The sequence below is a fragment of the Actinomadura rugatobispora genome (genome assembly GCF_042656285.1).
GTDB classification, from domain to species: domain Bacteria; phylum Actinomycetota; class Actinomycetes; order Streptosporangiales; family Streptosporangiaceae; genus Spirillospora; species Spirillospora rugatobispora.
Window position 1 is genome coordinate 164,737 of the sequence record NZ_JBHSON010000004.1, and the last position, 52,308, is coordinate 217,044.

A 52,308-nucleotide genomic window follows, 5' to 3' on the forward strand; every position below is an offset into this window, starting at 1 on the left:
TCCCGGAGTCGACCATGCGGCGCTGCGACGTCCCAGGCTGCCCGGCCGAGTACGACGCCACCACCGGGCCGGAGGGGCAAACGGCCGAGCGGCATTGGCTGCACCACAAGACGTTCGACATGTGCACCGACGCCTACGAGTGCGACGACCCCGCCACCATCTGCACGCACCCCGTCACCGACGACCTCAGCGGAGCCCCCAAGGCGCTCGCCGACGCCGTGCTGCGCGTCATCCAGGACGACCTGCTGCACACCGAGGTCACCGCCACCGAGCGGGCCGACCTTGCCGAAGGACGGCTCCAGCAGGCCGAGGCCGCGATCGAGCGGGTGCGGCGCCTATGCAACCTGACCATCGCCTCCTCTTGCCGCGTCCAGGCCATCGACCAGGCCCGCGACACCCTCACCGTCCTCGACCAGCCGAAGGAGATGCCGTGAGCGGCGACCTCCGCTCCAAAGTCATGACCCCCGGCCACTGCACCTTCTGCGGCAGACCCGCCGAACGCGGCCTATCAGGCGCCTGGTGGCACACCGAACAGTCCTGCAACCCCAGCTACACCATCGTCCCCGCCGGCGCAGTCCCTGCCGGGCCCCTGGGATTCGCCGCGCAGTGGCCGCCCAGCTTCAAGCCCGGCCAGTACGAAGGCCCAGGCCCCATCGACACGACACAGCAGACCACCAGAGAGAACCGGTAATGGGCACCAACTACTACACCCGCGCCCCTGCCTGCGAAAACGCATGCGCGCACTGCTCCCGGGAGCAGTACATCCACCTCGGCAAGGTATCCGCCGGCTGGCGTTTCCTCCACCGCGCCTACCGCGACCACCAGCCCGATGGCATCGACTGGCCTGTCAACGATCGCCCCTCCTGGCTCAGGCTTGTGTCACTCGGTCCCATCGAAGACGAGTACGGCCAGGAGTTGAGCAGGGCCGAGTTCCTCGCCCGGATCGACTCCATGCAGGGCGGTATCGCTCGCGATTCGGCGCGGGCCCGCGATCTGTGTGGGCCCGGCTATGACGCCGGGCTCCGGAACGACTTCACATCCGAGGGCTACGACTTCTGCGACTCGGACTTCTCATGAGACCGCACGCGGCCACCACTGAAGGGGGCAACTGATGGAGCGACGCACTGACATCTGCCCGGGGCGAGAGAATGCCCCCTACGTCGAAGCGTGGAACGCCTATGACGTCGACCATGCGGCATGGCTGGAAGCATGCGACAAGGCCCTCCAGGAGGCTGGACTGCCGCTCGTAGTTCTCCCCGAAGGGTCGGACAAGCGTGCCGCCCTCATGGCACCTCTGAGGCTTCCTGAACCGCCCGAGGCGCCGGACCTGCCGTGCACCATCGGGAACCCCGTCTGGTGCTCACGCTGCCAGGCCAACATCCTCCGCGCCCTCCGCGGCCTCGACGACCTCGCCTCCAACCTCGAATCCTGGCAAGACGGCCACCGCGGCGCCCACTCCGGCGAACGCGTCTCCCGCCGCACCACCGGCCCCGCCTCCGCCTCACCCGTCGCCGACACCCTCGACCAGTTCTATGGCGAACTCGTCGACGTCGAAGACGAATGGCGTCAGCAGCGCGGCTACGAGCCCAGGCCCCGCCGGGCCCGCGACGGCCGCGCACGCCGGCTCACCCTCGCGTTCCTCATCAGCGAAGCCGGCGACCTGCTCGCCGACCCCGAACGCGTCACGTTCGCGCGGCGCCTCCTGCACTGGGAGCGGCTCCTGCACGGCCTGGCCCGCTCCGAGCCGGTGGTGCGCAGGCTGCCCGGCCGGTGCCCACGGTGCCGGTTCGTCAACACCCTCCAGACCAGGGAGGACGGGTACATCCGGTGCCGGAACGAGAAGTGCGGGCGGCTCCTCAGCGAGGAGGAGTACGAGGAGTTGGTGGAGTCGCCGGATGCTGGGCTGGTGGCGGAGTCTCGGGGGGAGAGGCAGGCGTCCTGACCGGACGTCAGGTGTGCAGCGTGTAGACCGCCCGGCCCCGCTCCTCACGCACCAACACACCACCCACCCGCTCCACCGTCACCCGCGCCCCCGCATGGTCCACCGGGCACACCACCGTCGGAGCGTCCAAACCCTTGGCGCGCAGCCGAGGCAGCGCATCCCGCAGCAGCTCGGCGCCGAGCCCCTCCCCGCGCCGGGAGGGGCGGATCGACACCCACACCTGCCCGCCACGCCCCTCCAACGCAGGGACGAGGTAGTGCCGCATGCACAGCCGCCCCAACATCCGCGGCGGCCCGTCCGGTGCGGTCTCGCACCACCACAGCTCCATCCCCGCTGCACCCGGACGCACGCCGGGCCGCGGGAAGCACCCCGTGCCGATGCCCTCGACGAGGCGGGCGAAGTCCCCGTTCTCCAGGTCGCGGAGCGTCAGCCCGTCGGCGTCCGGGCGGCCATCCCCGGACGCGTAATCCCGCTGCGCATCCAAGAACGCGGCGCGAAGCTCAACGCTCGGAGCGAGGAACGTACGCACGGTCATCGTCATCGTCGGCATGCCTCCACCCTGTCACCGACCGTGCACGATTCCGAGCGATGCCAGTGCTTCGTTACCTGAAAGAGGGGTCAGGAGCCGTTCGGTGATCGCGTCGGTGATGGCCAGCCCCGACTGGATCTCCACGAACCCGTACATCCCGGTGGGGTTGATCTCCAGGAAGACCCAGCCGCCCGAAGAGTCGATGAAGTCGAACGCGCCGTACTCCAGGCCGAAGTGCCGCATGAACGCGTGCACACCTGCGGCGATGTGCTCGGGGACCGGCACCGGGATGAACGCCAACTGGTCCTGGATCGGGCGCCAGTCGATTAGGTCGGCCGGGCACCCGGTGATCCGGACGGCGAACATGCGATTGCCGACCACGGTGAGCCGGACGCTGGGCCCTGCGACGACGGGCTGGAAGCACGACGCAGCCCCCAGGTGGTCGGGGAGCGCGGCCGGATCCACAGCGCCCGCGGTGACCATCGCATCCTCGTCGGCGCCCTGCGCATGCGCGGCCTTGTAGAGGACCGGACGTCCGCCCGCCCAGTCGGCTACGCCGGCGCCGCTGGTGGTGATGAGCGTGTCCGGCACTTCCAACCCGCACCCGCGGGCCGCGAGAAGCTGGCCCGGCTTGTGCCCGGCCGCCGCCGCGGCAAAAGGGTGGTTGACCCAGCGGACCGGCAGGGTGGACAGCACGCCGTGCAGGGCAAGAGCATCCTCGCGCGCCGCCCACGCACGGGCCGCAGGATCACCGATGTCGGGATGCCCGCTGGCCGCGCCGGGCCAGCGCCACAGCACGCCCGTCACCTCCTCCAGCCGGGCGGCACGGTGCTCATCCCCGACCAGGCCCCGCCACCGAGCCCCGTCCAACCGCGCGTCCATCCGGAGGCGTGCGGTGCCCGGGTCGAGGCGGACGACGGTGGCGTCGCGCTGGTGGAGGGCGTGCACGATCAGGTCGGTGGTGTGATCGTCGTGGTCGGTGAGGATGAGCACCGTGCCGCCGGACATGGGTCAGCCTCCGTCGTCGGTCTTGTTGTCGTTGGCGGTCGTGCCCCACGTCACCGTGTAGGCGCGCAGCAGCTCGGGCTGAGCGGCCAAGGGCCGGCCGCCGGCGAGGGTCTGCTGCTGGTGCGGGCAGTAGGTCAGGTCGGGCGGCGCCTGGGTGAAGGCGGGCGCGAGCCGCACCTGGTGCGACAGCCCGTAGGGCACCAGCGCCTGGGCGCTGGGCGGGGCGGTGTGGACGTCGAGCACGAGGCTCTCCTTCCGGTTCGGCGGCGCCCTGAGTGAGCGCCGTTGGCCGCCACTCAACCCCCGCACCGGGCCGAAACCGCTGATCATGTGCAGGACTCGCACCCCCATGCAGAACCTGCAAATCACGCTGTGCAACCAGCCGGTGACGCCGTACCTTGGGGTCAACCCCTTCGCGCGCCCCCGAGGGAGCCGTGATGCACCCAGACTTCTGGCGTGCCCCACCCGTCCGCGCACTCCTCGCCGCGCGCGACATCGGCGGCACCATCCGCCTCGCCCGCGAACGCCACGGCTGGAAACAAGCCGACCTCGCCCGCCGCGCCGGCTACTCGGCGTCCACCATCTCCCGGTTAGAGAACAACCTCGCCGCGGGCATCGACCTGGTGAAGATCCGCGCCGTGTGCGACGCCGTCGCAATGCCCGCGCAGATTGTCGGTGAGCTGCTCGGCCTCGACCAGCCTGGCGGGACTACGGTGGTCGGGACCGTGGCTCCCGTGGCACTGGAGGATCCGATGCGCCGCCGCACTCTCATCGCCGCCGCGGGCCTGGCCGTCCCGCTCTCCCTCGCCCCACTCGACGAGGCCCTGGCGCTGCTCCCCGATGCCGGGCCGGCCACGCTTCAGCAGGTCACGCGGCGGCTCGTCCGTGCCCGCCAGCAGTGGGACAACGGCGAGCTCATCACGCTGATCGACGAGCTGCCCGCGCTCCTCGCGTCCGCGCACCACGCCGCCGAGCTCAGCCAGGAGCCCAGCGGTTGGGCGCTGATCGCCGCCTGCTACGACCTGGCCGCCGAAGCGCTCAACAAAGTCGGCGCGGCCCCCCAATCGCGTATCACCGCCGATCGCGCGGTCCTGTACGCCGCCCGGTCCGAGGATCCGGTTGCGATGGCCTCGGCCGCGCGCACTCTCGGCATAGTGCTGCGCCACGAGGGCCGCCACGAGCTGGCCGAGCGCGTCACCCTCCAGGCCGCCGGCCGAGTCGCCGACGCCGGGCTGGGGACCGCCGCGCTGGCTGCCACCTATGCGCAGATGCTGTGCACCAGCGCCTACAACGCCGCGCTCGCCGACGATCGCGACCGCGCCCTGGACATGATCGCCGAAGCCAAGGGAGCCGCCCGGCGACTGCCCACCCGGCCAGGCCAGGCACCGGGCGCTGCGCGGTTCCGGATCGACGCCCCCCAGGTCGACCTGTACGAGGTCGGCGTGCGGTGGGCGCTCGGCGACGCAGGCCACGCCCTGGCCGCCGGCCGACACCTCCAGCCCGGCATGTTCCCGACCCCGGAGCGCCGCGCGAGGTTGCACACCGACATGGCCCGTGCCGAGTGGCAGCGTGGCCACGCCGAGCAGGCGGTGCGGCGGCTGTTGGCCGCTCACGCCCAGGCGCCGGCCGAGATGGGCGGCCGCCCGGCGATCCGCGCCATGGCTGTTGAGGTGGTGGCGCGGCATCCGAGGGTGTCGGGGGTGCGTGAGCTGGCTGCGATTGTGGGGCGGGGCCGGGCGTAGGGCAGAGCTCGACGATCAGGTTGCGCCGTCGGGCCGCTGCCTCCTGCCCGCGGCCGAGTCGATCGCGAGCTTCTGGAGGATGTCCGACACCGGTGTCCCCGTCTCCTGTGATGCGTAGTCCAGCAGCCACCGGGCGATCTGGAAACCGGCGGAGAAGGCGGCGCTCCCGTCGCCTCTCGTCGTGAGGTCTGCGAGTGCGAGTTCCGTGGCTTCGATCGCCTCGTCGCCTTCCGCGGCGGCCGTCAGCATCGCGATCATCACCTCGCGGTACTCGCCCGGTGTCCTCAACCTAGGCATCGGACTGCTCTTGGAGGTCCGTGCGCGCCCCCTGCCCCGGGCGCTCGTGGTTGAGGATCGTGGCTGGCTTCCAGACGGGGGAGCGGCCGAACAGTTTGTCCTCCTTGGGGAGCTCGCCGCGGGTGCGGTAGCGGCGGGCTGAGGCGTATTTGATGCCGTAGTGGTCGGCGACGTCCTGGAGGGTCCAGTAGTCGGCTTCGGGGTCGGGCTTGCTCACGGCGGCGCGTCCCTTCGTCTACGTGATGGTGACGAAGTCTAGTGGGGTCGGGTGGCACGCTCCCGACGCTACGTCGTCCCCCTGATGTTGACAAGGTTGCTCGATACTCAGTAACCTTGTCTACATCAGGACGACGAAGACAGGAGCGAGGGACATGGCCAAGGCGATCACCCCCAAGACCGCCACCTGCAAGCGCTGCAAGGCCACCCTCCGCTCCGCCACCTCCATCGCCCGCGGCATGGGCGCCCACTGCGCCCGCATGGCCCGCAAAGAAGCCGCCCTCAACGCCGCCGGCTACAAGCCCACCGCCATCGCCAAGGCCCGCGAGCTCATCGCCGACGGCGGCATCGTCCCCATCCGCGGCCGCCGCGTCTTCCGCGCCGTCTCCACCGACGGCCAGAACACCTACCTCACCGCCCCGCAGGGGTGCACGTGCAAGGCGGGTCTCAAGGGCCGCCACCTTTGCTTTCACCGCGCGGCCGCCACCCTCCTCGCCGCCTAACCCAACCGACAAGGAGATCCACATGACCACCATCACGATGAACCCCGAGGACTGGACCCACCCCGCCCTCACCGAACTCCCCTGGGAGCACACCGAAGCCGACACGATCGGCGTCCACGGCATCGGCGTCCAGGAGATGGGCCGCCGCGTGGACTACGGCCCCGTGCACCACCGCGTCGACTGCTACTGCGGATGGACCTCCGGCGACTGCGCCACCGACCGGGCCGCGTTCGACGCGCTCGTCGACCACGCCCTCCAGGCACGCAAGGAGCCGGAGGCGGAGACCTTCGAGTGCGATGGGTGCCGCGTTCGCCCCGACGGGATCAGCGAGGACGGGACGACGTGCCTGTGCGCGTTCGGCGAGCCGGTCGGCGGCTGCCGGTGCCAGGCGAGCCAGGCGGAGTGGTTCGGCCCCTCCTACATCCGCGCGGAGATCGCCGCCGAGGAGCTCTGACGCCCCGCCTCGGGCCCGTCCGTCACGCGCGAACGGGCCCGGGACAGGACGCCAGACCCGAGGAAGGACAACCGGATGACCGACGACACCACCCGCATCTACGGCACCCCCATCGACACCCACACCCGCGCCGAAGCCATCGCCGCCGGCGACCTCATCCAGGCACCCGACGCCCTCACCCACGACGCCAAGTTCCGCGCCCCCGTCACCCTCACCCGCGCCGCGTGGGCCGACTGCGTCGCCTGGACCGACGACGACCACGCCCGCACCGGCGCCATCCAGGACGAAGACGGCCGCCTGTGGGACGTGCTCTGGATGGCCGCCCGCGCCGTTCGCGGCCTGAGCAGCGACGCCGCCACCGCCTGCTTCAAGGTGTACCGGGTCGCCCGGGACGCCCGCCCCGGCCCCGACGGCGACATCGAGCCGACGCCGGTCTACCTGATCGCCACCCTCCTGCCCGACGGCATCACGATCAGCCTCCCCGGCGAGGACTGACGCCCGCCCCATCCCCAGCAGCGAGAGGACCAGCCAGATGAAGAGCAACGACTGCCCCGAGTGCGGCGTCCCCATGACCGGCGGCACCTGCCGCGAGGGGTGCTGACCATGGCCGAAAACGACAACCCCTTCCAGTCCATGACCCCGGAGCAGCTGGAGCACTGGTTCCGGGAGGTCCTTCCGATCCTGGCCCGCATGCAGGAGCAGTCCGCGGCACGGGCCAGGAAGCACGCGTTGGAGTTGATCCGCCGCCCCGTGCGGCTGCGCAACGAGGCCAGCGAGGACTGACATCCCGCCCGGGGCTCGTCCGGCCCGCCACGTACGAGCCCGGGGCAGGACGCCAAGCGTCCCGCCGCCCCCGCACCACCAACCGACAAGGAGACCCATGACCACCACCACCCACACCCCCGCCTGCCACTGCCCGCCCGGCGCGACCGAGACCCTCGACAACGTCATCCTCACCAGGCACACCAGCCTCTGCCCCCGCCTCGCCGACGGGCCCCGCCTCTACGTCTGGCAGGGCCTCGCCGCCCCCGAGCTCCTGGAGACCGGCAACCTGCACGACTTCGCGGAGGCGTGGGCGATCCACGTGGAGGGGCGCATTCCCCCGGGGGAGACGATCAAGCCGATCGAGATCCGCACCTGGGGCAAGGCATACCAGGCGCGGATCGTCGAGCAGGGGATCGACGACGAGGAGGCGTTCGGCAAGTACCTGGTGACGGTCGACGAGGAGTCCGTCGTCGTGCACGTCTACCTGGCTGAGCGGCGCTGATCTCGTGTGGGCGCTCCGCTGCCCCGTGGCGGAGCGCCCACCCCGGCGTGAGACGTGAGACGGAAAGCTACTCTTGTCTCATGAACGCCGGGGGCATGAACCAAGACGTCCTCCTCACCGTCAGCGAGCTCGCCACCTTCTTCGACGGCGCCGTCTCCTACCGCGCCATCGACCAGTGGATACGCCGCGGCAAACTCACCCCCGCCGACCACACCGACAACGGCCGGCCCCTAATCCGCCTGGGCGACGCACAGCAAGTTGAAGCCGAGACGCACGGTGCGAAGCGGGGTCGGCCTCGCAAGACGCGCCCGCCCCGCTTGTACGCTGACCAGTATTTGTGACATCCTGCGATCAATGTGGTGACGCATCGCCACGAACAGGCCCGCTTGAGCATCAGCTCGCGGGCCTTTCGCGTACCCGGGGGAGGTGGCCGGTGACCACCCTCGATTTCGTACAGCAGGGCGTCCTTCAAGCCATGCTCCGCCACTACGCCACCGGTACCACCCGCCGCTGGCAAACCCCCGGGGAACTCGCCCAGACCCTCGACCCCCGCACCGTCCAAACCCCCGCCCTCGACCTCATCGACGACGAGCTCGTCCGCCTCCACGGCACCCCCGACGGCCGGCTCCTCATCTCCATGAGTCCTCAGGAAGGGAAGAGCCAGCGGACCTCTCGAAGGTTCCCGACCTGGGTCCTCGCGCAGAATCCCGACACCCGCATCGCCATCTGCTCCTACGAGCACGGTGTCGCCCGCCGCTGGGGCCGCGTCATCCGCGACGACATCAACGCCCACGGCCCCACCCTCGGCCTCCGCGTCCGCGACGACCTGTCCGCCCAGCACGAATGGCAACTCGCCGGCCACGAGGGCGGCGTCTACTCCGTCGGCATCGGCGGTGGCCTCACCGGCCGCCCAGTCGACCTCCTCGTCGTCGATGACCCGATCAAGGACCGCGAGCAGGCCGACTCCCCGACCTACCGGGAGCGCGTCTGGGACTGGTGGCTGGAGGTCGGCTCCACCCGCCTCGCCCCCGGAGCCCCCGTCGTCGTCATCGCCACCCGCTGGCACGAAGAAGACCTCATCGGCAAACTCCTCGCCGCCGAGGACGGGCACCTGTGGCGCGTGGTGAACATCCCCGCCCAAGCCGACCACCGGCCTGAGCAGGGCGAGACCGACCCGCTCGGCCGCGAGCCGGGCGAGTTCATGCTGTCGGCGCGGGGCCGTACCGCCGCGCAGTGGGAGGCGATCAAGACCCGGTCGGGGTCTCGCACCTGGAACGCGCTCTACCAGGGGCGGCCGGCCCCCGCCGAGGGCGGCATCTTCCATCGGGACTGGTGGCGCTGGTACGACACCCCCCGCTGGATCGAGCAGGCGGACGGCACCCGCTGGGCGCCCGGCGCGGACGAAGTCGTCCAGTCCTGGGACATGGCCTTCAAGGACACCAGCAGCTCCGACTACGTGGTCGGGCAGGTATGGGGGCGCTGGGGCCTGGAGGTGTACCTCCTCGACCAGATCTGCGAACGGCTCAGCTTTGTGGAGACGCTCAAGGCAGTGCGGACCCTGTCGGCGCGCTGGCCGCAGGCGACCGCGAAGTACGTCGAGGACAAGGCCAACGGCACCGCCGTCATCAACGCGCTAAGCCGCACCGTGCACGGCCTCATCCCCGTCGAGCCCGACGGGTCCAAAGAAGCCCGAGCCTCCGCGGTGTCCCCATTCGTCGAGGCCGCCGCCGTCCACCTACCCGCCCCCGAGTTCGCGCCCTGGGTCGGCGGCTACATCGACGAGCACGCCAGCTTCCCCAACGGCGCCCACGATGACCAGGTGGACGCCACGTCGCAGGCGCTGAACCGGCTGCTGCTCAACCCGATCCTCACCGGCGGCATCGTCGTGCAGGACGAGGACCTCGACGCCAGCCTCGAACACTTCAGCATCTCGCCCTACTGAGGAACGGAGGCCCGGATCGTGCGCGTGATGGATCGCCTCCAGGAGACCTGGTACCGGGCCACCGGCCGCGCCGACCTCGCCGAGGCGCTGTCCGCCGAGCGGCGCACCGTCGACTTCTTGCAGGAGTCGATCAGCGACCTCGAAGCCCGCATGTACGAGCCTGGTTGGCAGGAGCTCACCGCCTCCGCCGCCCAGGAGTTCAGCAGGGAAGGGCTCCGGCAGATCACGGCGGTATGCCGCGTCATGGCGATCAAGTCCCCGCTCATCAAGCGCGGACTGTCGCTGCGGCAGGCGTATGTGTGGGGCAAGGGCGTGGAGATCACCGCCCGCGACCCCAAGGTCAACCAGGTGGTGCAGGAGTTCCTCGACGACGAGGGCAACCAGCGGGCGTTCTTCGGCGCTACCGCCCGCCAGCAGAACGAACTGTCGCTGGGCACCGACGGCAACCTGTTCGTCGCGCTGTTCACCAACCCGACCACCGGCCGCGTGCAGATCCGCAAGGTTCCGTGGGACGAGATCACCGACGTGATCGCCAACCCCGAGGACAAGTCGGACCCCTGGTTCTACCGGCACCAGACCTGGATTGAGGAGCAGGCGCCCGGCGGCGGCATCATTCAGCGGCCACGCGTCGTGTACTTCCCCGCCCTCGGCTACCGGCCCACCACGCGGCCCCGGAACGTCCGCGACCGTCACACCGGTGCGCCTGTCGAGGTGCGCTGGGACGCGCCGATGGTGCACATCAAGGTCAACGCCCTGGACGGCTGGGCCTTCGGGGTCGGCGACGCGTACGCGGCCGTGGACTGGGCCCACGCGTACAAAGATTTTTTGACGGACTGGGCTCGGCTCATCAAGGCCCTGTCGCGGTACGCCTGGAAGCTCACCAGCAAGGGCTCCAAGCAGGCACAGGCCCGGACCAGGCTCGCCGAGGCGGCGTCCCGGTCCGCGTCAGGGGAGAGCAACTACGCCGGCGCGACCGCGGTCCTGCCGCCGGACATGATGCTCGAAGCGCTCCCCAAAACCGGCGCCACGATCGACTCCGAGTCGGGCCGGCCGCTGGCCGCGATGGCGGCGACCGCAATGGACGTCCCGGTGACGATGCTCCTCGGCGACCCGGGCGTGACGGGCGCGAGGGCGACGGCGGAGACGCTGGATACGCCGACGGAGATGATGGCGGAGAACCGCCGGGCGGTGTGGAAGGAGGCCAAGACCGCGATCCTGCGGCACGTCATCGCCTCCTCCGTGCGGGCTCCGCAGGGTGCGCTGCGCGGCACGATCACGCAGACGGGGGCGCGTGAGCAGCTCAAGCTGCGGGGCAGGGCCGAGGCCACCGTTGACATCGTGTGGCCGGATGTCCACGAGATCGATCCGCTGCAGCTCATCGAGGCGATCTTCAAGGCGGACCAGACCACCTACCTGCCGCCCCTCGTGGTGGCCCGCCTCCTGCTGCAGGCCCTTGGGGTGCAGGACGTGGACGAGATCCTCAAGGATTTGACGGGGCCGGACGGGGCGTTTGTGCCGCCGGGTGTGACGGCGGGGCAGGTGGCCGTGGACCGGTTCCGGCGGGGTGAGGATCCGGCGCCGGTGACCGGCGGCGACGAGCAATCGCCGGACGACGACCAGAACGCTGGCGACGCCCGAGGATCCTGATGGCGTTCACCTCGAAGACCCTCGGCCTCGCCCGCGCCGCCATCACCGCCGCAGGCCGCGCCGTAGACGCTGTCATCCGCACCCTCACCGCCGCCTGGGTCCGAGCCTGGGACGCCCTCACAGCCCCCTTCACCACCGCCCTGGACGCCCTCCTCGCAGGACGCGAGGACTGGCCGGGCCGCCGCACCATCGAGACCGACCCCGCCCTCCAGCAAGCCCTAGGCGACGCTGCCGCAGCCCTGGACACCCTCGCCGAACTCACCGCCACCGAGGCCACCCGCGCCGCCAGCGCAGCCACCGAGAGGGCCGCCGCCGACCAGGCGGCCATCATCGACTCGCAGCTCCCGCCCGGCCGCGCCACCATGACCCCGCGGCCGGGCGGGTTCCACCAGCGGGCCATCGACGCCATCAACACCCGCGCCCAGCAGCGCATCATCTCGCTCACCCGGCCGCTCTCTCGGGACGCGGACGCGGCGATGCGGCGGGAACTGGTGCGGGGCGTGCAGGTCGGGCGGAACCCTCGCGACTCGGCCCGGCGGATGGTGAAGCAGGTGGAGGGTGCCTTCAATGGTGGTCTGACCAGGGCCAGCACGATTGCGAGGACCGAGACGATCAGCGCCTACCGGGAAGCAGCAGCAGCCATTCAAGACGCCAGCCGCGATGTTCTCGCAGGCTGGACCTGGCTGGCAGAACTCTCGGACCGCACGTGCATCGCCTGCTGGAGTCGCCACGGAACCGACCACCCGCTCACAGAGCCCGGTCCCCAAGGCCACGTTAACTGCCGATGCAGCCGCGCCCCCCGAGCGATGTCATGGCGCGATCTCGGGATTGACCTCGACGAACCGGAAGACGACATCCCGAACGCGGAGGCCGCTTTCTGGGCGCTGCCCCGTGCAACGCAGCTTCGGATCATGGGGGCGGCGCGACTCGAACTGTTCGACCGTGGCGCGGTCGCGTGGGAGGACTTCGCGCAGCTCAGGGACAACCCGGGATGGCGTCCGAGCTGGAACGTAACTCCCATAAAAGACCTGGTCAGCCGCTAAAATAGGAGGACCCCGGCGGGTGTTGGTAGCACCCCCGGGGCGTGGCCGATCCCGCTGGAGGGGACCGACGTGACCGAGCGTACATGTTCCATTGATGGCTGCGACAAGCCCCATGCCGGACGGGGCTGGTGCACGCAGCACTACGGCAAGTGGCGCAAGACGGGTGATCCGAACTACACCGCACCCAGTCTTGACGAACGCTTCCACGCCAAGATCAACCAAGATGGGCCAATCCCAGCGCTTGACCCCACCCTGGGCCCTTGCTGGGTATGGAAAGCCTTCATAGACAGAGACGGCTACGGCAAGTTCTGGGACGGCAGCCGGGTCACCTACGCGCATCGCGTGTCATACCGCATGGCGGTCGGGTCGATACCGGATGGCTTCGAGGTGGACCACCTCTGCCGCAATCGCGCCTGCGTCAATCCGGCTCACCTGGAGGCAGTTACTCCGCGAGTGAACAACCTGCGGAGCGACTCCATCGCCAGCCAGAACGCCAGGAAGCAGCAGTGCTCGTTGGGGCACCCATTCGATGCCGACAACACCTACCAGCGTCCCGATGGCCTTGGCCGCGACTGCCGCAAGTGCCGAGCGCTGGCAGATCGCCGTCGTCACCGGAAGAAGATCTGACAGTTCAACTGGCGTGAAGGGCCGTCCTGGTGTGCGGCCCTTTTGCATGCCCTGATCTCCCGGCCTGACCTGTCCCGTTGGGGAACGGGTGGCAGGCCAGGCCGGGCACCCGTTCCCCAGCACGAGAGGCCATGCCCGCATGCGCGAGGCACACCAATGCGACTGGTTCACCATCGGCTACGGCGGGCGGCGCGGCCCCAGGTGCAGCCGGTGGGCGGACGCGGAATTCGCGCGCATGTGGGTATGTGCGCAGCACCTCAAGGCCATAGCTGATGCCGTTCGAAGCGCAAGCAGCGGCGGTCGTGGAGATGTCCCCGCGATCCGGGCGGCGGCCAGGGCCGGACTCAGAGAGTTCCAAGAGCACGAGCGCAGCCGTGCGGAACAGGAGCGCCAAGAACGCCGATGGGATCCGGACGGCCCATCGGTCGTCTACTACCTCCGCCGAGGCGACGGCCTTATCAAGATCGGATTTAGCGCTCGTCTCCATGAACGCAAGCTCACCCTCCAGCGCGAACACGGCCCGCTGGAATTGCTGGCTACGCACTGGGGAGATCGGCGTACCGAGAGCGAGATACATGACCGCTTCCGTGAGGTCCGCGCCACTGGGGAGTGGTTCCGCCCCTCGCCTGAACTCCTCCGCTGGATCTCCCGCGTGAACCGCAACCAGCAGCGCAACGCTGCCTGACCACCGGCCCGCCCGGGATGGAGGACGCACACCATGCCCACCCTCGACGAGGCCAAGTACCCCAACAGCCGGGGCTCCGGCAGCACGGTGAAGGAGACCCTCGCCGAGTCCATCCCGCTCGTCGAGGCCACCCGCGGGCAGCAGCGGACCGGCGAACGGATGCGGATCAAGCTGATCTCCCCCGGATGGGGCAGCAGCGGGCACTACAACGAAGCCGTCCTCCGCAAGGCCGCCGACGATCAGATCTGGCCGTCGGGCACCCACATGTACCTCGACCACCCCACCGCCAGCGAAGGCGTCGAACGCCCCGAACGTTCCGTCCGTGACCTCGCCGCTGTGCTCACCACCCCCGCCACCTACGAACATGGGGCCCTGCACGCGGAGGCCCGCGTGTTCGGCCCCTACCAGCAGCTCCTCACCGACATGGCCGAGCACATCGGCGTGTCCATCCGCGCGGCCGGGATCGCCGAGCACGGCGAGGCCGAGGGACGCGAGGGCATCATCATCACCGAGCTCACCGAGGGCATCTCGGTCGACTTCGTGACCCGAGCAGGGCGGGGCGGCCAGATCGTCGAGGTCCTCGAAGCCGCACGCCACGAGATGGCGCTGTCCGAAGACGCTCCCGCCATCCGCGACGAGCGCATCACCCTGCCCCCCGACTTCAAGGCACTCGAATGGGCCCGATCCCAGGTCGACGTGCCCTACCAGCCGGGCACCCCCACGTCCGCCCCTGTGGCGGAGACCATCACGCCGGCGCCGCCGGCACTGCCCAACACGAATGGAGCTCCAATGGGAGACCCCACGGGCACGTCGCCGAGCGGCGGCGCCCCGACCGACGTGAGCGAGGCCGCGACCCTGCGGACCGAACTCGCCGAGACCAAGCAGCGCCTGGCCGAGGCCGAGCTGGAGATCGCCAAGCTCGGCGACCAGTCCCGCGAGCTGGAGGAGGCCAAGCGCGACCTCGCCGAGAGCAAGCGGGAGAACCTCCGTCTCCGCGCCAACGACGCCGCTCGCGACAAGGCGATCGAGAGCCTCAAGGAGTCCACGCTCCCCAAGGTCGCCCACGCCAAGGTCATCGCCTCCGTCACCGGCCCCAACGTCCCCCTCAACGAGGACGGCGCCCTCGACGAGGCCGCGCTGGTGAAGAACATCAAGGCCGCGATCCAGGAGCAGCGCGACTACCTGACCGCGTTCGCCGAGGAGTCCGGCATGGGCCAGGTCCGCGGCCTCGGTGGCTCGGCCGAGCCCCAAGTCGACACCGAGAAGGAGCTCGGCGAGGTCTTCGCCTCCCTGGGCATGACCGAGTCGGCCGCTAGCGCGGCCGCGAAGGGACGCTGACATGGCGACCAACCGCGTGTACGAGCACGGCACCCAGTTCGAGGCCAACGTCTCCGGCGTCACCGGCACCGGCGACGGCGGCCTCGTCATGTCCGGCGACCCCGTCGTCATCGGCCAGCTCCCCGGCGTCGCCCTCACCACCGAGGACGCCGACGACGGCATGGCCACCATCCAGACCGACGGCGTGTTCGACCTGCCCGTCAAGGGTGAGACCACCACCAACGCGGCCATCGCCGTCGGCGCGATCGTCTACTACGACGCCGCCGCCACCCCCCACAAGCTGAACGCCGACTCCACCAACGGCGTCCGCTTCGGCTACGCGCTGGAGGCCGTCTCCTCGGGGGCGACGACCACCATCCGCGTGAAGATCGGCTACTGAGGCCAGGAAGGAACCAGCAATGTCGAACCTCGACGTCCTGGCCGACGAGGGCACCCGCCCCGCCGCGAAGGCCACCCCGTCCTGGCTGCGCGAAGGTGCCGGCCACGCTATCCGCAAGCTCTCCGAACGGCAGCAGGTCAACCCGAACTACCAGCGGGACCTGGTCGAGGCGGGGCGCCTGTACGAGCGCGCCGTCCACGGCAACCGCCGCGCGATGCTCGACTTCGAGGAGGCCATGACCACCTCGGACTTCAGCATCCTGTTCGCCGACATCCTCGACCGGCAGGTGCTGGGCTCCTACCAGGACTGGCCGTCGGAGTGGGCCCGGTACACCCGCCGCGGCACGGTCAGGGACTTCCGCACGGTGAAGCGCTACACCCTCGACGGCGGCGCCGCCGTGCTGGGCGAGGTCCCCGAGCGCGGCGAGTACCCCGAGGCCGACGTCGTGCCCGGCGAGTACGAGTACCGGGTCTCCAAGCGCGGCCGGCGTCTCGACCACACCTTCGAGATGCGGGTCAACGACGACCTCGACATGTTCCGCGAACTGCCCATCACCCTGGGCCGCGCCTCCAGGATGACGGAGGACAAGTTCGTCACCGAACTGTTCGCCCAGTCCACCGGCCCGAACTCCACGTTCTTCTCCGTCGGCCACGGCAACATCGTCACCGGCAACCCCGTCCTGTCGGTCGACGGACTGCAGGACGGCATGACCCAGATGGGGCAGCAGCGCGACCGCGACGGCAACCCGATCTTCATCCAGTCGGTGAACCTGGTCGTGCCGCCGGCGCTGGAGGTCGTGGCGAACAACATCATCAATGCCACGGAGGTGCTCGCCGCGTCCGGCGGCGGCGACGGCACCGGCAACAACCAGCTCCGTACCGCCAACTGGCTGCGGAACAAGGTGAGCGTTGTGGTGAACCCGTGGCTGCCGATCGTCGACACCACCTCCGGCAACACCGCCTGGTACCTGATCGCCAACACCATGGCCGGGCGTCCGGCGATGGAGATCGGTTTCCTGCGCGGCTACGAGCAGCCGCAGGTGTTCGTCAAGGCCCCCGACTCGCTGCGGGTCGGCGGCGGGTCCGTGCCGGTGGAGGACGGCGACTTCGAGACCGACGCGATCCGGCACAAGGTGCGGCACATCCTGGGCGGCACGCTCATGGACTACCGCATGGCCGCGGCCTCGAACGGCTCTGGCTCCTGACCATGACCGACAGGCAGCTCCGCACGCCGAGAACACCGACGGACTCCTACCTGGCGGCGATCCTCGACACCCTCGGCGAGATCCGTGACCGTCTCCCCGCACTGGCTCCGGCCGAGCGGCCGGACGGGTCGGTGGAGCTGCGTGAGCCTGCCGCCTCCGCCCCCGCAGGCGGCGGGGAGGCGCCGCCCCCAGAGCCCTCCGGGGGCGGCGAAGGGCCGGGCGCCACTGCGGCGCGGCGCCCGGCCCGCACCTCCCCGGCCAAGACAGGGGCCCAGACCACCCGCAAGCGAGCCCCGAAAAAGGAGGCCACCTGATGGCCAGCACCGCGAAGGGCCAGCCGAACGGGCTGGCCACCCTCGACTCCAGCGGCCACGTGCCCGCCGCCCAGCTCGGCGACGTCGGCGGCTTCACCCAGGGCGCGGCCGTCGCCGACGTCGCCACGGCCAACGCGGACGCGACCTACGGACAGCCCGAGGCCGACCTGATCAACGAGCTGAAGACCAAGCTCAACGCGCTCCTGGACAGCCTCCGGGACGCCGGGCTCATCGACACCTGACCACGCGAGAGGAGGCGCAATGCCCATCGACTACACCACCGACGCGGGTCGTGTGCGCCTCCTGATCGCCGACACCAACGAACCCGATCTGCTGCTCACCGACGAGCAGATCGCCGCGTTCCTGAGCATGGCCCGCGGCGCCGGCACCCCCCGCATCAAGCGCGCCGCCGCGAGCGCGCTGGAGGCCATCGCCGCGTCCGAGGCTCTGGTGGGCAAGGTCATCCGCACCCAGGACCTGTCCACCGACGCTGCCAAGCTCGCGGCCGAGCTGCGCGCCCAAGCTGCGGCACTGCGCGGCCAGGCTGACGACGACGAGGAGAACGACCCCGACGGCGGCGGGATCTTCGACATCGTCGACATGGTCCCGCCGTTCCAGCGCCGCTGGACAGCCGAGGGCGCCGAGGCGGTGGACTGGTAATGCCCTTCCCCGGCACGCACGTCATCCCTCCGGACTGGTCCAGCCATCACCGGCCGACGGCCACCAGCGCGATGACCGCAACCTGCGTCATCGCCCGCGCCACCGGTCAGGGCATCACCGGGCCGACCGGCATCTGGGACCCCAGCGAGGCCACCACCATCTACACGGGGCCGTGCAGGGTCGTGCCCCGCGCGACCGACGAGGGCCGCCACCGCACCAGCGGAGAACGGCAGGTCACGCCGCGCCGCTACGAGGTCACCATCACCTACGACGCCGCCACGATCCGCCTCGGCGACCAGGTCCGCATCACCGCCGCCCAGGACGCGGGGCTCGTGGGGCTCACGACGCGGGTGATCGACGTGTCCTACTCGTCCGAGCAGTGGCAGCGCGTGCTGTTCACCCAGGAGTTGCAGGAGGACACCACGTGAGGATCACGATGGATGTCCGGGAGGTACGGCGCCTTGCAGACGACCTCGGCGACGCGGGGCCCCGCGTGGAGGAGAAGGTCAAGGACATCACCGAGAGGATCGGCCACGACGTCGTCCGCTCCGGACAGGTCGGGGCGCCGGTCGACACCGGCCACCTGCGCGCCACCATCGGCGTCGACATCGACCCTGATCGGCTCGGGTTCGAGGCTGGCCCCACGGCCTCGTACGGAGGGCACGTCGAGTTCGGGACCCTGCCGCATGAGATCCGCCGCCGCCCGGGCGGCCCGAGACTCCACTGGGTCGCCAACGGCACCCACCACTTCCGCGAGCGAGTCTGGCACCCGGGCACCGCGCCACAGCCCTACATGATCCCGGCGTTCGAACGGCACGTACCGCAGGCCGTGACCGCGATGGCGCGGGCCGCCGGGGACATCCTGTGATTCCGGTCGCTCCGGCTCGGCCCCACACCGACGCCGTGGTCGCCGCCCTCCAGGTCGCGGACGTCGCGGTCGGCCGCGGCGAGAAGCCACCCGGCGCGGGCTATCAGGGCCAGGACCAGAACTCCCAGCACATCCCCTACGCCGTCCTGTTCCCCACCCCCGGCACGCCCGACGGGAACGTGGCGGAGCCGTATGAGTACCTCGACTACACGGTGCAGGCCACCTGCGTGGGCGCCACCCAGGAAGGCGCCGAGGCGCTCGCCGACATGGTGAAGGTCGCCCTCGTGGGTCAGCGGCTCGCTATCGCGGGCAGGTCGTCCTACCGCGGCGAGCTCCTGGTGGACCGGCCCGCGACCCGCGACGACACCGTCGTGCCCCCCGAGCACTACGCCGTGCTGCAGATCCGCTGGCGCACCCAATCCACCTGACCCCGTCTCACGCGAGCCCGCCCACCCGCGGGCTCTCAGCCATGCCCACACATCGGAGGAGAGTCCGTTGGCCCAGCTCAACGTCCAGGCCGTGACCCGCGCGGGCACCGGCCTCAACCCCACCTACGTCACCGCCAGCGGCGGCGGCGACACCGTCCGCACCGGACCCCGCACGTTCCTGCACGTCAAGAACGGCCATTCGTCGCCGCAGACCGTCACGATCGTCACCCCTGGCACCTACAACGGCCTCGCCGTCGACGACCTGGAGATCGCAGTCCCCAACGCCGGCGAACGGATGATCGGGCCGATCGACGACACCTTCCGCGCCTCCACGGGCCTGGCGTCCATCACCTACTCCGGCACGACGTCGCTGACCATCGCCGCGATCCGGATCTGAAGAAGGAGCCCCGCCATGGCCGTCGGCTTCGTCCGCTGCCGCCGCAAGGACGACCACTCGGTCGTCACCGACATCGCCGAGACCGCCCTGCCGCACTGGCCCGACTGGGAGCCCATCCCCGCCAAGGAGCCCGCTCTCCCCGCCGAGCCGGCGTCCACCTCGGCGGAGACCCCGGCCGACCAGGGGTCCCCGAGCAGCACCACGACCGAGTCCGCCCGCAAGAGCCGCAGCCGTGCGGCCGACCCCAAGGAGTAGTGATCCCGCATGGCTGGAGCCGACCTGCTCGGTGACGGCAACGTCGCCGTGATCTTCGCGCTGTCCGTCGCGTCCATCTCCGCGCCCACCGCCTCCGAATGCAACGGCGGCACCGCCCTCCAGGAGTTCATCACCAAGGAAGGGCTGCAGATCGAGGCCGAGCAGGAGGCCGTGGACAACACCGCCCTCGCGAGCCGCAGCGAGACCGAGGACGCGGGCACCACCAAGTACCAGATCGAGCTGACCGTGAAGCGCAAGGAGGTCCCGGCCGAGGACGTCGGCTACAACACCCTCGTCGCCGGCCAGCTCGGCTACCTGATCGTCCGACGGGACAAGGCGCACGAGACCACGTTTGCCGCCGACGACCGCGTCGAGGTGTACCCGGTCCGGTGCGGTACGCAGCGGGACCAGCCGCCGGAGCTGAACACGCCGCAGACGTTCATGATCAAGCTGTTCAACCACACGGCGCCCGACACTCGCGCCGTCGTCGCGGCCTGAGCCGGGGAGCGGGGGCAACGCACCATGGCCACTTTCGAGGACATCCTCAAGAGCGCCAAGCTGCCGGAGGGCAGCGTGCCGCTCTGCCTGCGCGGCGACCTGCAGCGTCGCCACGAGGACCTGGAACGCGAACTCCAGGACGCGCAGGAGGCGGACAGGCAGGGCTCGTCGCTGGCGGACGGCGGGAAGGCCCGCAAGGTCGCCGAGGAGATTCAGCAGATCGAACGGGAGATGAGGGAGCACACGCACCCGTTCGCGTTCCGCGCTCTCCCGAGCCGGGAGTACCGGGACCTGGTCGCCGAGCATCCGCCGCGCAAGGACGACCAGATGGACGCCTTGTACGGGGTGAACATGCACACGTTCCCGCACACGCTGATCTCCAAGTGCTGCATCGACCCGCCGATGACGGTCGAGCAGGTCGCGGACCTGTGTGACGTCCTCACCGATGGGCAGCAGATGGACCTGTTCCTGTGCCCTGCGCAGCTCAATCGGGAACGGGTCGACATCCCAAAATCCGCCGCGGCCTCCGCGGTTCTGGCGAGTACCGCGCCGAAGTCGAAGCGGCCCGCGCCTGGGGTATCAGCAGGCGGCGGCTCCTCGGCTGGGAGCCTCGCCGGGTAACGACCTACACCTACGGAGAGGACGGGCGGCTGCTCCGCTCGGAGACCATCACCGAGCCGGAATGGGACGTGGAGTCCCGAGCCGAGGCCATCGCCCTCCTCGACGTCGAGGCCGACACCTGCACCGGCTGTGGGCAGCCTCTCTCCGAGACGACCCACCCGGACGCGTTCGGTGGCTACAAGACCGAGCCCCCCGTCCGGTGTAACGGCTGTGACGCCCTGAGGCTCGGCCAGAAGGACTATGCGGAGGTTCCGCACTTCCACACGCTGAGGTGGCGCGTCCACCGCACCTGGTGAAGGGGGTGACCCGCGCCCATGGCAGACCGCACCGTCTCCGTCCGGCTCCGCGCGGACGTCACCGCCTTCATCGCCGCGATGCGCGCCGCCGAACGCGCCGTCAACCGGTTCGGCGACGAGGCAGAACGCAACGCCAACCGGGCCCGCGTCTCCTTCGAGCAGCAGCGCGGCGGCGCCGACCGGCTGGAGCGCGAGCTGCGCCGCCTGATGGAGACGCAGCGGCAGCAGTCCGAGGAGTCACGGCAACAGTCCGAGGAGACCCGCCGCAACTCCGACGAGACCCGCCGCAGCACCGAGGAGAACGATCGCAACACCCAGTCGCAGAACCGGAACCGCCGCTCCACCGAGCAGGCCACCCGCGGCCTGACCGCACAGCGGGGCACCCTGGTCTCCCTCATCACCCTCGCAGGATCTGCTGGTGCGGCAGCGGTGTCCGCCGCGGTCGCGTTCGGTGCATTCGCCACGGTCGCCGCGCCCGCGGTCTACCGGGTGGTGTCCGCGCAAGAGGACCTGGCCGAGAACTGGTCGAAGCTGTCGGCCGAGGAGCGGGTGTCGGCGATCCAGGTCCGCGCCCTCACACAGGAGTACAGAGCCCTCGCCAAGAGCTATGAGCCGCAGGCGCTCGGAGCGTTCAACTCCATGATCTCCACGGCGCGGGGGCTGCTGCCGCAGATCGCGACCCTGGTCGGTGGTACATCCGGCTCCATCCAGACCTTCATCAACAGGATCAACGAGTTCGTCAGCGACCGGGTCGGCGGGGAGTTCCTCGCCTGGGCTGGGCGGGAGGCGCCTCGGGCGCTGGACGTCCTGGGCGGAACGCTCGTCACCGCCGGGGACACCGCCCTGGACCTGCTGCAGGACATCGAGCCGCTCGGCATCGGGCTGCTGCAGCTCACCCACGGCACCCTGTCGGCGATCAACGCGGTCGCCAACCTCAACCCGATGCTGGCGCAGTTCGCCGTGTCTGCACTGCTCCTGCGGGCGCCGCTGCTTGGGGTGGCGAACATGGTGGGCGGCACCCGGGACCGGATGCGCGCATTCTCAGCCGCGAACGCCGGCGCATCCCGCTCCGCCAAGATCCTGCACGGCGTCATGGCAGCGGGCCCGGCGCTGTACGTCGCCGCCGGCGCCGCGCTGGTGCTGTTCGCGATCCACGTGGCGAACGCCAAGACCGAGACCGACAAACTGATCGAAGGTCTCAAGATCCAGCACCGGGCGACCGGCAACAACTTGCAGGGCTACCAGTCGCTGCGCAACGAACTCCAGACCCGGTACGTCAACGCGGTCCGCGCCGCGGACGAGGCACAGCGCAAGTCGGTCAAGACCGCGCAGTCCTCCAAAGAGGGCACCGACGGGGCGCGGCAGTCCGCGGAGCGGATGCGCGATGCCCAGAAGCGGCTGAAGGAAGAGATCGAGGCGACCGACGCCAAGATCCAGACGATCAACCGGGCCGCGAACATCCTCGGCATCCGGTACGGCGTGACCGCCGACCAGGCCCGCCGCATGGCCGACGCCGCGGGCGTGGACCTGTCGACGGCGCTGGACGGCACCGGGAAGATCACCAACCAGGCCGCGGCGAAACTCGACCGGTACCGGGCCGCGGTCGAGCTGGCGAACCAGCCGATGAAGCAGATGGCGTTCGCCCTCCAGGACGCCGGCAACAAGGCACTCACCCTCACCGACCGGCTCAAGGCGCTGCAGGCCGCGTTCGAGGCCCAGTTCACCCCGAGCATCGCTGCCTACCAGGCCACCACCCAGCTCAAGGAGGGCTTCCGGACGCTGGCCGAGCAGATGTCCAAGGCCAAGGGCAGCATGGACGGGTCCTCGGCCGCCAGCTTGCAGTTGCGGAACGCCTTCGCTCAGCAGCTCACCACCCTGCAGCAGCTCCACACCTCGACATTCCAGCTCACGGGCGACACCAACCGGGCCAATGCCGCCGTCAACCAGTACCTGCCAGTTCTCTACGCGCTGGCAGGCGGCAACCGTGAAGCCCGCGCGCAGGTCGACGCCCTCGCCCGGGTGACCGGGTTCAACATCAACCAGACCAACATCTCCAAGCAGGCGTTCATCACGCAGGCCAGCGCGATGCTCGGCAGCAAGGCGTCGGCTGAGGCGCTGTGGCGGGCCTACGTCAGGCTTACCGGGGCCACCACTTCGGGGACGACCGCGGTCACGGGCTACATCGACCGGGTCCGCGCCGCCGCCAACGAGGAGCGGACCAAGGCGGCCCGTACGCATGGTGCTGCGACGGCACAAGGCGTGTTCAACACCAAGATCCGGGATGCGTTGCCGGTGCTGTACGCGCTGGCGGGCAACAACCGGGCGGCGCGGGCGCAGGTGGATGCGCTGGCTCGCAGCACGGGCCATGCGGCCGGGGTGACCAACACCAGCCGGGAGGCGTTCCTGCGGGCGGCGGCGGCGATGAAGATCGGCCGCGACCGCGCTGAGGCGTTGTGGCGCGAACTGAACAAGATCAAGAACCGGGATGCGCACGTCAGCGTCACCGCTCAGGGGTCCTGGCACGCCAAGCAGCAGCAACAGTGGGCGGGCCGCTACCACGGCGGCCCCATCTACGCCTCCGTCCCCGGCGCGACCCGGGCCCGTGACTCCGTCCCGGCGATGCTGCGCGTCGATGAGCACGTATGGACGCCGGAGGAAGTGGACGCCGTCGGCGGTCACGCCGCGATGTACCGGCTCCGCGCCATGGCCCGTGCAGGCCAGCTCCAGGGCTACGCCCGCGGCGGCAAGGTGTCGCTCTCCAATGACCGCCGGTCCACGCCCCGTGTGGTCGGAGACGTGGTCGAGCCGATCAACGTCGGCGTCGCCGGGATGATCGCCTCCATTGCCAAGGTGTTCGCCGCCGCCTACAAGAAGATGATGTCCGGCGGCGGCGTGGTTGCCGCGGCCCGCTCTCAGATCGGCGTGCCCTACTCCTGGGGTGGTGGCGGACCGGGTGGCCCGAGCCGCGGCATCGGCCGCGGCGCCGGGACCGTGGGCTTCGATTGCTCGGGCTTGACCGAGTACGCCTGGTGGCGCGGGCGGCGCGTGTCGATCGGCGGGGTGACCTACAGCCAGTACCCCAACTCCACGCCAACCGGGCGCCGGCCCGGTGCGCTCGGGTTTCCGCACATGAACCACGTCGTCCTCGCCTCCGACAAACCGGGCTACATCATCGAGGCCCCGTACACCGGTGCCCGCGTCCGTGAGGTCCGCTCCTCCCGCGGCTACGAGTGGCGTTGGCCGAAGGGTGCTGGCAAGGCCAAGGGCGGCCCGGTCACCGAGCACGAACGCAGGCTTGGCCGCCGGTTCGTTGACTCCTCCGGCGGGCCGTTCATCGTCGAGGCCAAGACCCTGGAGATCGCCGGGGACCCCGGCGGCATGGGCATCGCGGGCTATGGGGCCGGCGGCTGGGTGTCCGGCCGGCCCGGACATGACCGGACCCTGGTCCGGGCGACGGCGGGCGAGTACGTCATCAACCGGCGTCGCGCTGCCGAGCATCCTGGCCTGGTCGAGGCCGTCAACGCCGGGCGGGTTGGGGAGGCGATGGTGAGGCCCACCATCCGCGCGTCTGCCGCGGTTGCCGGCGGCGGCGCTGGCGCTGGTGGAGGCCGTGGGGCCGGCAACTTGACGGTGGTGCTCCAGATGGAGAACCACGGCGTGATCGGGTCGCGCATCGAGGCGGAGAACTGGCTGGCCAAGGGCTTGGAAAGCCTGCGCCGCCAAGGGCGCCTGCCGGTGCAGCCCTCCGGTCGAGGCTGAAAGGGATACCCATGGGATTGAGCCCCGCAGGCAAGAACGTGATGCTGGACGCCTGGGGCGCCGTCGCCGTCTGGCTCAGCCTCCACGACGGCGACCCAGGGACTACAGGAGCCAACGAGCTGGCGGGCGGATCCCCGGCCTACGCCCGGCAGCTGGGCGCATGGGACCCCGCCACGGGCGGCGTGATCACCCTCGCCGGTTCAGAGACGTTCGACGTCCCTGCGAGCTCGGACGTTACCCACTTCGGGGCGTGGTCGGTGGTCAGCGGCGGCACCTTCTACGGTGGCGGGGTGGTCTCGTTGCCCGAGTCGTTCAACGGCCAGGGCATATACATCCTGGACGACACCACGAGCTTCACTCAGACCTGACATGGCCCTCCCGCTCGTAGCCACCGCCGAACAGGGAGTTCTGGGCGCCACGGTCGGCACCGGCGAGTCCGGGTCCGGCGACCCCTGGGACGCGGTCGTCGGCACGCCGACGATCACCTACCAGTCCGAGCACGCCCGCGGCCGGATGGCCTACCAGGTCGTCGCCGGGGCGGCCGCGCAGCAACTGGTGTGGACGTCAGCCAGCGTCGGATCGGTCGCTCAAATCTACGGCCGGTTCTACCTGTGGTCCCATGCGCACCCCAGCACGCCCACGGGGGTCTTCCGGTTCGTGGCGTCCGGGTCGCAGACGGCGAGGCTGCGGTACGGCAACGACGGCACGCTCGTCCTGGCTGACGCAGGCAACGCCACCGAGATCACCACGGCCGCGATCTCCACCGGCAAGTTGATCCGCGTCGGGTTCCGTGTCCAGTTCGTCGCGACGAACGCAACCCTCGTGATCAACGTCTACGACAATCCGGCATCCCTCACGCCGTCCGACACCGCGTCGATCTCGACGGCCGCCGGTGTCGGCACGGCCTGCGACCGTGTCGAGATCGGCTCCTTCAACTCGGCTACCTGGACCGGATGCCTCTCTGACATCGCCCTGTCGGCCACCGGCGAGCCCGGCCCGATCGTGTCCACCCCACCCGTCCCGGCGCTGCGCCGCCAGACCAGAGCCCTACTCGTGAGGTGATGATGGGACGCCGCTACACCGCCCCGATCAACGTCGGCGCGCACACCACGCAGCTCGACTACTTCGAGCTCCTCGCCGGAACGGGCAAGCCCGTCAAACTGCTGTGCTTCGAGCTGGGCCAGACCACCGAGCTGGGCGACGCGCAGGAAGAGATGATCCCGCTCGTCCTCAAGCGCATCACCGGCTCCCCGACCTCTGGTTCGGGCGGGGCCACGCCGACGCTTCAGCCCGTGCTAGCCAGCGGCGCGGCATCCGGTGCGACCCTGGAGACCGGCAACACCACCAAGCTCACCGGCGGCACGACGGCAGAGCTGGCACGGTTCGTATGGAACGTGCGCGCCGGCCTGCTCTACCAGCCGCCCCCGGAGGAACAGATCGTCGCCGACGCCGGAACCCGGCTCGTCCTCGAAGAGGTCGGCACACCCGCCGACTCCATCACAGGACCGATCGGCCGGATCGTCGTCGAAGAGATCGTCTGACCAGTGCGCGGCGTCTGGCGGCGGCCCTCCCGCGTCTACTACGGACGCCGCCGCCCCCTCCCACCATCGGAGGGCGGCCCGCCGCATGGCGCTGGCACCATCACCGCCACCGGCGTCCTCACCGGCCACGGCACCAAGCACGCCACCGGCGGCGGCACCATCACCGCCACAGGCGCCCTCCAGGGGGCCGGAACCAAGCACGCCACCGGGGCCGGCTCAATCACCGCGACCGCGACCCTGACCGGCTCAGGCTCCGGCTACGTCCCCGGTGAGGCCCATTTCCGCTTCGCCATCGACTGGGACGGCGACGGCGACTTCACCGGACCGGGCGAAGACGTCACCGACCAGGTCCTGGCCAAGAGCGGATTCTCCACCGAGTTCGGCCGCGACCAGGCACGGGCCCTCTCACCACCAGCGTCCGGCCGCGCCACCTTCACCCTCAACAACATCTCCCGCAACTACAGCCCCGACAACCCCGCCTCCCCCCTCGCCGACGACCTCCTGCCCGCCCGCGAAGTCCTATCGACCGTTGAACTCGACGGCGTTACCCGCGCGCTGTTCCGCGGCCACCTCGATGACTTCGAAGTGAAGGTCGAGAAGAACGTCCGCGAGGTCGACTGCGTCGCCTTCGACCCCCTCGCCAAGCTCAAGGACAACAAGGTCTCAACGCAGCTGTATGCGGGCATCCGCACCGGCGAAGCAATCAACGTCATCCTCGATGCCGCCGACTGGCCCGCCGACCTCCGCGACCTGGACGTCGGCGCAACCGTCATCCGCTGGTGGTGGGAAGAGGGCACTGATGCCTGGGATGCGATCCTCAAACTGGTCAACAGCGAAGGACCGGCGGCGATCGTCCACGCCGACGAAGACGGCCGCATCGTCTTCCGGGACCGCCACCACCGGATCCTCGACGCCGGCTCCACCACATCGCAGGCGACCCTCACCGACGGCGCCAACGGCTACGAGCCGGCGTTCTCCGGCATCACCTACAACCACGGGCTGAAAGACATCGTCAACCATGTCGCGATCTCCGTCGACGAGCGCGACCCCTCACCAGAGCCCGAAACGGTCTGGGAGTCCGCCGACCTCCGCAACATCGGCGCAGGCGAGACGCTACAACTGACCGTCCAGACCAACGAACCGGTCATCGACGCGAACGTCACCTTCGACATCGTCACGGCCGGCACGGCGACCTCCACACTGCTACAGACCAGCGGCCAGGCCCTCACCCTGCAGATCACGGCGCCGGGCAGCGCCATCGCCATTGCCAACATCGTGGTCACTGCCCAGCCGGTCGCGGTCCGCCGCACCGTTCAGGTCCAGCAGGAGGACACCGCCTCCCGCGACAAGTACGGACAGAGGTCGCTGCCCTACGAGGCGCCCTGGGCAGGTGTGACCGACGCCGAGGCGATAGCCCAGATCATCGTCGGCGCCCGCTCCGAGCGACTGCCAACCGTGGAGATCCTTTTCTCCGACAGCAGCAACCCTTTGCGGATGGCGCAGCAGTTCGGCCGGGACCTGTCCGACCGGGTCCATCTCACCGAGGCCGAGACCGGGCTTGACACCGACTTCTTCATCGAAAAGATCGCGCACCGGGTGTCCGGCGGCGGCTTCGTGGCGACAACGTTCGGCTGCGAGAAGGCCGCCGTGCAGCCCACCGGAGTGTTCACCTTCAACGACTCGGCGAGGGGCTTCAACGACGGCGTATTCGGCTCTCCGGGGCTCGACGACCCGTCCAACACATTCGTCTTCGACCAGGCCGGGCGGGGCTTCAACGACGGCCTCTTCGCCACCTAGGAGGGCCCTGTTGATCGCACGCGCCTACGTCAACCACGGCCGATGGGTGGCCGGATGCCCACGCGAGTTCTGCACGAACGCCCTGGAGCTGCAGCCGCGGCAGGCACGGTTCTCGTGCACGACCGTCCCGGACGGGTGTGGCCTTGATGCGCCGATCGAGTGGCCGCCCGACGCCGACGACATCTGGGCGGCGTTGATGCGGCGGCCGGTGCCCGCGACGCGGAACTGGTTCCCGACTGGACACGAGCTCGCGGTCCGGGCCGGGTGCCCGCACGGGCAGACGGCTGCGGACCTGCTGGCCGAGGGAGAGATGTACGGCGTGAGGGGGGTGCGCTGATGGCGTGGACGGCGCCGATGACGGCCGTGGCGAACACCGCGTTCACCGCGGCCCAGTTCAACCAGCACGTCCGCGACAATCTGCTGGAAACCGCCGTGGCGAAGGCGACCGCGGCGGGGCAGATCTTCGTGTCGACGGGTGCGAACGCGTTGGCCGCGCGGACGGTCGGGTCGCACTCGGTGAACGTTGCTCAGTCCACCACCTCGTCGTCGTACACCGACCTGTCGACGGTGGGGCCGCAGGTCACCGTGACCACGGGCACGCGGGCGATCGTGTTCTTCGAGGCCCAGATCCAGAACTCCCTGGCCAACGCGGCGACCCGGTGTGCGGTGGAGGTGTCGGGTGCCTCGTCGATCGCGGCGTCGGACTCCGAGGACCTGTATATGGACGGGTTGCCCGCATCGCAGCAGTTCCGGTCGGCGGCGTTCACGACGTTTACCACGCTCACGCCGGGGTCGAACACCTTCACCGTCAAATACAAAATCAACTCCGGTACGGGGACATTCACCGACCGGCAGATGCTCGTCATCCCGCTCTGACCACGACGCCTCCCCAGCCGACACCATCTTCCGTGAGGAGTGCCTCATGCCCCTGCCCTTCCAGCCGATCCGCATCCGCTACGGCTACAAGACCGGCGACTCGATCCATCCCATCCCCTCCCACGACCCCGCCATCGGCGGCAACCCGCTGCTGGTCCACTTCTCCGAGGACCTGGAGGACCCCAAGTCCCACCACTCCGACGCCGGCGGCGTGTCCATCGTGTGGGGCCCGAACATCGGCTCCTCCGGGGCGCTGGTGGACGGCACGGTCAGCCTGTGGATCCGGGACCTGTGGGCGCCGGCGCCCGACGAGCGGACCGAGTTCCAGATCCGGCTGCTGAAGTACAAGACCGCCGACTACTCCCTGGTCAACATGACCGCGCAGATGTTCTCCCAGGAGTACTACGCCCCGCTGCACCACGACGACCTCGTTTGGGACAGCAGCGGGAACGTCATCCCGGACGCGCCCGGGCACCGGTCCTGCAACGCGCACGTTACCTTCCACTGGACGGCCGAGGAGGTCAAGGCCGACGAGTGCCTGCGGGTCGCGATCGCCCAGTACCACGGCCAGCGCCCCGACGGCAGCATCCTCGTCCCCGGCTACGACCTGCCCTATCCGGGGCACGTGTGGCGGGCGCAGGGCCGCCTGAAGGTCTGGCCTCGGTGACCGTCCCTTACGAGGCGCCCGACACCCGCTTCGGCCTGTCTCTGGAGACGGCCCTCGACGGTATCGGCGACCGCGTCGGCCTGCACGAGGCCACGTACGGGGCGCCTTTCGATGCCTTCGTGGGCAAGACCGACGATGACAGGCTTGCCGCGGCGTTCAGCTACGCCAGGGCGCAGACGCGGCCGCCGGCCATCGTGCTCGGCAACCGTGAGTACAGCCTTTCCAAGGGGCCGTACCCGTACTTCCCAGGGCTGCGCCTCGTGGGGTCGCTGGGGAGCGGGGAGCGCGAGTTCGCCATGACGGGTCCGCACAGCGTGGTCCGGGTGGGCGGGTCGGCGCTGTTCGCTGTGCCCGCTGGCGAGGTGCGAAACATCTGGATCTCCGGCATCCAGTTCCGCGCTGCCTCGGCGTCCACGCACTTCCAGGTGCCGGTGACCGACCTGGCGAACGGGCCCCGCGTCCAGGACGCCACGTTCATCGACCTGGCCTGGGTCGGGTTCGCCACCGTCATGCACGCCCGCCACCTGCGGTGCCGCATCGACCGGACGTACTGCAACGAGGGCACGGACACGCAGTTCCGCCTGGCCGGGTCGGACAACTACTACTGGCTGACCGGCGGATACCTGTCCTCGACGAAGCTCGCCGCGGACCGGTTCTACCTGCACTTCCCCCACATGAGCAGGACGGACGTGGGCCCGCTGTACATCACGCCTGAGAAGGCCACAGGGATCAGGATCGACGGCGGGTACGGCGGGCTCACGTTCACCGGCACCAAACTCGACTCCACCGGCCGGGACGCCACGAGGGCGTGCCAGGGTGCTGCGGTCCTCATCACCGGGGGCAGAGGCATCACGTTCGACAAGGCGTGGTTCTTCGGCAACGCCGTCAACCCGGCCGCCACGGGCCGCACGCCGGCCGACCGCGGGCAGGTGTTCATCCGCGGGGCCGCGGCCGACGTCACCTTCATGACGCCCCAGTTCAGCGGGTTCGACGCGCAGGCCGGGCACACCCCCTCGACGACGCCCGCGATCTACGCCACCAGCACCGCCCGCGGCGTGCGGGTGGTCGCGCCGATGGCCCCCAACGGCGGGACCAAGCTCATCCAGCAGCAGACCGCCGGGACCGTCTCGACCTTCGCGGCCGACGGTTGGTCGCTGAGCGTTGCCTGACCTGCAATAACGAGAGGATGTGATCGGGTGTGGCGTGGCCCGGCGTGGGTGACGGTCCTGCGAGACGTGTTGCTGCTGGTGCTGCCCAGCGGCGCGTTCATTTTGGAGGCACTGAAGGACAAGCCTTCGGTCGAGCTCCTGATCCTGTACGTGGCGCTGGTGGCGTTTCCGGGTCTGGCTGGGGCTCTGACCCTGGCGAGGCACGGGCCTGGCGGTATCGAGCCGCCGTCGTCGCCGCCTCCTTCTCTGCCGCCCTCCTCGCAGCCGCCTTCATCGTCTACCACTGCGCGCTGACATGAGGGGCGTCGTGACGCCCACGGGCGCGCTGCGGGCCCGGTGGTCGGTGCTGATGGTGCTGGTGACGGCGGTGCTGATCACGCTCGCGAACGTGGCGTTCACGAGCTACGTGCAGCGACAGGGCGATCAGCGGCAGGCCGAGCAGCAGCAGCGGGAGAAGCGGGCGCAGGAGGCGTCGCAGCGGCAGACCCTCGCGGTGGTGTGCGCGTGGCTGGAACTGCGGATCAACCCGGAGCCGCCGCCGACAACCGCGCGGGGCCGGGAGCAACTGGCCGCCGACCAGAGGCTGTATCAGCAGTTCGGCTGCAAGGAGACGAAGAGATGAGCGAAGAAGAGATGAGCGAGGCCGAGCTGGTGGAGCGGGACGTCGACGAGGACCCGGCGGCGCACAACGCCACCGAGGACGACGAGGAGGCCGTGCTGCGCGGCCTGTACGGCGAGCGCATCCGGGGCCTCTACCTCGGAGAGGGGGCCTGATGGGTACGGCGGCCGAGATGCTCAGGCAGGCCCGCGCGAGCATCGGCATCGCGAGGCGCCCGAACGTCATCACCCGCGAGTACGCCAACCGTCACGGCTCGGAGTTCCTGACCGCGGCCTGGTGCGACATGGCGGTGACCTACTGGGCGCGGCACTCGGGGAACACGGCCGCGGTGCTGCCGGGCGGCGACCGCGCGTACACGGTGTGGCACGCCCAGGACTTCCAGAAGGCGGGCCGCTGGTACAAGGGCACCGCCGCGAACGTGGACGCGGCCAAGCCGGGCGACATCGTGTTCTTCGACTGGGGCGGCGCCGACTCGGTCGGCGCGATCGACCACGTGGGCGTCATCGAGAAGGCGCTCGGCGGCGGCCGGGTCCAGACCATCGAGGGGAACACGGGCGACCAGTGCCTGCGGCGCGTGCGGTCGTACACGGTCATCGCCGGGTACGGCCGCCCGAAGTACGACGCCCCGAAGCCGAACTACTGGGACGTGCAGTCCACGGTCGCCGGTCGCCGCGTCCGGGTGCCGTGGGCGACCCCGTTTCTGAAGCGGGGCATGGAGGGCGCGAGGGTCCGCTGGCTGCAGGACGCCCTGAAGGGCCTGGGCTACTCCATCCCCACGGCGGGTGACGACTTCGGCCCGATCACCGACGCGGCTCTGCGCGACTTCCAGTCCAAGCACCGCGACGAGCGCGGGCAGAAGCTGGAGCAGGACGGCATCTACGGCCACCACTCAGCCAGGGCGCTGTTCATCGCGCACGGTGGCAACGCCGAGGACGCCGTCTGACCGAGCCCCGTTCGGAACCTTAAGAGAAGGCGTGAATTCTTCACACGCATTCTTTAGGTTCGCCCTCACCTGCACAAACATGCCGCCGGTATATCAGCCGGTATGAAATCGGGCCGGAAACCGGTCCTGTGACCCAAGGAGGTCGCAATGCCCAAGTTCCTCGGCCGCGACCCGGCCATCTGGCTGGGCCTCGTCGCCATCGCCGTCCAGTTCCTCGTCGCCTGGGGCGTCGACCTGAACGAGGAGCACCAGGCGCTCATCAACGCCGCTGCCACCGCCGCCATGGGCCTGCTCGTCGCCCTGTCGGTGGCTCGCGACCAGATCGTCGCCGCGGCCGCCGGGCTCCTGACCGCCGTGCTCCAGCTCGGCGTGAGCTTCGGGTGGGACCTGTCGCAGGAACGGATCGCGACGGCGGGTGCTCTGCTGACCGCGCTGCTGGCCGCGTGGCTGCGGACGCAGGTGACGGCCCCGGTGGCGCCGGACGGGAGCAGGGTGCGGAAGGTGACGCCGGTGGGGCCGCCTGGGACGTGACGACTGGTCCGGGTGTGGGCGCCCGTCCTCTGCTTCGGCGGAGGGCGGGCGCTCTTGCACGTCCGGGCGTCTTGCATTCGTGCTTATTTCATAAGCATCTCGGGTGGGATGCTTGTTCTAGAAGCAGGTCAGGTGCCGTCGCTTACGATTGACGTAGGCCAACTGCGCTGGCCGGTTCCCCGCTGATCACGGGGGCGAGGCGACACCAGCCGTTTCCGCGGCCACGTTGCCAGCGCACGGGCGTAGCTCAAGGGGTACAGAGCGGTCGGGGACTATCCGGCATGGACTCCGGTTCGACTCCGGACGCCGAACGGCCCGTCCCTTCGGGGGCGGGCCGTTTCGTCTTGCCCTGACCAGCAGGTATGGCGCAGGCTGGGCGGATGTGGTCCCCCACCTGCCCGTACGGCCACCCGCTCACCCCGGGCGACGTGCTCGTCGGCTGGTCGCCGTGCACCTGCCCGCCAGCATGGGCCGCACACAAAGGCCACAGATCCCTGCAGTGCTGGACCTGCCACGCGTACGGCATCACCAGCGTGCGGTACGAGCCGCCCCACATCGGCGGCGGCCACCCCAACCGGCGCAACACACCCGCACACTAGCTACCGCCCAGGCGCCCAGTTCTTCTGACACCACCAACGCAACTCCCGCTCCACTCGATCACCCGTCTCGTTCTCCCCAGTGAAGTTCTTCGCCAGGTCATACATGCCAACCACCTCCGTCTGCTTCGCCGACGTCACCGCCCTGAACTCCATCAGCCCGGCCTCCAACTCCGCCCCACTCCCACCCTCCGCGCGCTTGCGCACCGCCTGGTCGAGCTGCTCACACGCCAACCGTGCATGCGAGTCGAGCTGAACCGTCGGCGACGGGGTCGGAGTAGGGGACGGCGTCACCCCTCCAGCGCTGTCCGTACCTCCGCTGCAGCCGGCCAGCGGCGCGAGGGCGAGAAGGGCGGCGGCGACGGCGAGACGCATCAGGGGGCTCCCGGGTGAGCGGACGGCTGGTGTCCTGTGGGACGCGCGCCGGCCCGCGGGGGTTACCGGCTGGCCCGCCCCGGCCACGGCTGGTCGCGCGCCCCGGCCCGTGGTTCCCAGCCAAACGCGAGGGGCCGGGGCGCTGACCTGACCACCCCTAACAGACGGGTGTGGTTCCTTCGAGGCTAGGCAACTCGTATGCCTACGTCTACCTACGACTGCATACGTAGATCAACAACGTTGATCGTTTAGGTACCTCTACGTTGTCCCGCGTGACCGTGGATCATGACGCCGACGTGCCCGTCTACCAGCAGATAGCGCACATCATCAAAGCGCGCATAGATGCCGGGCAGATCGCCCCCAGACGGCGCATCCCGTCCGAGTCGACCATGGTCCAGGAGTTCGGCGTCGCCCGCGTCACAGCCCGACGAGCCGTCGCCTACATGCGCCAGCAGGGGTGGGTCTACACCGTGCCGCAACGAGGGACGTTCGTCTCGGAGCCGGAAGACGAGGAGCCCGCCGGCTCCTGACAAGCTTGCTGGTCACGTCTAGCATCCCGGCATGGATGCCCAGGAGTCCGCAATCCTCACCCTCGGCCTCTACTACTCCCTGCACGGCTACGTCCGCGGCCCGATCCCCGAGCGGCTGCGCGCGGAGGGCTGGCGGTATCACAAGGGCTGGGAGGTGCGGATCTTCGTGCCGCCCGGCGAGCTGGAGTTCCTGCGGCAGGTGATTGCGCGGGCGGGGTTCACGGTGGCGCGGCCGTTCGAGAAACGAGGGCGGGTGGTGCAGCCGGTGTATGGGCGTGAGGCGGTGACGGCGATTGTGCGCTCGGCTGGCGGGGAGGCGCCGCCGTCCGGGTTGCGGTGAGCATGGGACCGCCCGCCTGCTCGTGTTGAGCGGGCGGGCGGCTTCCTCTTTTCGGAGCGGGATTGAGGGGTCTCAGGGGCGCCATTCCTCCTGGTAGTCGGGATGGTCGGAGTACGGCAGCGCAAGTAGACGGAGGGTCTGCACCGGCCAGAACTCATCGTCCCCACCGCCGTAGTAGCCGGTGTGCTGCTCGATAAGCCGCCGCTTAGCTTCGACGTCGGCCGCCACGCGCCGAGGATCATGCCGGGCGATGTGGGCGGCGATCGATTCTGGCGCGTCCCAGAGCAGGTAGTGGCCGCGGCCGACGACCCGGGAGGGCGGGAAGGCGACCCTGGAGGGCGAGACGGCGTCGTCGTTGTGCTCGACCTGCCACGACTCTTTGGGATCGATGCGGTTGTTCCATGCGTCCTCGTCGAGTCGGGCCTTGAGGAACTCCACCAGGGTCATCGCGTCAGTCTCCTTCACAGTCCGATGTCTGCGGTCGCGTTGTCTTCCCATTGGTCCACGCTCCGGATGTACTCCAGCAGCGCCGCCGAGTTCCGAGCCCACCCACCCTGGTCGGCGATCTTCTCGATCGGCTTCCCCGCCCGCCGCGCCGACGTCGCCAGACCGGCCCGCAGACTGTGCCCCGTGATGTCCTCGAAGCTGGCCCTCTCCGCGCACACGGTGACCCGCTCACCGACAGCTCGTGGCGACATCGCCCCGCCCAGATGATTCCACCGGTCGACGCACCGCAGCGCCGGATCTGCCGGCTCCGATTCCGCGGCTTCCCGCCAGGCCAGCCATGCCCGCACGGGATCGGTCAGGGTATTGCGCCCCCGCGCAACCCCCACTGACCTGCCACCTTTCTTCCCGAACCGCGTCGTCACCCGTAGGCCGTTCTGCTCCAAGGTGATGTCGGCGACCAGCAGCCCGGCGAGCTCGGAACGCCTCGCTGCGATGCTGAACCCAACGACCAGCAGCGCCCGATCGCGCAAGCCGCCCAGGTCGTCGGGGCACGCGGCCGACATTTCCCGGAGTTGGGGAATCGTCACCGCGGGGGCCTGCCCGCGGCCGCGGCGGAATTCGCCGGCCTCGGCCGCCTGGCGGGCTTCGTGGCGGAGGATCTCGCGGGCCTTGCGGGTGACGTCGCGGTCGACGGGCACGCCTCGGTCGCGGAGGCCAGTGGCGATGCCGCCGAGGGTGGTGTCGATGGTGGCGGGGGAGTCGCCGGCGAGCCAGCGCCAGCGGACGAACCCGGCGAGCATTCCGCGGGACACCGTGTCCGGCGGCAGGGAGACGATGTCACAGAACTCGTCCCACCGTCGCCAGGCGCGTTCGTAGGCCCGGACCGTGTTCGGTGGGCGGAGCGTCTGGGCGTAGTGGTCGGCTCCGGCGTCGAGGAGGGCGAGACGCTCCGTCTCGGCGAGCGTGAGACCCGAGTCCGAATGCTCCTCTAGAGCCGGATTCTGCTGACCGTTGATAAGGGAACTTATCAACGGTGAGACGCCAGTCTCAGGCGCGGAGACGGGGACGCCCCCCGAATCCGATTCGGAGGGCGCCCGCGTCGACAGGTGATCACTCACGACAGGACCCGATCCCGCTTGGCATCCCACGCTGTGCAATGCGACACCACATCACCCACCCGATCCCCAGTAAGCAGTCGGACGGTGATCTGCCATGGCGGCCAGAACGACCGCTCCGTCTGGATGTCGAGGACCTCGTACTCATTGCCGCTGACGTGGCTGTAGTACCGGCCACTCACCCGCCGGGGACCGATCTCGTCGGCGAAGGGTCCAAACGGGTGGGGCAGGGCGCGGCACCGCTCGGCGTGCGCCTGGCTCCACTGCCGCGCAGCCCGCAGCGCCGCCGCCAATCGCTCCTCGGAGCTTGCGTAGGCGGACAGGCCGTCCGAGCTCAGCGTGCTCTCCCGGCATCCCCAGCACGTGGACTGCAGGGTCGTGTCGCGGTCGGTCTTCTCATAGGCGCCGGTGTCGACGGTGGCGCCGCCGACGGTCAGGTACCGGGCGATGACGCCCTCCGGCCACGCCTCCACCGCGGGCCGCGCTGCTGTCGTACTCATGCTCTGCTCCCTTCCTCACTGACCGCCTACGAGGCGGCCTCCAGAACCCTCGACGGCAGCGACACCAACGCAGCCCGCGCCGCCACCACACCCGCCTCCGTCAACCGCAGATACCGTCGCGGCGGACGCGCCTCCCCACCCCGCTCACCTGCCGACTCCACCCGACCCGACACCCACCCCGCCCGCTCCAGACGGGCGAGCATCGGATACACCGTCCCCTGCGGCAAACGAGTCGCCGCCACCAGCTCGCGGCCGTACCACTCCCGGTCCTCACCATCGAACGCCGACAGCAGCAGCCGCGTCTGCAGCGTCATCCGGACAGTCATGAGCGGCCTCCCAGCCAGACCACGACGAGCACGGCCACTCCCGTGCCGACCGACGCCGGGATGTGGTGGGTGCCGACGTACATGAGCAGCCCGGTTGCCGCGGCGACGAGGACGGTGATGCCTGCGCCGGCGCTCACCGCCCACCGCCGGCGGGACGGGGGAGTATCTGGGGGGTCATGGCCGCTCCTCGTTTGGGCGGGCGCACGCGTGCGCGTACGCGCGTACGGCTGCGCGTGGAATTGCGCGCAAGCGCGTTAACGATCTTGATTGGGGGATCCCACGCGGGGGCAGGAAGTTCGTCACGCCGGTTCGTCACGGTCGTCACAGAGCCTTCGTCACGGCTCGTCACGGCCTTCGTCACAGGCCCGTGACAAAGCCCTGACCTGGGAAACCCTCCCCCCAGCCCCCCGCCCGTGACGAACCACTTCGTCACAGCCCCGGCGATCATGCCGGGACCGGTGCGTCGTCGAGAGCGCCCACGTTCACGATCTTGAAGGTGGTGCCCCGGCCAGAGCCCTCCTTCTCCAGCACCCCATCCCGGTGGAGCCGGTCCAGCACGTTGTTGATCCACGTCCGCGACTCGTTACCGGTCCGCTCCCGAATGGCCTGCAACTCGGAGTCGGTCGCCTTGAACGTCACCCGGTCGGTCGCGTGCCGGTGCCGAACCCAGTCGGTAACCAACCGCCGAGCCGCCTCCGGCGACATCCGCCCGCCCACCAACGGCTCGGTCTCCAACTGGTTCTCCTCCGGCGAAGGAGCGATGACCGGGTCGCTCGGGCCGGCGGTGATGGTCGGGTCCGGGTCCTCAGTGCGGACGTACTCGGAGACCGGGTCGCCCTCCTCGCGCAGCTCGTCGATGACGTCGCGCGCATCGTCGACGGACATCAGAACCTTCCGGGCGCCGTCGCCGCCGACGGGGCCGACGATCTTCGCCCGCTCCAGCGCCTCCATCACCCGCAGACACACCTCGTGCCCGATCCTCAGCTTGCGCTGCAGCATCTGCGTGGACGCGTGCTGGGTCACGGTGACGATTTCGGCGGCTTGGGCCAGGAGCTCGGCGAACGCCTCATCGACCTCGGTCTCATCGTCGTCGCGGTCGTCGGCCTGGTCGCCGTCGCTGGGGCGCGGCGCGGCACCAGGCGATGCCGGCGGCGGGAGTTGCGGGACCTTCACAGCCGCGCCTTCGGGGAGACGGGCCAACCGGGCGGTGAACTCGTCCATGTCCTTGCTCGCTGCGGGCCACTGCTCGGCGTACGCCCGCATATTCGTCGCCGCTTCCTTCGCAGTCGAACCCCACGCGAACGTACGGCCCGGCATCGCGAAGTGCTGGTCGTCCACGCCATCGGCGTCTAGGTACGCCTTGCCCTGGTGCTCCTTGCGACCCGCGCCCCACATCTCGGGGCTGACCTCGGCGCGCTGCTGCCGCTCTGACAGGCCGTACTCGGCATCAGAGGAGGCGTTGAGGCCGAAGCACATGAACGCCATCTGCGAGCGGATGATGGTCGGCATCTCGCCGTGCGTGCTGCGTTGCAACGACATGATGACCCGGCCGCCTGCGGACCTGATCTCCTTGGTGATCTGCTCGATCAGCTCCTGGTCCTTGTTCCCGAGCTCATCGAAGATCTTCGCGATCTCCTCGAACAGCACCAGCCAGTACAGCAGGCCACAGCCGGGCTCCCAGTCGTTGTAGTCGTGGTCACCCAGCCATTTCGTCCGCTTGGGGATCTCCTCGTGCAGGTCCCGAATGAACTTCGAGATACCGGCCTTGCCGGTCTGCAGACGATGCAGGCCCGGCTCAAGGGGGCCGAGTGTCTGGGTGGCCTTCGACAGGTCGACGGCGAAGATCGCCACGTCGCGCCTGCTCATGGCCTCGGCGAGAGTGTTCCAGCCGCCGCCCATGCTCTTGCCACTGCCGCTGGCGCCCATGATCTGCAGGTTGTTACCGGGGACCCGCATCTCCATCGGGTCGGAGTCCTGAAAGATCCCCACCCGCAGAGGATCGGCGATGCTACCGCCTGGTCGTGACGGTCCCGGCCAAGGGATCGGCGAGTCCATGACCAGCGGATTTGTCACCGTGATGTTGGCCTTGGACGCATCGGTCTTGTCCCTGGTGATGACGACGCTGCCGGGCGGGAACTGCATGCCCGACTCGATGTACTCGGTCTTCTTCTGCACATCCTCGACGGTCTTCTCCCCGGCCGGGAGAGCCATCTGCCCCTTGACCTTGTGCTCGCTGACCTCGGTCGTCTTCACCTTCGCACCCGACAGCCCGAACGACGCCTTTGCCCTGTCGAACATCGACCCGAGCGCGTCGATGTTGCCGTCCTCGGCCGGGCTCTGACGGATCACCGCGCGGATGTTCCACGCGATCGCGAGGGCGCCGCCACCGAAGAACGCCATGCCGCCGGTCACCGGATGCGTGACGCCCACGATGTTCGCGGTTACGAACCACATGCCGGCGCCCCCGGTGGTGAGGGTGGAATGCCAACGGCCCAGCATGCTGCGATGGTGCGAGACCGCCCAGGTCAGGGCAGTGAGCAGCATCGTCAACGCGGTACCGGCCATCGTTGTCCACGTCACCGCCGGCGCCTCACCCCACACCTGATGTGAGACCTCCCCCACCACGTACAGCAGCACCAGCACGATCCACGGCGGCACCAGCACGCCAACCTTGGACACCGCGGACACCACGATCCGCTCCAGGCCCTCCTGCTGGGCCACCTCCAACTGCTGCTTACGCGCCATCACAGATCGACCCCCCCGTGCCACCGCCGGTTCTTGCTGCCCCCGGTGGAGCGGGGCTCCAGGAACTCCCGGCGGTACTGCTGGTTGAACCTCACGACCTCCGCGCTGACACCGAGCGCGAGCTTCTCGGCCTTGCGGAGCTTGCGCGCCACCCTGCGGGCGCGAAGCCGCACGTCAACGCCGAACAGGCCCGGATGCCCGTCCAACTTCCGCATCGCTCTGGCCGCGGCTTCGGCGCCGTTCACCAGCTCCTGCGCCATGTCGTGCGCGAACCGCTGGTTGGCGCGGGCGTAGTCGGCGACGTTCTGCCCGACCCTGCCGCGGAACGCGATCTCGCCGATCTCGTTCATCCGCTGCTCACCAGTCCCCATGCCTCTGCCTCACTCGTTCAGGAAGTTCTTCTCGTAGGCGCGCACGAACTTGGCGCCCTGCTTGCCCATGCCGTCGGCGGCCTCCGAGGCGCGCTTGAGCCGCTTGGCGACCCGGTGCGCCTTCACCCGCACGTCCAGGCCGAGCAGCCACCACTGGCCGTGCAGGCTCGCCATCGCGGCCTCGGCGTCCCCGGCGGCGAGCTCGAACTCGAACGCCCACCGCTGGCCCAGCGACTCCAGTTCCTCGCCGTAGCGGGCGAACGCCTCGCCGAGCGAACCGCGGAACTCGATCTCCGACAGTTCGGTGATGTTGCGGCGGGCCATCTCAGCGGGCCTCCTCGTCGGTGCGGATGGTGATGGCACCGAGGTAGCCGGCGCGGTACTCGGCGGCGAGCACCTGGCCTAGGCGGCGGACCCGGGGCGACAGGGGGCCGATCCCGAGGACTGCGGTGGCGAGGTGGTCGGCTGCGGTGGCGAGGCAGCCGAGGACCGCGGCGGCGCCTCGTACGGTGGCGCGGACCTTGTGCCAGCGCGCTCGGACCGCGCTGTAGCGGCGAGGACTGGAGTCGAAGCGCATCAGGACTCACCGGCCCGCGTTGCCAGCGCCCTGCCGTTGGTCAGCGGGCCGGTCAGACCCCACTCGGGACCCGACTCCCCGCCCAGGTCCCAGCCCTCCGCGGCCGACGCCTCAACGGCGGGGGTGGGCACCTGATCGGAGTCCTGGGTTCGGACCTGGAGGTCCGGCCCCTCGGAATGCGAGGTCCGGATCACCTTCCCGATCGCATTGGCGCGGGCCTTGGCGATCCTGAGTCGCTCCGCCAAGTCCTCGTTCCGCATATGCGTCCCCACCTGCTCGAAGTGGTGCCGCGCCAGCCCGATCGCCTGCGCGAAAACCTCCGCCGGAACCCCGTCGGGACGCAGCGAGTCCTGGAGGTCCCAGATGAGGTCCCACCGGTTCGGCTCGGGCGCCGCAGAGTCCTCGGCCGGGACCTCCCCGGACCCCGCCCCCTCGACGGGGTCCGGGGAGGGCGTGGCGGTCAGTTCGGCGAGGGCCTCGCGGACCCACGCTCTGACCGCGTCCTGTGTGTCGAGTCCCAGCAGGACTGAGGAGGGGATCTGTCCGGTCGCGAGCTGGTGCCGCAGCGTGAGAGGGACCTTGCGGCGGGCGGTGATCCAGTACTGCTTGCCGTAGTGCGCCGTGAGGACGGTCCTGGCGTGCAGGATCGCGGACTCGCGGGTCAGCGCCTCGCTGTAGGAGGTGATCTCCCACAGCACCATGCGGCGCCACAGGCGGGCCGTGCGGATCGGGGACAGAGCCCACCGGGACAGGCGGATCTTGCCCATGCGGGTCGAATCGTCGTCCCGCAGGTGCCGGGCCGCCTCGAAGATGATGACCGCGACCAGGATGACAATGGCGTGCAGGGCCCGGTCGGTGCGGTCGCCGTCGGTGACGGCGTAGTTGGCCAGCACGGTCCCGGCGGTGAGCACCCACGCCGAGGTGCGCAGGAATGCCGATGGCCGCAGCCAGTCCAACAGCAGCAGCGCGAAGATGCCCAGGTCCAGGCCGAGAGGGAGGGCGGGGCCCCAGATCCAGCCGTGTTCGCGGGCGTAGCGGGCGAGGTTGGCGAAGCTCGTGGCGGTGCCGCTGGCGAAGACGGCGACGCCGGCGGCGAGGGCGGTGGTGTAGCCGACGTGCCGGCCGGTGACGCGGCGCTTGGTGGGTTCGGTCATTTGCGCATGTCCTTGAGGATCTCGGCGGCCCGGCCGGTCTCGGCCTTGTTGCCGTCCTGGTCGATGGGGCCGTCGTATCCGGCGTCGCGCAGGGCCCGGAACTTGCGGGCCGCCTCGGTGTCCTGGCCGGGCAGTTTCGCCATCGGGGTGATTCCTTCGGTCCGAGGGGCGGCGGGGTTAGAGCGGCAGGTCGGCGACGAGCTGCTGGAGGTCGGCGCGCGTGCGGGAGACCATCAGCCGCTGCTGCCGGTCCTCCAGATCCGCAGGCGTGAGGTGCTCGGAGGCGTAGTAGTACGCGAGGGCGTCGGCGATCGCGTCGCGCTGGGGGCGGCCGATCCGCTCGTCGTCGGCGCCCTGGAGAGCCGTGTAGACGGCCTGGATCGCGGGGTCCCGGCGGGGCTTGGCGAGTGCGCGCTCCATGTGGCGGCGGTGCCAGCCGCGCAGGCCCAGCCATCCGGCGACCGCCCAGCCGCCGATGGGGATCAGCAGCGGCATGGTGGCCTCGGTGGCGAGCAGCACGCCGAGGGTGCCGCCAAGGGCGACCATGCCTCCGATGAGGACCACGCCGAAGACGTGGGGGTTGCGGATCCAGAACGGGTAGGGCGGTTCTTCTGTGACTGTCGGGTAATCGCTACGGTTCGTCATGCGTCGGAAGCTCCGTTTCCGATGAAGTCCCCTGGTCGGCGTTGCAGTCGCACGACCAGGGGGCGTCCTACATTCGGGGCCGCGGCCCCAGGCCACGGGGTTCCGCCCTCCGGCCCTGCCGGACGGGCGCCCGGGGACGCGGCGGTCTCACTCTTCTTCCTGGCCGAACAGCAGCCGGGCCGCCCCCGCGACACCGCCGACCACTTCGTCGAAGACCACGGGCTTTCTTTCGTCCTCGCCCAGGTCGGTTCGGACGCAGTGCCAGCAGTCGTCAGGCAGGAGGCTCAGGATCGCCACGCGCTCGCCCGTGTCGGCGTCCTTGGCGTTGTAGAAGCCTGGCAGCGTTTCGGGGTACGGCTCGAAGAACTCCAGCGTCCGGTCCCAGATCTTGGCGCTGATGGTTCCGCTCATGGCCTGCCTGCCCGCAGCTCGTCGTCGGCGCCCCAGCCGGGCGGGGCAATGGACAGCAGCCGGTGGAGCGCCCGGTCCCGCAGGGCCTCGTCGTTGGAGGTCAAGGCCTGGACCGCCAGGGCCCAGTCGGTGCGCTCGATGGTGGTGTACTCGCCGCGGCCTGGGTCTGATCCCGTGCTGCTGCTCATCGTCGTCTTCCTGGTCAGCGGGGGTTTGGTGGGTGCGTGACCGGAACGGGACGACTTTCCCAGCGTCCCGGCCACGCACCCGCGGGAAGGGCGGACACGGTTGGTGTGGGGCCGCGCCCGCCGAAGGCTTCCGGGTGTCTTCCGTGGGGCCGCCGCGTGCCTGCTTCCCCAAGCCAGATGGCACGCGGCGGCTCCGCGGAAGACACCCACACGGGGCTACAGCCCGGCCGGGCGGTCGACCTTGCGGCCGGCCTCCAGGTGCATCTCCTGCCGCAGCCGCTCCACCAGCGCCGTCGGGCTGTCGGCGTACAGGGTCCGCGACAGGCCGTCCTCCAGCTCCTCCTGCGTGATGGTGCGGTCGCGCGTGGCGTAGAGGACGCCGGTGTCGGAGCACCAGACGCCCCACCCGCCGGTGAGTTCGCGGATCACGCCCTTGAGGAGGTAGGCGAGTCGCTGAGCGCGGTCGTCGGCGTTGGAGATGTCCATCGGCATCGCTGCGGTCTCTGGGGCTGTTGCCTCGGGAACGGTCATGGAGGGATCACTCCTAGTCGCCACACCCGGACAGGGTGCGGCTAGAAGTTCGAGGTCTAGGTACCTCCACAGCATGCACTAGCCCATGCGAAAATACCATAGGCGAATTCGCATAGTCGGATTGGTGGTCCCATGTCCGTATCCACGGGAGGCACAAGTGATGCCGCTACGATCACCCCACCAGCCGCAACGCACGAGGACGCCATGACCGAGCCCAGGCGCAGCCCCACCCTCCGCCGCCGACGCCTGTCAGCGGAACTGACCGCCCTCCGCGAGGGCCGCAGCCTCACCGCCGTCCAGGTCGACAAGCACCTCGGCTGGACACCAGGCAAGCTCGCCCGCATGGAACGCGGCGTCTGGCAACGCCCCAACCCACGCGACATCACCGACCTGCTCGACCTCTACGAAGTCACCGACGAACGCCGCCGCGACTACCTGCTCACCCTCGCCCGGCAAGGACGCGAACGCGGCTGGTGGCACCCCTACCGCGAAATGCTCAGCGAGTCCTACACCACCTACATCGGACTCGAAGCCGAAGCCGCCACCATCCTCAACTTCGAAGCCCTCATGGTCCCCGGCCTCATGCAAACCGAGGACTACGCCCGCACCGTCGTCCTCAACGGGCCACTCGAAGTCACCCAAGAGCAGGTCGACAGCCGCATCGCCGTCCGCAAGGAACGCCAGGAACTCCTCACCCGCGCCCACGACCCGCTCCGCCTGTGGGCCATCCTCGACGAAGCCGTACTACGCAGGCAGGTCGGCGGCCCCGACGTGATGCGCGCCCAACTCCAGCACCTCCTCGACCTGGCCGAGCTCGCCAAGGTCACCGTCCAGGTAGTGCCGTTCACCCGCGGCGCGCACGCCGGATTCGGCGGCCCGTTCGTCATCGTTGAATTCCCCGAACCGCTCGACCCCGATGCCGTCTACTCCGAGAACAACGCGGGCGAGCTGCTCTTGGAGGATCCTGAGGACGTCGCCCGGTTCAAACTCGCCTTCCAACGGCTCGGAGCAGCAGCCCTGAGCCCCGGCGATAGCCTGGCGATGATTGCCGCCATCAAGGCGGAGACCTGACCTGTCCACCCACTACACGAAAGCCAGTACCTATGCCGCACACCCAGCCATCCCAGCCTGCCTGGCGAACCAGCTCCCACTCCGGGCAGTCCGGGCAGTGCGTCGAGGTCGCCGACCTCGGCCAGCGCGTCGGCGTCCGCGACTCCAAGAACCCGGCCGCCGGCGTCCTCGCCGTGAGCCGTGAAGGGTTCGCCGCCCTCGCCGACCGCATCCGCGCCGGCGACCTGTAACACCCAGCCAAGACAGAGCCCCCGGGGATGATGCCAGTTCCCCGGGGGCTCCGCTGTACCTAGTACCTAGCCGCCGCCCACCATACCGACGAGCACCCGCTCACCAAAGACCCTCCTGCTCCCCAACCGGCGCCACATACCCCACCAGCGGAGCACACCGCACCACACACGCAGACACCTCCAAGCCCGTTGAACCAGACCGGCCGACGACCACGTGCTCGGGCACCGAAGCGCGGTCCACGCTGACGAAGGACACGTAGCAGACCACGCAAGCACGGCCGAGGGACTGGGGACCGTTGAGGTCGGGGAACACGTGGCCATCGGCGAGATCAACCGCGGACGGGGAGCGGTTGCTGGGGAGCATCGGGAGCGCCTCCTTGAAGATCAGAGGCGGGCCCAAAAGTCCGCTGACACCTCAGCTACGGATTGTGTAGCTCATGGGTGGTACGGAAATCCTGCGGTCCAGGTCAAACAGATGACAGCCCATGGGTAACAGGAGGAAGATTAAAAGTCCGGAGCTCTGCCAATTGAGCTAGCGACCCTGGGGCTTGCTGATCTTGTGGTGGTCTCTCCCGTCTGGGGTGGGACGGTCGGGTGGCTCCGGACCGTCCGGGTCGGGATCGAGTCTAGAGGGAGGTTGCGGCTCCCTGCATCTCAGTAGTTCCGGTCAGGAGCCGAAACGGAGGGTCAGGCGTTCGATGTCCGGGCCCGCGACCTCGGACGGGGGCTGGCGGCCGATCTGGACGCGGTAGGCGGGGCGGGACGGGACGGCCGCCGCGGGGACCAGGAAGGTGCAGTGGGCCGCGGTCTGGCTGGACGCGTCGCGGGTGGGCTTCTCCGGCATTCCGCTGCCCAGCTTTCCGGCCGCCAGCGTCCTGCCGTCCGGGTCCCTGATCACGATGGGGGCGCCCTCGACGATGTCGGCGAAGCGTCCCCCGCCGGTGCAGGTGCCCGGGTCCCAGCTGAATCCCTTGGTGTCGGTGATCGTCACCTTGCCGGAGAGGCTGCGGGGCGGGGGTTCGGGGGAGGAGCGGAGGCCCGCGTACACCAGCGCGGCCACCAGGGCGAGGGCGATCGCGGTCGTGCCGATGGCGATTCGGCGGTGCAAAGGGCCCCCCTTGGTGGACGAACCGCATCATGCCACGGAGATGCGGACGGGGAGGTGTTTGAGGCCGTTCTGGAAGTTCGAGGTCAGGCGGGTCGGAGGTCCTGTTCTTTCGATGTGGAGTGGGAGCAGTTCGCGGAAGACCGCGCGCATCTGGACGCGGGCCAGGTGGGCGCCGAGGCAGAAGTGGGGGCCGAAACCGAAGCTGACGTGGTCGTTGGGCGTGCGGGCGATGTCGAAGGTGTCGGGGGCGGGGAATACGGTTTCGTCGCGGTTGGCGGAGGCGTGGTATACGACGACCTTGTCGCCTGCCCTGATGTCCTGTCCGGCGAGATTCAGGTCCTGGGTGGCGGTGCGGCGGAAGTCCATGACCGGGGGCCAGTAGCGGAGCATCTCCTCTATGGCCGAGGGGAGGAGTTCCGGGTTTTCGCGGAGGCGGGAGAACTGGTCGGGGTGGTCCAGGAGGGTGAGGAGGCCGCCCGGGATTCCGTTGCGGAGGGTCTCGTTTCCCGCGACGGCGAAAAGGAAGAACATGTTCTCGAATTCGGCGTCGGTCAGGCCGCCTGAGAGCATGCGCGACATCACGTCGTCGCCCGGTTTCTGGCGTTTGGCGTCGGCCAGGGCGTGGGCGTAGGCGAACATGTCGCGGAGGGCGGCGGGTGAGCGGGGGTTCACCGGGCCTCGCAGGGTGGGGGTCTGCTTCACGGCGGCGCGGCCCATGGGGCTGAGGGATTCGGCGGCGGCCGTGGAGAGGCCCGCGTACTCGTCGTCCTGGTAGCCGATGACGCGCGATGCCCAGTCGTAGAGCAGGCGGCGGTCCTGCGAGGGGACGCCCATGATGTGCGCCAGCGTCCAGACGGGCAGGTCGGCGACCACGTCGACGAAGTCGAGCTCGCCGCGGGCGGAGCCGATCAGTGCGCGGGCGCGGTCCTCGATCGTGGACTCCAGCGCCCGCACGGCCCGGGGCGTGAACGCGGCGGCGACGATGCGGCGCAGCCGGGAATGGCCGGGCGGGTCCTGGTTGAGCATCATCGACCGGACGAACTCCAGGTCCGCGGGCGTGTCGGGGTCGCGGAGCTGGGTGGCGCCGAGGTGGGAGGAGAACAGTTCCGGGGTGCGGAGGACGTGCTTGACGTCGGCGTGCCGGAAAACCGCCCAGTAGCCGGGGCCGGGCGGCCAGGGGCCCACGGCGGGCTCGGGGATCCGGCAGACCGGGGACTCCGCGCGGAGGCGCCGGAACGTTCCGTACGGGACGCCCGTTGCGTAGGTGGCGGGCAGATAGATCTCCTCACGCATGGCTCCAGCGTGCATCATGGCGAGGTGACGGTGAAGGCCGAGGACGGCGACAGGATTCTCCGGGACAACTTCGCACCGTGGGTGCTCGACCTGGGCCTGCGGGTCGAGGAGGTCGGTGATCGGCGGGCGGTGCTGCGGCTGCCGTGGTCGGACCGGCTGGCCCGGGAGGGCGGCGGGATGTCGGGGCAGGCGCTGATGGCGGCGGCCGACACGGCGACGGTGATCGCGGTGTCGGGGGCCCGGGACGGGTTCGTGCCGATGACGACCGTGCAGCAGAGCACCACGTTCCAGCGGCCCGTCGTGGGCAGGGACGTGCTGGTGGCGGTGCGGATCACCAAGCTGGGCCGGACGCTGGCCTTCGCCGACGTCACGATGACGGCGGAGGGCGAGGACGAGCCCGCCGCGCACGCCACCACCGTGTACGCGATCATGGGTTGATCTGGAGGAGATGTCGTTGACTCGTACCGAGTCGGTCGCTGTGGCGGACGGCGAGTTCGCTCTGCACGTCTGGACTCCGGAGGGAGGGGCCGGCGGGCCGGGGATCCTGCTCGTCCAGGAGGTCTACGGCATCGGCGCCTATATGAAGGCGGTCGCGGAAGACCTGGCCGCGCTGGGGTACGTGGTGGCCGCGCCCGACCTGTTCTGGCGGCTCCAGCCGGGATGGGCCGCCGCGCACGATGACGAGGGCCTGCAGAAGTCCATCGAGTTGTCTTCGGGGTTCGACCCTGTGAAGGGGCTCGAAGACCTGGAGGCGTCGCTGGCGCGTCTGCGGAAGCTTCCTGAGATGACGGGTCCGGTCGGGCTCCTGGGCTTCTGCTTCGGGGGCACGTTCGCCTACCTGCTCGGCGCGCGCGCTGACGATGTCTCGGCGGTGGTGTCGTTCTACGGGTCGGGCGTTCCCGACCAGTTGGAGTTGCTCGACAGCATCCAGTGCCCGTTGCAGTTCCACTTCGGTGGCTCCGACCCCTACATCCCTCGCGAGAAGGTCGCGGCCGTGGAAAAGGCCGTCGCAGGGCGCGCGAACGTGGACATGCACGTCGAGGAAGACGCGGGCCACGCGTTCCACAACCGCAAGGCCCCGATGTTCTACAACCCTGAGCCGGCCGCGCGCGCTTGGCGCCGTACCGAGGAGTTCCTGGCCCGCCACCTCCCTACCCGGTAGCGGCCCAGGCGGGGAGGGGTTCGCACGTGGCCAGCCAGGCCGCGGGCAGCCCTTGGACGCCCACGCGTGCGGCGACGATTCCACCGACGATCGCGCACGTGGTGTCGACGTCCCCGCCCGCGGCGGAGGTCGTCCAGAAGGCGCCCTCGTAGTCGTCCAGATGCAGGGACGCGGCCCACAGGGTGTACGGCACCGTGTCGTGGGCCGCGACCTGCCGGCCGTTGCCCAGCACGGACGCGGCCGTGCCCGGGTCGCGGATGGTCAGCAGGCGTCTGGCCTCGGTGATGCCTTGGCGCACGCGGGTTTCGGGGACGTGGTCCAGCACTCCGTCCAGGAACACGCCGGGTGCGAGGCGTCCAGGGGTGGAGGCCGCGATCGCCGCGGCCGCTGCGATGGCGACGGTGCCCGCGACGGCTTCGGGGTGCGGGTGCGTGACGGTGGCGGACAGTTCCGCCTGGCGGGCCGCCTCCGCCGGGTCTTCGGCGTACCAGGCCCCGAGCGGGGCGACGCGCATCGCGGCGCCGTTCCCCCAGGAGCCCTGCCCGTCGAACGGCTCGCGTGACAGCTCGCGCCAGTCGCCGCCTTCCCGCACGAGGCGCAACAACCGGTTCGTGGACGGCCCGTAGCCCCGGTCGAAGTCGTGGTGGCGCGCGAAGCTCGCCGCCAGGGCGTCCTGGTCGACGCGCCCGTGCCGCTCCAGGACGTGCACCACGGAGCAGGCCATCTCGGTGTCGTCGGTCCACTGCCAGGGCGACCCGTCGGGCGGTGTGCGTGATTCGAAGGCGGCACGGTGGGCGGGGACGAAGAACTGCGAGCCGAGGGCGTCCCCCAGCGCCAGCCCCAGCAGCGAGGCGCGGGCGCGCTCGCGTGGATCGGAGAGCGGCATCGTGGCCATTGTGCAGGATCAGCGGGCCGCGGCGGGCTCCAGGTCGTCGCGCAGCCGCGACAGCTCCTTGCGGGACGACACGCCGAGCTTCGGATACGCCTTGTAGAGGTGGTACTCGACGGTCCGGGGGCTGAGGAACAGCTGGGCGGCGATCTCGCGGCTGCTGACGCCGTCCGCGGCCAGCCGGACGACCTGGAGCTCCTGCGGGGTGAGCCGGTCGAGCGGGTCGGGGGCGGCGTCCCGCCGGGGCCCGCCGGCCGCGGCGCCGCTCTCGCCGGTCGCGCGGAGCTCGGCGCGGGCGCGCTCGGCCCACGGCGCGGCCCGCAGCCGCTCGAAGGTCTCCAGGGCGGAGCGCAGCGGGACGCGGGCGTCCGAGCGGCGGCGCGCCCGGCGCAGCCACTCGCCGTACAGCAGCTCGGTGCGGGCCTTCTCGAACGGCCGCCCGCCACGCCCGGCGGGACCGGCCTCGCGGGCGGCCCGTTCGTGCAGCTCCAGGGCACGCTCGTACAGGCCCAGGGCCCGCTCGTACGGTTCGCGCTCGGTGTCGCTCAGCAGCGCCTCGCAGCGCAGCGCGACGGCCCCCGCCCAGCTCTGCCGGCCCGCGTCGGCCCAGGCGCGGAGGCGGTCGTGGGCGGAGCGGGCGCGGTCGGGAAGGGCCGCGCGGACGGCCGCCTCCACCTGGTCGGCGGCCGAGATCATGATGTCGGCGGTGGGACGGTGCGGGTCGAGCCCGATCCGCTCCAGCCGCCGCAGCGCGTCGTCGTACCGGCCCAGGCCCAGGTCGAGCAGGCCGAACGCGCCGGTGAGGGCGTCGTCGGGGCCGGGCGCGGCGGCGGCGAGCTCCTCCAGCCGGCCCTGGTCGCCCTCGATCGCGGCGATCCTGGCCAGGACGAGGCCGAGCCGTCCGGCGCGCCGCTGGAAGCCGGTGTCGCGGGCGAGGGCGATCGCCTCGGCCGCGGTCGCCTCCGCGTCCTGGTGCCGTCCGGTGGCGAGCTGCGCCTGGGCCAGACCCTCCAGGACGCCCGGCAGCGCGCCGGCCATGCCGTGCCGACGGCAGTGGGCGGCCTCGGCGGAGGCCAGTTCCAGGGCGGCGTCGTCGTCCCCGACGATCAGGGCGGCGAGCGTGACCTGGACGGCGCGGACCCGGTCGTCCACGGAGGCGCGGACGGCGGCCGGGGACGCGTTCGCGCCGGCGCGGGCCGCGGCGACGGCCTCGGCTAGCAGCGGCAGCCCTTCGGCGTAGTCGCCGCTGATGAGCCGCGCCATCCCCTGGACGGCCCTGTCGGTGGACGGGAGCAGCTTGGCGGCCTGGCAGAGCACGGACGTCTCCCCGCCCATCCAGGCGTAGGCGGCCGCGGTGCGCAGGACCGCGGTACGGTCCTCGGCCGCGCCGTCCGAGGCCGCGCCGCCGTCCGAGGCCGCCGTGCCCCCCGTGCCGGCGGGGCCGGGCGTCCAGGCGCGGGCGGCGTGGTCGGCCAGCATCCTCGCCGCGGCGCGCGGGTCGCCGCGCTCGAACTCGACCGCCGCGCGGACCTGGACCAGCCGGGCGTGCTCGGCGGGGTCGTCGGTGAGGCGTTCGGCCATGTGGACGAGTTCCTCGGTGTCCTCGACCGCCCCGGCCTGCAGGGTCGCGCCGGCCGCCGCGCCCAGCCGGCGGGCCCGCTCGCGCGGATCGGGGGTGAGGTCGGCGGCCTGCCGGTAGAGCCGGGCGGCGGTGCCGAAGCCCGTGCGGTCGCGGGCCCGTTCGGCCGCGCGCTCCAGCCCGGCCGCGACGTCCTCGTCGGGCCGCGTCGCGGCGGCCGCCCGGTGCCGCGCGCCGCACTCGGGCTCCCGCGAGGACTCGGCGAGCGCGCGGTGCGCCTGCAGCCGCCGGGTCAGCGGCGCGCCCTGGTACACCGCGGCCCTGATCAGCGGGTGCCGGAACACGATGGAGCGGCCCCGCACCTCCACCAGCCGGGCCCGTTCCGCCTCGTCCAGGTCGGCGAGGCTCACCCCGAGCCGTTCCGCGGCGCCGAGCGTGCTGGTCAGGTCGCCGCGCCCCTCGGCGGCCACCAGCAGCAGCATCCACTGCGCGGCCTCGGGCAGCCGGGCGATCTGGTCGCGGAACCCGGCGGTCACCCGGTCGGCCAGCGGCAGCGGCGTGGTCTCGTTCGACCGCCGCCCACGCGCCGCGCCGAACTCGATGAGCGCGAGCGGGTTTCCGGCCGACTCGCGGACGATCCGGTCGCGGAGGGCGGGCGGGACGTCGCCGTGCTGGGCCAGGACCCGTTCGGAGTCGGCGGGGCCGAGCCGTTCCAGGGGCATCTCTTCCAGGCCGCGGGCCTCGAAGCCTTCGTCACGGGCGGCGAACAGCATCACCACGCCCTCGGCCGCCAGCCGCCTGGCCGCGAACAGCAGCGCCTCGGACGAGGCGGTGTCGAGCCACTGCGCGTCGTCGATGAGGCAGAGCACCTGCCCTCCCTCGGCGAGGTCGGCCAGAAGGGTGAGGACGGCCAGCCCGACGGTGAAGCGGTCCTGCCCGCGCGTGCCTCCCCCGTTCTCACGTGCCCCGTTCTCGGTTTCTGTGGGCGTGGTGAGGCCGAGGGCGCCGCGCAGGGCGGTGCGCTGGGGCTCGGGGAGGGAGTCCAGGCGGTCCCGTACGGGCC

At 70.3% G+C, this 52,308-nt stretch carries 75 protein-coding genes (2 of these 75 cut by a window edge); 50 read left to right on the forward strand and 25 right to left on the reverse strand.

The window, feature by feature from the left end; all coding sequences use genetic code 11:
- The 3 genes from ACFPZN_RS04155 to ACFPZN_RS04165 form a co-directional block, all read left to right on the forward strand.
- Positions 1-434: the 3' portion of a hypothetical protein gene (locus ACFPZN_RS04155; protein WP_378280280.1), read on the forward strand. The gene continues 10 nt to the left of window position 1, outside the view; 434 of the gene's 444 nt are visible here — the last part of the coding sequence; its start codon lies off the left edge, out of view; it ends in the stop codon at positions 432-434.
- A gap of 256 nt (positions 435-690) precedes the next feature.
- The gene (locus ACFPZN_RS04160) at positions 691-1,077 is read left to right on the forward strand and encodes a hypothetical protein (protein WP_378280282.1); all 387 of its coding nucleotides are present in this window, start codon (positions 691-693) and stop codon (positions 1,075-1,077) included.
- A gap of 34 nt (positions 1,078-1,111) precedes the next feature.
- Entirely contained in the window at positions 1,112-1,942 is an 831-nt protein-coding gene (locus ACFPZN_RS04165; RefSeq protein WP_378280284.1) for a hypothetical protein, read from the forward strand.
- Between the two features lie 7 nt (positions 1,943-1,949).
- Here the strand turns inward: ACFPZN_RS04165 and ACFPZN_RS04170 are convergent, their stop codons facing one another.
- From ACFPZN_RS04170 to ACFPZN_RS04180, 3 genes are read right to left on the reverse strand one after another with little or no spacing between them, the layout of a single operon-like run.
- Positions 1,950-2,492 carry a GNAT family N-acetyltransferase gene (locus tag ACFPZN_RS04170; RefSeq protein ID WP_378280286.1) on the reverse strand — a complete coding sequence of 181 codons (543 nt, stop codon included), beginning with the start codon at positions 2,490-2,492 and terminating at the stop codon, positions 1,950-1,952.
- A 12-nt stretch (positions 2,493-2,504) separates the two neighbouring features.
- Positions 2,505-3,479 carry an MvdC/MvdD family ATP grasp protein gene (locus tag ACFPZN_RS04175; protein ID WP_378280288.1) on the reverse strand — a complete coding sequence of 325 codons (975 nt, stop codon included), beginning with the start codon at positions 3,477-3,479 and terminating at the stop codon, positions 2,505-2,507.
- A gap of 3 nt (positions 3,480-3,482) precedes the next feature.
- Positions 3,483-3,722 carry a hypothetical protein gene (locus tag ACFPZN_RS04180; protein ID WP_378280290.1) on the reverse strand — a complete coding sequence of 80 codons (240 nt, stop codon included), beginning with the start codon at positions 3,720-3,722 and terminating at the stop codon, positions 3,483-3,485.
- A gap of 194 nt (positions 3,723-3,916) precedes the next feature.
- On the opposite strand from ACFPZN_RS04180, the gene ACFPZN_RS04185 reads away from it, so the two are divergent.
- On the forward strand, positions 3,917-5,221 hold the full coding sequence (locus ACFPZN_RS04185; RefSeq protein WP_378280292.1) for a helix-turn-helix domain-containing protein: 1,305 nt from the start codon (positions 3,917-3,919) through the stop codon (positions 5,219-5,221).
- Between the two features lie 15 nt (positions 5,222-5,236).
- On the opposite strand, the gene ACFPZN_RS04190 is transcribed toward ACFPZN_RS04185, so the two are convergent.
- Together ACFPZN_RS04190 and ACFPZN_RS04195 are read right to left on the reverse strand one after the other, a co-directional pair.
- Positions 5,237-5,479 (reverse strand): hypothetical protein, encoded by a 243-nt coding sequence (locus ACFPZN_RS04190; protein WP_378280294.1) that lies wholly within the window; start codon positions 5,477-5,479, stop codon positions 5,237-5,239.
- Positions 5,480-5,510: 31 nt separating this feature from the next.
- Positions 5,511-5,735 carry a helix-turn-helix transcriptional regulator gene (locus ACFPZN_RS04195; protein WP_378280295.1) on the reverse strand — a complete coding sequence of 75 codons (225 nt, stop codon included), beginning with the start codon at positions 5,733-5,735 and terminating at the stop codon, positions 5,511-5,513.
- A 154-nt stretch (positions 5,736-5,889) separates the two neighbouring features.
- On the opposite strand from ACFPZN_RS04195, the gene ACFPZN_RS04200 reads away from it, so the two are divergent.
- The 40 genes from ACFPZN_RS04200 (at position 5,890) to ACFPZN_RS04395 (ending at position 33,661) form a co-directional block, all read left to right on the forward strand.
- Positions 5,890-6,237 (forward strand): hypothetical protein, encoded by a 348-nt coding sequence (locus ACFPZN_RS04200; RefSeq protein ID WP_378280297.1) that lies wholly within the window; start codon positions 5,890-5,892, stop codon positions 6,235-6,237.
- 22 nt (positions 6,238-6,259) lie between these two features.
- Positions 6,260-6,691 carry a hypothetical protein gene (locus ACFPZN_RS04205; protein ID WP_378280299.1) on the forward strand — a complete coding sequence of 144 codons (432 nt, stop codon included), beginning with the start codon at positions 6,260-6,262 and terminating at the stop codon, positions 6,689-6,691.
- 75 nt (positions 6,692-6,766) lie between these two features.
- Entirely contained in the window at positions 6,767-7,186 is a 420-nt protein-coding gene (locus ACFPZN_RS04210) for a DUF6573 family protein (protein ID WP_378280301.1), read from the forward strand.
- 108 nt (positions 7,187-7,294) lie between these two features.
- Positions 7,295-7,474, forward strand: coding sequence for a hypothetical protein (locus ACFPZN_RS04215; protein ID WP_378280303.1), 180 nt, complete (start codon positions 7,295-7,297; stop codon positions 7,472-7,474).
- 97 nt (positions 7,475-7,571) lie between these two features.
- Complete coding sequence (locus tag ACFPZN_RS04220) at positions 7,572-7,958, forward strand: hypothetical protein (protein WP_378280305.1); 387 nt, start codon at positions 7,572-7,574, stop codon at positions 7,956-7,958.
- A gap of 80 nt (positions 7,959-8,038) precedes the next feature.
- Positions 8,039-8,299: a hypothetical protein gene (locus ACFPZN_RS04225; protein WP_378280307.1), complete on the forward strand. Its 261-nt coding sequence runs from the start codon at positions 8,039-8,041 to the stop codon at positions 8,297-8,299.
- A gap of 92 nt (positions 8,300-8,391) precedes the next feature.
- The gene (gene terL, locus ACFPZN_RS04230) at positions 8,392-9,900 is read left to right on the forward strand and encodes a phage terminase large subunit (protein ID WP_378280309.1); all 1,509 of its coding nucleotides are present in this window, start codon (positions 8,392-8,394) and stop codon (positions 9,898-9,900) included.
- 27 nt (positions 9,901-9,927) lie between these two features.
- Positions 9,928-11,547 carry a hypothetical protein gene (locus tag ACFPZN_RS04235; protein WP_378280311.1) on the forward strand — a complete coding sequence of 540 codons (1,620 nt, stop codon included), beginning with the start codon at positions 9,928-9,930 and terminating at the stop codon, positions 11,545-11,547.
- On the forward strand, positions 11,547-12,590 hold the full coding sequence (locus tag ACFPZN_RS04240) for a phage minor head protein (RefSeq protein ID WP_378280312.1): 1,044 nt from the start codon (positions 11,547-11,549) through the stop codon (positions 12,588-12,590). Before ACFPZN_RS04235 ends, ACFPZN_RS04240 begins: the two co-directional genes overlap by 1 nt.
- 69 nt (positions 12,591-12,659) lie before the next feature.
- On the forward strand, positions 12,660-13,217 hold the full coding sequence (locus ACFPZN_RS04245; RefSeq protein ID WP_378280314.1) for an HNH endonuclease signature motif containing protein: 558 nt from the start codon (positions 12,660-12,662) through the stop codon (positions 13,215-13,217).
- Between the two features lie 139 nt (positions 13,218-13,356).
- Entirely contained in the window at positions 13,357-13,902 is a 546-nt protein-coding gene (locus tag ACFPZN_RS04250) for a GIY-YIG nuclease family protein (RefSeq protein WP_378280315.1), read from the forward strand.
- A 33-nt stretch (positions 13,903-13,935) separates the two neighbouring features.
- Positions 13,936-15,240: a hypothetical protein gene (locus ACFPZN_RS04255; protein WP_378280317.1), complete on the forward strand. Its 1,305-nt coding sequence runs from the start codon at positions 13,936-13,938 to the stop codon at positions 15,238-15,240.
- A gap of 1 nt (position 15,241) precedes the next feature.
- Positions 15,242-15,619 carry a capsid cement protein gene (locus ACFPZN_RS04260; protein ID WP_378280318.1) on the forward strand — a complete coding sequence of 126 codons (378 nt, stop codon included), beginning with the start codon at positions 15,242-15,244 and terminating at the stop codon, positions 15,617-15,619.
- A 19-nt stretch (positions 15,620-15,638) separates the two neighbouring features.
- Entirely contained in the window at positions 15,639-16,823 is a 1,185-nt protein-coding gene (locus ACFPZN_RS04265) for a phage major capsid protein (protein ID WP_378280320.1), read from the forward strand.
- 2 nt (positions 16,824-16,825) lie between these two features.
- Positions 16,826-17,137, forward strand: a complete 312-nt coding sequence (locus ACFPZN_RS04270; protein ID WP_378280322.1) for a hypothetical protein — start codon at positions 16,826-16,828, stop codon at positions 17,135-17,137.
- Positions 17,137-17,379, forward strand: coding sequence for a hypothetical protein (locus ACFPZN_RS04275; protein ID WP_378280323.1), 243 nt, complete (start codon positions 17,137-17,139; stop codon positions 17,377-17,379). The genes ACFPZN_RS04270 and ACFPZN_RS04275 overlap by 1 nt, the downstream gene beginning before the upstream one ends.
- A 19-nt stretch (positions 17,380-17,398) precedes the next feature.
- Positions 17,399-17,797, forward strand: coding sequence for a hypothetical protein (locus tag ACFPZN_RS04280; RefSeq protein WP_378280324.1), 399 nt, complete (start codon positions 17,399-17,401; stop codon positions 17,795-17,797).
- Positions 17,797-18,225: a DUF6093 family protein gene (locus ACFPZN_RS04285; protein WP_378280326.1), complete on the forward strand. Its 429-nt coding sequence runs from the start codon at positions 17,797-17,799 to the stop codon at positions 18,223-18,225. The genes ACFPZN_RS04280 and ACFPZN_RS04285 overlap by 1 nt, the downstream gene beginning before the upstream one ends.
- Positions 18,222-18,665 (forward strand): HK97 gp10 family phage protein, encoded by a 444-nt coding sequence (locus ACFPZN_RS04290; protein WP_378280328.1) that lies wholly within the window; start codon positions 18,222-18,224, stop codon positions 18,663-18,665. Before ACFPZN_RS04285 ends, ACFPZN_RS04290 begins: the two co-directional genes overlap by 4 nt.
- On the forward strand, positions 18,662-19,093 hold the full coding sequence (locus ACFPZN_RS04295; RefSeq protein WP_378280330.1) for a hypothetical protein: 432 nt from the start codon (positions 18,662-18,664) through the stop codon (positions 19,091-19,093). The genes ACFPZN_RS04290 and ACFPZN_RS04295 overlap by 4 nt, the downstream gene beginning before the upstream one ends.
- A 67-nt stretch (positions 19,094-19,160) precedes the next feature.
- Positions 19,161-19,490, forward strand: coding sequence for a hypothetical protein (locus ACFPZN_RS04300; RefSeq protein WP_378280332.1), 330 nt, complete (start codon positions 19,161-19,163; stop codon positions 19,488-19,490).
- Positions 19,491-19,505: 15 nt separating this feature from the next.
- Entirely contained in the window at positions 19,506-19,745 is a 240-nt protein-coding gene (locus tag ACFPZN_RS04305) for a hypothetical protein (protein ID WP_378280334.1), read from the forward strand.
- A 9-nt stretch (positions 19,746-19,754) separates the two neighbouring features.
- The gene (locus ACFPZN_RS04310) at positions 19,755-20,243 is read left to right on the forward strand and encodes a phage tail tube protein (RefSeq protein ID WP_378280336.1); all 489 of its coding nucleotides are present in this window, start codon (positions 19,755-19,757) and stop codon (positions 20,241-20,243) included.
- A 24-nt stretch (positions 20,244-20,267) separates the two neighbouring features.
- A complete protein-coding gene (locus ACFPZN_RS04315) occupies positions 20,268-20,864 on the forward strand; it encodes a hypothetical protein (protein WP_378280338.1) in 597 nt (198 codons plus the stop codon).
- Between the two features lie 68 nt (positions 20,865-20,932).
- Positions 20,933-21,160, forward strand: a complete 228-nt coding sequence (locus ACFPZN_RS04320) for a hypothetical protein (RefSeq protein ID WP_378280340.1) — start codon at positions 20,933-20,935, stop codon at positions 21,158-21,160.
- A gap of 18 nt (positions 21,161-21,178) precedes the next feature.
- Positions 21,179-24,919 carry a hypothetical protein gene (locus ACFPZN_RS04325; protein ID WP_378280341.1) on the forward strand — a complete coding sequence of 1,247 codons (3,741 nt, stop codon included), beginning with the start codon at positions 21,179-21,181 and terminating at the stop codon, positions 24,917-24,919.
- An 11-nt stretch (positions 24,920-24,930) separates the two neighbouring features.
- Positions 24,931-25,287, forward strand: coding sequence for a phage tail fiber protein (locus ACFPZN_RS04330; protein ID WP_378280343.1), 357 nt, complete (start codon positions 24,931-24,933; stop codon positions 25,285-25,287).
- Between the two features lies 1 nt (position 25,288).
- Positions 25,289-25,981, forward strand: coding sequence for a hypothetical protein (locus ACFPZN_RS04335; protein ID WP_378280345.1), 693 nt, complete (start codon positions 25,289-25,291; stop codon positions 25,979-25,981).
- Positions 25,978-26,460, forward strand: a complete 483-nt coding sequence (locus tag ACFPZN_RS04340) for a hypothetical protein (RefSeq protein ID WP_378280347.1) — start codon at positions 25,978-25,980, stop codon at positions 26,458-26,460. Before ACFPZN_RS04335 ends, ACFPZN_RS04340 begins: the two co-directional genes overlap by 4 nt.
- Before the next feature lie 3 nt (positions 26,461-26,463).
- A complete protein-coding gene (locus ACFPZN_RS04345; protein WP_378280349.1) occupies positions 26,464-28,257 on the forward strand; it encodes a hypothetical protein in 1,794 nt (597 codons plus the stop codon).
- 10 nt (positions 28,258-28,267) lie between these two features.
- The gene (locus ACFPZN_RS04350; protein WP_378280351.1) at positions 28,268-28,594 is read left to right on the forward strand and encodes a hypothetical protein; all 327 of its coding nucleotides are present in this window, start codon (positions 28,268-28,270) and stop codon (positions 28,592-28,594) included.
- A complete protein-coding gene (locus ACFPZN_RS04355) occupies positions 28,594-29,133 on the forward strand; it encodes a hypothetical protein (RefSeq protein WP_378280353.1) in 540 nt (179 codons plus the stop codon). Before ACFPZN_RS04350 ends, ACFPZN_RS04355 begins: the two co-directional genes overlap by 1 nt.
- Positions 29,134-29,179: 46 nt before the next feature.
- The gene (locus ACFPZN_RS04360) at positions 29,180-29,800 is read left to right on the forward strand and encodes a hypothetical protein (RefSeq protein ID WP_378280355.1); all 621 of its coding nucleotides are present in this window, start codon (positions 29,180-29,182) and stop codon (positions 29,798-29,800) included.
- On the forward strand, positions 29,797-30,969 hold the full coding sequence (locus tag ACFPZN_RS04365; protein WP_378280357.1) for a hypothetical protein: 1,173 nt from the start codon (positions 29,797-29,799) through the stop codon (positions 30,967-30,969). Before ACFPZN_RS04360 ends, ACFPZN_RS04365 begins: the two co-directional genes overlap by 4 nt.
- Positions 30,970-31,035: 66 nt before the next feature.
- Positions 31,036-31,263: a hypothetical protein gene (locus ACFPZN_RS04370; protein ID WP_378280359.1), complete on the forward strand. Its 228-nt coding sequence runs from the start codon at positions 31,036-31,038 to the stop codon at positions 31,261-31,263.
- 13 nt (positions 31,264-31,276) lie between these two features.
- Positions 31,277-31,591 (forward strand): hypothetical protein, encoded by a 315-nt coding sequence (locus ACFPZN_RS04375; RefSeq protein WP_378280361.1) that lies wholly within the window; start codon positions 31,277-31,279, stop codon positions 31,589-31,591.
- Positions 31,588-31,743, forward strand: coding sequence for a hypothetical protein (locus ACFPZN_RS04380; RefSeq protein WP_378280363.1), 156 nt, complete (start codon positions 31,588-31,590; stop codon positions 31,741-31,743). Before ACFPZN_RS04375 ends, ACFPZN_RS04380 begins: the two co-directional genes overlap by 4 nt.
- Positions 31,743-32,531, forward strand: coding sequence for a CHAP domain-containing protein (locus ACFPZN_RS04385; RefSeq protein ID WP_378280365.1), 789 nt, complete (start codon positions 31,743-31,745; stop codon positions 32,529-32,531). The genes ACFPZN_RS04380 and ACFPZN_RS04385 overlap by 1 nt, the downstream gene beginning before the upstream one ends.
- A gap of 147 nt (positions 32,532-32,678) precedes the next feature.
- Complete coding sequence (locus ACFPZN_RS04390) at positions 32,679-33,062, forward strand: hypothetical protein (protein ID WP_378280367.1); 384 nt, start codon at positions 32,679-32,681, stop codon at positions 33,060-33,062.
- Between the two features lie 380 nt (positions 33,063-33,442).
- A complete protein-coding gene (locus ACFPZN_RS04395; protein WP_378280368.1) occupies positions 33,443-33,661 on the forward strand; it encodes a hypothetical protein in 219 nt (72 codons plus the stop codon).
- Here ACFPZN_RS04395 and ACFPZN_RS04400 read toward each other — a convergent pair whose 3' ends face one another.
- Positions 33,662-34,033: a hypothetical protein gene (locus ACFPZN_RS04400; protein WP_378280369.1), complete on the reverse strand. Its 372-nt coding sequence runs from the start codon at positions 34,031-34,033 to the stop codon at positions 33,662-33,664.
- Between the two features lie 272 nt (positions 34,034-34,305).
- Here ACFPZN_RS04400 and ACFPZN_RS04405 point away from each other — a divergent pair, with 272 nt between their 5' ends.
- Together ACFPZN_RS04405 and ACFPZN_RS04410 are read left to right on the forward strand one after the other, a co-directional pair.
- Positions 34,306-34,563 (forward strand): GntR family transcriptional regulator, encoded by a 258-nt coding sequence (locus ACFPZN_RS04405; protein ID WP_378280370.1) that lies wholly within the window; start codon positions 34,306-34,308, stop codon positions 34,561-34,563.
- A gap of 31 nt (positions 34,564-34,594) precedes the next feature.
- Positions 34,595-34,903 carry a hypothetical protein gene (locus ACFPZN_RS04410; RefSeq protein ID WP_378280372.1) on the forward strand — a complete coding sequence of 103 codons (309 nt, stop codon included), beginning with the start codon at positions 34,595-34,597 and terminating at the stop codon, positions 34,901-34,903.
- Between the two features lie 72 nt (positions 34,904-34,975).
- Here ACFPZN_RS04410 and ACFPZN_RS04415 read toward each other — a convergent pair whose 3' ends face one another.
- From ACFPZN_RS04415 to ACFPZN_RS04485, 15 genes are all read right to left on the reverse strand, one after another.
- Positions 34,976-35,350, reverse strand: coding sequence for a DUF6221 family protein (locus ACFPZN_RS04415; RefSeq protein ID WP_378280373.1), 375 nt, complete (start codon positions 35,348-35,350; stop codon positions 34,976-34,978).
- Positions 35,351-35,364: 14 nt separating this feature from the next.
- Positions 35,365-36,468 (reverse strand): tyrosine-type recombinase/integrase, encoded by a 1,104-nt coding sequence (locus ACFPZN_RS04420; protein WP_378280374.1) that lies wholly within the window; start codon positions 36,466-36,468, stop codon positions 35,365-35,367.
- Positions 36,465-36,965, reverse strand: coding sequence for a hypothetical protein (locus ACFPZN_RS04425; protein ID WP_378280375.1), 501 nt, complete (start codon positions 36,963-36,965; stop codon positions 36,465-36,467). The genes ACFPZN_RS04420 and ACFPZN_RS04425 overlap by 4 nt, the downstream gene beginning before the upstream one ends.
- A 26-nt stretch (positions 36,966-36,991) precedes the next feature.
- Positions 36,992-37,279: a PadR family transcriptional regulator gene (locus tag ACFPZN_RS04430; RefSeq protein ID WP_378280376.1), complete on the reverse strand. Its 288-nt coding sequence runs from the start codon at positions 37,277-37,279 to the stop codon at positions 36,992-36,994.
- Positions 37,280-37,287: 8 nt separating this feature from the next.
- Positions 37,288-37,428, reverse strand: a complete 141-nt coding sequence (locus tag ACFPZN_RS04435) for a hypothetical protein (protein ID WP_378280377.1) — start codon at positions 37,426-37,428, stop codon at positions 37,288-37,290.
- A gap of 307 nt (positions 37,429-37,735) precedes the next feature.
- Positions 37,736-40,036 carry a DNA translocase FtsK gene (locus ACFPZN_RS04440; RefSeq protein ID WP_378280378.1) on the reverse strand — a complete coding sequence of 767 codons (2,301 nt, stop codon included), beginning with the start codon at positions 40,034-40,036 and terminating at the stop codon, positions 37,736-37,738.
- Positions 40,036-40,407, reverse strand: coding sequence for a hypothetical protein (locus ACFPZN_RS04445; RefSeq protein ID WP_378280379.1), 372 nt, complete (start codon positions 40,405-40,407; stop codon positions 40,036-40,038). The genes ACFPZN_RS04440 and ACFPZN_RS04445 overlap by 1 nt, the downstream gene beginning before the upstream one ends.
- Before the next feature lie 9 nt (positions 40,408-40,416).
- The gene (locus tag ACFPZN_RS04450; protein WP_378280380.1) at positions 40,417-40,731 is read right to left on the reverse strand and encodes a hypothetical protein; all 315 of its coding nucleotides are present in this window, start codon (positions 40,729-40,731) and stop codon (positions 40,417-40,419) included.
- A 1-nt stretch (position 40,732) separates the two neighbouring features.
- Positions 40,733-40,984, reverse strand: a complete 252-nt coding sequence (locus tag ACFPZN_RS04455) for a hypothetical protein (RefSeq protein ID WP_378280381.1) — start codon at positions 40,982-40,984, stop codon at positions 40,733-40,735.
- On the reverse strand, positions 40,984-42,138 hold the full coding sequence (locus ACFPZN_RS04460; RefSeq protein WP_378280382.1) for a DUF2637 domain-containing protein: 1,155 nt from the start codon (positions 42,136-42,138) through the stop codon (positions 40,984-40,986). Before ACFPZN_RS04460 ends, ACFPZN_RS04455 begins: the two co-directional genes overlap by 1 nt.
- Complete coding sequence (locus tag ACFPZN_RS04465; protein ID WP_378280383.1) at positions 42,135-42,281, reverse strand: hypothetical protein; 147 nt, start codon at positions 42,279-42,281, stop codon at positions 42,135-42,137. Before ACFPZN_RS04465 ends, ACFPZN_RS04460 begins: the two co-directional genes overlap by 4 nt.
- Before the next feature lie 34 nt (positions 42,282-42,315).
- Positions 42,316-42,783 carry a DUF1707 SHOCT-like domain-containing protein gene (locus ACFPZN_RS04470; protein WP_378280385.1) on the reverse strand — a complete coding sequence of 156 codons (468 nt, stop codon included), beginning with the start codon at positions 42,781-42,783 and terminating at the stop codon, positions 42,316-42,318.
- Positions 42,784-42,930: 147 nt separating this feature from the next.
- Positions 42,931-43,194: a hypothetical protein gene (locus tag ACFPZN_RS04475; RefSeq protein WP_378280387.1), complete on the reverse strand. Its 264-nt coding sequence runs from the start codon at positions 43,192-43,194 to the stop codon at positions 42,931-42,933.
- Positions 43,191-43,382, reverse strand: coding sequence for a hypothetical protein (locus ACFPZN_RS04480; RefSeq protein WP_378280389.1), 192 nt, complete (start codon positions 43,380-43,382; stop codon positions 43,191-43,193). The genes ACFPZN_RS04475 and ACFPZN_RS04480 overlap by 4 nt, the downstream gene beginning before the upstream one ends.
- A gap of 216 nt (positions 43,383-43,598) precedes the next feature.
- The gene (locus ACFPZN_RS04485; protein WP_378280391.1) at positions 43,599-43,913 is read right to left on the reverse strand and encodes a hypothetical protein; all 315 of its coding nucleotides are present in this window, start codon (positions 43,911-43,913) and stop codon (positions 43,599-43,601) included.
- Between the two features lie 204 nt (positions 43,914-44,117).
- Here ACFPZN_RS04485 and ACFPZN_RS04490 point away from each other — a divergent pair, with 204 nt between their 5' ends.
- Entirely contained in the window at positions 44,118-44,984 is an 867-nt protein-coding gene (locus tag ACFPZN_RS04490) for a helix-turn-helix domain-containing protein (protein ID WP_378280393.1), read from the forward strand.
- A gap of 32 nt (positions 44,985-45,016) precedes the next feature.
- Positions 45,017-45,214 carry a DUF397 domain-containing protein gene (locus ACFPZN_RS04495; protein ID WP_378280395.1) on the forward strand — a complete coding sequence of 66 codons (198 nt, stop codon included), beginning with the start codon at positions 45,017-45,019 and terminating at the stop codon, positions 45,212-45,214.
- Between the two features lie 667 nt (positions 45,215-45,881).
- Here the strand turns inward: ACFPZN_RS04495 and ACFPZN_RS04500 are convergent.
- Both ACFPZN_RS04500 and ACFPZN_RS04505 read right to left on the reverse strand, forming a co-directional pair.
- A complete protein-coding gene (locus tag ACFPZN_RS04500) occupies positions 45,882-46,322 on the reverse strand; it encodes a hypothetical protein (protein WP_378280397.1) in 441 nt (146 codons plus the stop codon).
- Between the two features lie 27 nt (positions 46,323-46,349).
- Positions 46,350-47,615: a cytochrome P450 gene (locus ACFPZN_RS04505; RefSeq protein WP_378280399.1), complete on the reverse strand. Its 1,266-nt coding sequence runs from the start codon at positions 47,613-47,615 to the stop codon at positions 46,350-46,352.
- 24 nt (positions 47,616-47,639) lie between these two features.
- On the opposite strand from ACFPZN_RS04505, the gene ACFPZN_RS04510 reads away from it, so the two are divergent.
- Both ACFPZN_RS04510 and ACFPZN_RS04515 read left to right on the forward strand, forming a co-directional pair.
- Positions 47,640-48,053, forward strand: coding sequence for a PaaI family thioesterase (locus tag ACFPZN_RS04510; RefSeq protein ID WP_378280400.1), 414 nt, complete (start codon positions 47,640-47,642; stop codon positions 48,051-48,053).
- 16 nt (positions 48,054-48,069) lie between these two features.
- The gene (locus ACFPZN_RS04515) at positions 48,070-48,777 is read left to right on the forward strand and encodes a dienelactone hydrolase family protein (protein ID WP_378280402.1); all 708 of its coding nucleotides are present in this window, start codon (positions 48,070-48,072) and stop codon (positions 48,775-48,777) included.
- Here ACFPZN_RS04515 and ACFPZN_RS04520 read toward each other — a convergent pair.
- Positions 48,767-49,663 (reverse strand): ADP-ribosylglycohydrolase family protein, encoded by an 897-nt coding sequence (locus tag ACFPZN_RS04520; RefSeq protein ID WP_378280403.1) that lies wholly within the window; start codon positions 49,661-49,663, stop codon positions 48,767-48,769. The genes ACFPZN_RS04515 and ACFPZN_RS04520 overlap by 11 nt on opposite strands.
- A gap of 18 nt (positions 49,664-49,681) precedes the next feature.
- Positions 49,682-52,308 carry the 3' portion of a LuxR C-terminal-related transcriptional regulator gene (locus tag ACFPZN_RS04525; RefSeq protein ID WP_378280405.1) on the reverse strand. It continues 274 nt past the right edge of the window, so the window shows 2,627 of its 2,901 coding nt (coding positions 275-2,901); the start codon falls outside the window, past its right edge; the stop codon is at positions 49,682-49,684.

Excerpts from the sequence above, each read along its gene's own strand:
- ACFPZN_RS04160 (WP_378280282.1), top strand. The coding sequence starts at position 691 with ATGGGCACCAACTACTACACCCGCGCCCCTGCCTGCGAAAACGCATGC.
- ACFPZN_RS04165 (WP_378280284.1), top strand. The coding sequence starts at position 1,112 with ATGGAGCGACGCACTGACATCTGCCCGGGGCGAGAGAATGCCCCCTAC.
- ACFPZN_RS04170 (WP_378280286.1), bottom strand. The coding sequence starts at position 2,492 with ATGCCGACGATGACGATGACCGTGCGTACGTTCCTCGCTCCGAGCGTT.
- ACFPZN_RS04175 (WP_378280288.1), bottom strand. The coding sequence starts at position 3,479 with ATGTCCGGCGGCACGGTGCTCATCCTCACCGACCACGACGATCACACC.
- ACFPZN_RS04185 (WP_378280292.1), top strand. The coding sequence starts at position 3,917 with ATGCACCCAGACTTCTGGCGTGCCCCACCCGTCCGCGCACTCCTCGCC.
- ACFPZN_RS04190 (WP_378280294.1), bottom strand. The coding sequence starts at position 5,479 with ATGATCGCGATGCTGACGGCCGCCGCGGAAGGCGACGAGGCGATCGAA.
- ACFPZN_RS04200 (WP_378280297.1), top strand. The coding sequence starts at position 5,890 with ATGGCCAAGGCGATCACCCCCAAGACCGCCACCTGCAAGCGCTGCAAG.
- ACFPZN_RS04205 (WP_378280299.1), top strand. The coding sequence starts at position 6,260 with ATGACCACCATCACGATGAACCCCGAGGACTGGACCCACCCCGCCCTC.
- ACFPZN_RS04210 (WP_378280301.1), top strand. The coding sequence starts at position 6,767 with ATGACCGACGACACCACCCGCATCTACGGCACCCCCATCGACACCCAC.
- ACFPZN_RS04215 (WP_378280303.1), top strand. The coding sequence starts at position 7,295 with ATGGCCGAAAACGACAACCCCTTCCAGTCCATGACCCCGGAGCAGCTG.
- ACFPZN_RS04220 (WP_378280305.1), top strand. The coding sequence starts at position 7,572 with ATGACCACCACCACCCACACCCCCGCCTGCCACTGCCCGCCCGGCGCG.
- ACFPZN_RS04225 (WP_378280307.1), top strand. The coding sequence starts at position 8,039 with ATGAACGCCGGGGGCATGAACCAAGACGTCCTCCTCACCGTCAGCGAG.
- ACFPZN_RS04235 (WP_378280311.1), top strand. The coding sequence starts at position 9,928 with ATGGATCGCCTCCAGGAGACCTGGTACCGGGCCACCGGCCGCGCCGAC.
- ACFPZN_RS04240 (WP_378280312.1), top strand. The coding sequence starts at position 11,547 with ATGGCGTTCACCTCGAAGACCCTCGGCCTCGCCCGCGCCGCCATCACC.
- ACFPZN_RS04250 (WP_378280315.1), top strand. The coding sequence starts at position 13,357 with ATGCGCGAGGCACACCAATGCGACTGGTTCACCATCGGCTACGGCGGG.
- ACFPZN_RS04255 (WP_378280317.1), top strand. The coding sequence starts at position 13,936 with ATGCCCACCCTCGACGAGGCCAAGTACCCCAACAGCCGGGGCTCCGGC.
- ACFPZN_RS04260 (WP_378280318.1), top strand. The coding sequence starts at position 15,242 with ATGGCGACCAACCGCGTGTACGAGCACGGCACCCAGTTCGAGGCCAAC.
- ACFPZN_RS04265 (WP_378280320.1), top strand. The coding sequence starts at position 15,639 with ATGTCGAACCTCGACGTCCTGGCCGACGAGGGCACCCGCCCCGCCGCG.
- ACFPZN_RS04270 (WP_378280322.1), top strand. The coding sequence starts at position 16,826 with ATGACCGACAGGCAGCTCCGCACGCCGAGAACACCGACGGACTCCTAC.
- ACFPZN_RS04275 (WP_378280323.1), top strand. The coding sequence starts at position 17,137 with ATGGCCAGCACCGCGAAGGGCCAGCCGAACGGGCTGGCCACCCTCGAC.
- ACFPZN_RS04280 (WP_378280324.1), top strand. The coding sequence starts at position 17,399 with ATGCCCATCGACTACACCACCGACGCGGGTCGTGTGCGCCTCCTGATC.
- ACFPZN_RS04285 (WP_378280326.1), top strand. The coding sequence starts at position 17,797 with ATGCCCTTCCCCGGCACGCACGTCATCCCTCCGGACTGGTCCAGCCAT.
- ACFPZN_RS04305 (WP_378280334.1), top strand. The coding sequence starts at position 19,506 with ATGGCCGTCGGCTTCGTCCGCTGCCGCCGCAAGGACGACCACTCGGTC.
- ACFPZN_RS04310 (WP_378280336.1), top strand. The coding sequence starts at position 19,755 with ATGGCTGGAGCCGACCTGCTCGGTGACGGCAACGTCGCCGTGATCTTC.
- ACFPZN_RS04315 (WP_378280338.1), top strand. The coding sequence starts at position 20,268 with ATGGCCACTTTCGAGGACATCCTCAAGAGCGCCAAGCTGCCGGAGGGC.
- ACFPZN_RS04325 (WP_378280341.1), top strand. The coding sequence starts at position 21,179 with ATGGCAGACCGCACCGTCTCCGTCCGGCTCCGCGCGGACGTCACCGCC.
- ACFPZN_RS04330 (WP_378280343.1), top strand. The coding sequence starts at position 24,931 with ATGGGATTGAGCCCCGCAGGCAAGAACGTGATGCTGGACGCCTGGGGC.
- ACFPZN_RS04335 (WP_378280345.1), top strand. The coding sequence starts at position 25,289 with ATGGCCCTCCCGCTCGTAGCCACCGCCGAACAGGGAGTTCTGGGCGCC.
- ACFPZN_RS04355 (WP_378280353.1), top strand. The coding sequence starts at position 28,594 with ATGGCGTGGACGGCGCCGATGACGGCCGTGGCGAACACCGCGTTCACC.
- ACFPZN_RS04360 (WP_378280355.1), top strand. The coding sequence starts at position 29,180 with ATGCCCCTGCCCTTCCAGCCGATCCGCATCCGCTACGGCTACAAGACC.
- ACFPZN_RS04380 (WP_378280363.1), top strand. The coding sequence starts at position 31,588 with ATGAGCGAAGAAGAGATGAGCGAGGCCGAGCTGGTGGAGCGGGACGTC.
- ACFPZN_RS04385 (WP_378280365.1), top strand. The coding sequence starts at position 31,743 with ATGGGTACGGCGGCCGAGATGCTCAGGCAGGCCCGCGCGAGCATCGGC.
- ACFPZN_RS04390 (WP_378280367.1), top strand. The coding sequence starts at position 32,679 with ATGCCCAAGTTCCTCGGCCGCGACCCGGCCATCTGGCTGGGCCTCGTC.
- ACFPZN_RS04395 (WP_378280368.1), top strand. The coding sequence starts at position 33,443 with ATGTGGTCCCCCACCTGCCCGTACGGCCACCCGCTCACCCCGGGCGAC.
- ACFPZN_RS04400 (WP_378280369.1), bottom strand. The coding sequence starts at position 34,033 with ATGCGTCTCGCCGTCGCCGCCGCCCTTCTCGCCCTCGCGCCGCTGGCC.
- ACFPZN_RS04410 (WP_378280372.1), top strand. The coding sequence starts at position 34,595 with ATGGATGCCCAGGAGTCCGCAATCCTCACCCTCGGCCTCTACTACTCC.
- ACFPZN_RS04415 (WP_378280373.1), bottom strand. The coding sequence starts at position 35,350 with ATGACCCTGGTGGAGTTCCTCAAGGCCCGACTCGACGAGGACGCATGG.
- ACFPZN_RS04425 (WP_378280375.1), bottom strand. The coding sequence starts at position 36,965 with ATGAGTACGACAGCAGCGCGGCCCGCGGTGGAGGCGTGGCCGGAGGGC.
- ACFPZN_RS04430 (WP_378280376.1), bottom strand. The coding sequence starts at position 37,279 with ATGACGCTGCAGACGCGGCTGCTGCTGTCGGCGTTCGATGGTGAGGAC.
- ACFPZN_RS04440 (WP_378280378.1), bottom strand. The coding sequence starts at position 40,036 with ATGGCGCGTAAGCAGCAGTTGGAGGTGGCCCAGCAGGAGGGCCTGGAG.
- ACFPZN_RS04445 (WP_378280379.1), bottom strand. The coding sequence starts at position 40,407 with ATGGGGACTGGTGAGCAGCGGATGAACGAGATCGGCGAGATCGCGTTC.
- ACFPZN_RS04450 (WP_378280380.1), bottom strand. The coding sequence starts at position 40,731 with ATGGCCCGCCGCAACATCACCGAACTGTCGGAGATCGAGTTCCGCGGT.
- ACFPZN_RS04455 (WP_378280381.1), bottom strand. The coding sequence starts at position 40,984 with ATGCGCTTCGACTCCAGTCCTCGCCGCTACAGCGCGGTCCGAGCGCGC.
- ACFPZN_RS04460 (WP_378280382.1), bottom strand. The coding sequence starts at position 42,138 with ATGACCGAACCCACCAAGCGCCGCGTCACCGGCCGGCACGTCGGCTAC.
- ACFPZN_RS04465 (WP_378280383.1), bottom strand. The coding sequence starts at position 42,281 with ATGGCGAAACTGCCCGGCCAGGACACCGAGGCGGCCCGCAAGTTCCGG.
- ACFPZN_RS04470 (WP_378280385.1), bottom strand. The coding sequence starts at position 42,783 with ATGACGAACCGTAGCGATTACCCGACAGTCACAGAAGAACCGCCCTAC.
- ACFPZN_RS04475 (WP_378280387.1), bottom strand. The coding sequence starts at position 43,194 with ATGAGCGGAACCATCAGCGCCAAGATCTGGGACCGGACGCTGGAGTTC.
- ACFPZN_RS04480 (WP_378280389.1), bottom strand. The coding sequence starts at position 43,382 with ATGAGCAGCAGCACGGGATCAGACCCAGGCCGCGGCGAGTACACCACC.
- ACFPZN_RS04485 (WP_378280391.1), bottom strand. The coding sequence starts at position 43,913 with ATGACCGTTCCCGAGGCAACAGCCCCAGAGACCGCAGCGATGCCGATG.
- ACFPZN_RS04490 (WP_378280393.1), top strand. The coding sequence starts at position 44,118 with ATGACCGAGCCCAGGCGCAGCCCCACCCTCCGCCGCCGACGCCTGTCA.
- ACFPZN_RS04495 (WP_378280395.1), top strand. The coding sequence starts at position 45,017 with ATGCCGCACACCCAGCCATCCCAGCCTGCCTGGCGAACCAGCTCCCAC.
- ACFPZN_RS04505 (WP_378280399.1), bottom strand. The coding sequence starts at position 47,615 with ATGCGTGAGGAGATCTATCTGCCCGCCACCTACGCAACGGGCGTCCCG.
- ACFPZN_RS04520 (WP_378280403.1), bottom strand. The coding sequence starts at position 49,663 with ATGCCGCTCTCCGATCCACGCGAGCGCGCCCGCGCCTCGCTGCTGGGG.